General features: G+C 35.6%; 28 protein-coding genes. 24 read left to right on the top strand and 4 right to left on the bottom strand.

Features of this window, described 5'->3' with window-relative positions; all coding sequences use genetic code 11:
- Positions 1–783: glycosyltransferase family 2 protein (locus tag C240_RS04700; protein WP_271491684.1), on the top strand; the 783-nt coding region annotated here is incomplete at its 5' end.
- 107 nt (positions 784–890) lie between these two features.
- Here the strand turns inward: C240_RS04700 and C240_RS04705 are convergent.
- On the bottom strand, positions 891–2,006 hold the full coding sequence (locus tag C240_RS04705) for a hypothetical protein (RefSeq protein WP_271491687.1): 1,116 nt from the start codon (positions 2,004–2,006) through the stop codon (positions 891–893).
- A 169-nt stretch (positions 2,007–2,175) separates the two neighbouring features.
- On the opposite strand from C240_RS04705, the gene C240_RS04710 reads away from it, so the two are divergent.
- The 4 genes from C240_RS04710 (at position 2,176) to C240_RS04725 (ending at position 8,214) form a co-directional block, all read left to right on the top strand.
- Positions 2,176–3,423: a competence/damage-inducible protein A gene (locus C240_RS04710; RefSeq protein WP_271491690.1), complete on the top strand. Its 1,248-nt coding sequence runs from the start codon at positions 2,176–2,178 to the stop codon at positions 3,421–3,423.
- Between the two features lie 107 nt (positions 3,424–3,530).
- Positions 3,531–4,580 carry a recombinase RecA gene (recA, locus tag C240_RS04715; protein WP_271491693.1) on the top strand — a complete coding sequence of 350 codons (1,050 nt, stop codon included), beginning with the start codon at positions 3,531–3,533 and terminating at the stop codon, positions 4,578–4,580.
- 257 nt (positions 4,581–4,837) lie between these two features.
- Entirely contained in the window at positions 4,838–6,394 is a 1,557-nt protein-coding gene (gene rny, locus C240_RS04720) for a ribonuclease Y (protein WP_271491696.1), read from the top strand.
- Positions 6,395–6,564: 170 nt separating this feature from the next.
- The gene (locus C240_RS04725) at positions 6,565–8,214 is read left to right on the top strand and encodes a peptide ABC transporter substrate-binding protein (RefSeq protein ID WP_271491699.1); all 1,650 of its coding nucleotides are present in this window, start codon (positions 6,565–6,567) and stop codon (positions 8,212–8,214) included.
- 292 nt (positions 8,215–8,506) lie between these two features.
- On the opposite strand, the gene C240_RS04730 is transcribed toward C240_RS04725, so the two are convergent.
- From C240_RS04730 to C240_RS04740, 3 genes are read right to left on the bottom strand one after another with little or no spacing between them, the layout of a single operon-like run.
- Complete coding sequence (locus tag C240_RS04730; protein WP_271491702.1) at positions 8,507–8,845, bottom strand: hypothetical protein; 339 nt, start codon at positions 8,843–8,845, stop codon at positions 8,507–8,509.
- A complete protein-coding gene (locus tag C240_RS04735; RefSeq protein WP_271491705.1) occupies positions 8,823–10,268 on the bottom strand; it encodes a helix-turn-helix domain-containing protein in 1,446 nt (481 codons plus the stop codon). Before C240_RS04735 ends, C240_RS04730 begins: the two co-directional genes overlap by 23 nt.
- A 30-nt stretch (positions 10,269–10,298) precedes the next feature.
- The gene (locus tag C240_RS04740; protein ID WP_271491708.1) at positions 10,299–12,362 is read right to left on the bottom strand and encodes a MucBP domain-containing protein; all 2,064 of its coding nucleotides are present in this window, start codon (positions 12,360–12,362) and stop codon (positions 10,299–10,301) included.
- 464 nt (positions 12,363–12,826) lie between these two features.
- Between C240_RS04740 and C240_RS04745 the strand changes: the two genes are divergently transcribed.
- The 19 genes from C240_RS04745 to C240_RS04835 all read left to right on the top strand — a co-directional run.
- Complete coding sequence (locus C240_RS04745; protein WP_271491711.1) at positions 12,827–13,510, top strand: response regulator transcription factor; 684 nt, start codon at positions 12,827–12,829, stop codon at positions 13,508–13,510.
- Between the two features lie 182 nt (positions 13,511–13,692).
- The gene (locus C240_RS04750) at positions 13,693–13,986 is read left to right on the top strand and encodes an LPXTG cell wall anchor domain-containing protein (protein WP_271491714.1); all 294 of its coding nucleotides are present in this window, start codon (positions 13,693–13,695) and stop codon (positions 13,984–13,986) included.
- On the top strand, positions 13,983–14,825 hold the full coding sequence (locus C240_RS04755; protein WP_271491717.1) for a WxL domain-containing protein: 843 nt from the start codon (positions 13,983–13,985) through the stop codon (positions 14,823–14,825). The genes C240_RS04750 and C240_RS04755 overlap by 4 nt, the downstream gene beginning before the upstream one ends.
- Positions 14,826–14,871: 46 nt before the next feature.
- Positions 14,872–15,690 (top strand): WxL domain-containing protein, encoded by an 819-nt coding sequence (locus C240_RS04760; RefSeq protein ID WP_271491720.1) that lies wholly within the window; start codon positions 14,872–14,874, stop codon positions 15,688–15,690.
- A 69-nt stretch (positions 15,691–15,759) separates the two neighbouring features.
- A complete protein-coding gene (locus C240_RS04765) occupies positions 15,760–16,947 on the top strand; it encodes a DUF916 and DUF3324 domain-containing protein (protein ID WP_271491723.1) in 1,188 nt (395 codons plus the stop codon).
- On the top strand, positions 16,853–17,491 hold the full coding sequence (locus tag C240_RS04770) for a hypothetical protein (RefSeq protein ID WP_271491726.1): 639 nt from the start codon (positions 16,853–16,855) through the stop codon (positions 17,489–17,491). The genes C240_RS04765 and C240_RS04770 overlap by 95 nt, the downstream gene beginning before the upstream one ends.
- A 47-nt stretch (positions 17,492–17,538) precedes the next feature.
- The gene (locus C240_RS04775; protein WP_271491729.1) at positions 17,539–21,372 is read left to right on the top strand and encodes a SpaA isopeptide-forming pilin-related protein; all 3,834 of its coding nucleotides are present in this window, start codon (positions 17,539–17,541) and stop codon (positions 21,370–21,372) included.
- Between the two features lie 596 nt (positions 21,373–21,968).
- Positions 21,969–23,480 carry a helix-turn-helix domain-containing protein gene (locus C240_RS04780; RefSeq protein ID WP_271491732.1) on the top strand — a complete coding sequence of 504 codons (1,512 nt, stop codon included), beginning with the start codon at positions 21,969–21,971 and terminating at the stop codon, positions 23,478–23,480.
- Between the two features lie 271 nt (positions 23,481–23,751).
- Complete coding sequence (locus C240_RS04785; protein WP_271491735.1) at positions 23,752–30,267, top strand: SpaA isopeptide-forming pilin-related protein; 6,516 nt, start codon at positions 23,752–23,754, stop codon at positions 30,265–30,267.
- A 138-nt stretch (positions 30,268–30,405) separates the two neighbouring features.
- Positions 30,406–32,412, top strand: a complete 2,007-nt coding sequence (locus C240_RS04790; protein ID WP_271491738.1) for a SpaH/EbpB family LPXTG-anchored major pilin — start codon at positions 30,406–30,408, stop codon at positions 32,410–32,412.
- A 160-nt stretch (positions 32,413–32,572) separates the two neighbouring features.
- The gene (locus C240_RS04795; RefSeq protein WP_271491740.1) at positions 32,573–34,915 is read left to right on the top strand and encodes a MucBP domain-containing protein; all 2,343 of its coding nucleotides are present in this window, start codon (positions 32,573–32,575) and stop codon (positions 34,913–34,915) included.
- Positions 34,916–34,931: 16 nt separating this feature from the next.
- A complete protein-coding gene (locus C240_RS04800) occupies positions 34,932–35,321 on the top strand; it encodes an LPXTG cell wall anchor domain-containing protein (protein ID WP_271491743.1) in 390 nt (129 codons plus the stop codon).
- A 246-nt stretch (positions 35,322–35,567) separates the two neighbouring features.
- On the top strand, positions 35,568–36,368 hold the full coding sequence (locus tag C240_RS04805) for a WxL domain-containing protein (protein WP_271491746.1): 801 nt from the start codon (positions 35,568–35,570) through the stop codon (positions 36,366–36,368).
- Between the two features lie 179 nt (positions 36,369–36,547).
- Positions 36,548–37,654 (top strand): DUF916 and DUF3324 domain-containing protein, encoded by a 1,107-nt coding sequence (locus tag C240_RS04810; protein WP_271491749.1) that lies wholly within the window; start codon positions 36,548–36,550, stop codon positions 37,652–37,654.
- A gap of 202 nt (positions 37,655–37,856) precedes the next feature.
- Positions 37,857–38,990 carry a class C sortase gene (locus C240_RS04815; RefSeq protein WP_271491753.1) on the top strand — a complete coding sequence of 378 codons (1,134 nt, stop codon included), beginning with the start codon at positions 37,857–37,859 and terminating at the stop codon, positions 38,988–38,990.
- A 76-nt stretch (positions 38,991–39,066) separates the two neighbouring features.
- Positions 39,067–39,897 (top strand): class C sortase, encoded by an 831-nt coding sequence (locus C240_RS04820; protein ID WP_271491756.1) that lies wholly within the window; start codon positions 39,067–39,069, stop codon positions 39,895–39,897.
- A gap of 8 nt (positions 39,898–39,905) precedes the next feature.
- Complete coding sequence (locus tag C240_RS04825; protein WP_271491760.1) at positions 39,906–40,868, top strand: class C sortase; 963 nt, start codon at positions 39,906–39,908, stop codon at positions 40,866–40,868.
- A gap of 73 nt (positions 40,869–40,941) precedes the next feature.
- Positions 40,942–42,042 carry a DUF916 and DUF3324 domain-containing protein gene (locus C240_RS04830; protein ID WP_271491763.1) on the top strand — a complete coding sequence of 367 codons (1,101 nt, stop codon included), beginning with the start codon at positions 40,942–40,944 and terminating at the stop codon, positions 42,040–42,042.
- Between the two features lie 1,125 nt (positions 42,043–43,167).
- A partial coding sequence (locus tag C240_RS04835; RefSeq protein WP_271491766.1) for a GBS Bsp-like repeat-containing protein occupies positions 43,168–44,999 on the top strand: 1,832 nt, incomplete at its 3' end.

The raw sequence follows: 44,999 nt of genomic DNA on the forward strand, positions 1-44,999 counted from the left end.
CATAAAAAAGTACAAGCAGTCACCGGTCATATTAATGCCAGAAACAAAAAAAGTTCCTTGCTTTCTTATTTATTAGATATGCGTTATGATAATGCCTTTCGTGTGGAACGTGCTTCTCAATCGGTTACCGGGAATATTTTAGTCTGTTCAGGTCCGATTAGCTGTTATCGCCGTGACGTTGTCATGGATAACTTGGATCGTTATTTGAATCAAACTGTTTTTGGGGTCCCCGCTCATGTAGGGGATGATCGTTGCCTAACCAATTATGCGAATGAACGTGGAAAAACAGTTTATCAGGAAACGGCTAAATGTATTACGGATGTCCCGGAAAAAATTGGTGTCTTTCTAAAGCAGCAAACGCGCTGGAGTAAATCCTTTTTTAGAGAAAGTTTTATTTCAATGAAACTGATCCGAAAAAGACCCCTGGTTTTTGTTTGGTCAATCACGGAAATTTTATTGTGGATCATCTTTTTAGGGGCTGTGTCCTATAATATTTTCTGGCACTTTGGTGATTTAGGTGCGAAGGATTGGTTGTTCTTTTTACTCCTAGCCTGCCTATCGGCTTATGCGAGAAATGTGCATTATATCTTTAAAGATCCTGTCTGTTATTTACTCGCACCGGTGTATGGCCTTTTCCATTTCTTTACGATTCATATTGTTCGAATGTATGCCCTTTTGACATTGAGAATCAATAAGTGGGGAACACGGTGGAAAAAACGAAATAGACATAATATAAAAAGTATAGAGAATACTCAGTTTTTGCAGGTAAAAAAAGCTTGGTGAATATGAGGATTTTTATCTTCTAGTTGTACTAGAATAGATGTAAAAGTTAAAAAGACACAAACAAATCTTCTAGTTAAGAAGTTTGTTTGTGCCTTTCATTGTCATTTTTAGTAGCATTTAGAACAAGGGGTTAAACCTCTTGCTTGGGCTTCTTCTAAAGTTGCAGGAGTGTAAGTACCATTTCCACATTTCCGATTATGATATTTACTTCCTGTAGCGGTTACTAAAACCATTTCTCCAGTTGCTTGAGCTTGTTGTGCTGCGGCTTCTTGCTCAGCGTTTTTTTGCGCTTCTGCAAGTTTTTTAGCTTCTTCTTTTTGAGCTGTTAGTGTTTGCTTAATTTTATTTGCTCGGTTGGTAAATTCTTCATTTCCGTTGGGGATTTCATTAATTTTAGCAATTGCTTCATTGTAATGTTCATCACTAGGTTCTTGCTCAGCTTTTTCCACTGCTGCACGAGCTGCTGCAATTTGTTTTTCAGTTGTTTCTTTTTCCGTAATTTTATGTTGAACAGTAGCTAATCGTTTACTCAAATCAGCTTTATTTAATGTTGCTTTAGCAACTAAAGCGGTAGCAGAGTCTAAGTTTTCTTTTGTTTGTTTTGTTTCGGCTAGTTCAACAGCTTCATAGATAGGAACGTTGTCTTTAACGATGGCTAAGCGTTCTGTAAGATCTGCCTGCTCTTTGGTTAATGAAGTAATGAGGGTCGCAGCTTCATCATAATTCTTTCTAGTGGGTTTACTTTCCGCCAAGGTTAAAGCTGTTTCTGCTGATTCTATGGCCTCTTGATCTTGTTTTTCGTCATTTAAAAAGGCAACAAAGGCTTTCGATGGTTTGACCTCAACTGTCTCAGCTTTATCAGCATCACCGACTGAAGCAACAAACGTTAGTTTTTTTGTCTGATCATTTTTTAAAGTTACTTTGTAAGTGAAGTTACCATCTTTTGTTTGAATTTTTTCTCCATCAACAGTCAGTTGACTGTTGTCATTCGTTTTTCCTGTAATTGTTGCGACGCCTGAGGTATTTGTTTCGATTGCCTGTTTATCTATTTCTAATTTTGGGGAAGATGTGGATAAACTAACTGCTCCAACTGCGATAATGAAACTAATACCTGTTATCAGTAAAGGGCGTTTCTTTGATTGTTTCGTAAATAAAGCTCGTATTGATAAAATAGCACCTATAATAATACCTAAAAAACTTAAAATCCCAATAAACGCTGCCATAATTCTTTAACTCCTCCTTTTTCTTTATTAAACAAATTGTACCATATTATTAATCATATGATAATCATTTTGTTGATTTAAAAAGTCTTTTTGAAGCTTTAAAAAAAATTCTTGTGATAAAATGAAAATAAGAACCGTTTTCGTATACTTAATAGAGAAGAGGAGAAAAATGAAAGCAGAGATTATAGCCGTTGGTACAGAGTTGTTACTAGGTCAAGTTGTCAATACAAATGCGACTTTTTTATCAGAAGAGTTAGCTGATTTAGGAATTGAAGTATATTATCACACTGTTGTTGGGGACAATCCATCACGATTGAAAAAATTATTGACTGAAGCCCAAAAACGGAGTGATTTAGTCGTTTTATGTGGTGGTTTAGGACCAACAGATGATGACTTGACTAAAGACACAGTTGCAGAGCATATTAACCACTCATTGATTCAAGATGAACAGGCACTTGCTAAGCTACATGAGTTTTTTACTTTTTCAAAAAATAAAATGACGGAAAACAATTTAAGACAGACGCTGATGATCGATGGAGGAATAGGTATTCAAAATCCAACAGGACTTGCTGTAGGAACCTTAATTACCGAAAGTAGAACTACCTATTTGCTATTGCCAGGTCCGCCTAATGAGTTAAAACCTATGTTTCAGCAAAACGCACGTCCTTTGTTAAAACAGCTTTTTCCACAAAAAGAACAACTAATTTCAAGAGTTCTTCGTTTTTATGGTATTGGAGAGTCACAATTAGTTACTGATTTGAAGGAACTAATTGATACACAAACGAATCCAACTATCGCACCATATGCTAAGCCAAATGAAGTAACGTTACGACTAACAGCAAAGACAGCAGATAATGAACTAGGTCAACAGTTGCTAAATGGCATAGAGACCCAAGTTTTGGAAAAAGTTGGGGAATTTTTCTATGGGTATGGTGATGAAAACAGCTTAGTGAAAGTAACGGTAGATCAGTTGAAAGAATCTGGTAAAACAGTTTCTGCTGCAGAAAGTCTAACTGCGGGTCTTTTTCAAAGTACATTAGGAGATGTTTCTGGTGTTTCTGAAGTTTTCAAAGGAGGTTTTGTGACATATTCGGCAGAGACAAAAGAACAATTTTTAGGTATTGACCATGAACTGTTAGAAAAAGCTGGTGTTGTTAGTGAAGCCTGTGCAATTGCTATGGCAGAACAAGCGAGAAAATTAGCTAATACAGATTTTGCTGTTTCATTCACAGGTGTAGCAGGTCCAGATGAGTTAGAAGGGCAACCAGTAGGAACTGTTTGGATTGGTTTGGCAGAAAAAGGAAAACCTGCTTTTGCAGTGTTGTGTCACTTTAATCGGGATCGCAGTTATATTCGTCAAAGCGCTGTGATGAAAGGATTAGATATGATTCGTAGAGCAATTAATAAGAAAAAATAAAAAGGCGAATGTTTGTTCGTTTTTCTCTTGCTTTTTTTAAATAAACCAGTTATGATATATTTATTGAAAAAGAACTTAAATCGTTTATATATAAGGAGGATTATCGATTGGCAGATGATCGTAAAGTGGCTTTAGATGCCGCACTAAAAAAAATTGAAAAGAACTTTGGTAAAGGTTCCGTAATGAAATTAGGGGAAAAAGTTGACCAGCAAATTTCTACTATTCCGAGTGGTTCACTAGCATTAGATGTTGCTTTAGGAGTAGGTGGCTATCCTCGTGGGCGGATTGTTGAAGTCTACGGACCGGAAAGTTCTGGTAAAACAACTGTTGCATTGCATGCGATTGCCTCTGTTCAACAACAAGGCGGTACAGCAGCATTTATCGATGCTGAGCATGCATTAGACCCGCAATATGCGCAAAAATTAGGTGTAAATATTGATGAATTACTACTTTCACAGCCTGATACTGGTGAACAAGGATTAGAGATTGCTGATGCTTTGGTATCAAGTGGTGCCATTGATATCGTAGTTATTGATTCGGTTGCTGCTTTAGTACCTCGTGCCGAAATCGACGGAGAAATGGGTGCAAGCCATGTAGGTTTACAAGCACGTTTGATGTCACAAGCCTTACGTAAACTTTCAGGATCAATTAACAAGACAAAAACAATCGCGATCTTTATTAACCAAATTCGTGAAAAAGTTGGTGTTATGTTCGGTAATCCTGAGACAACTCCAGGAGGGCGTGCACTTAAATTTTACGCTACTGTTCGTTTAGAAGTAAGAAGAGCAGAGCAATTAAAGCAAGGAACAGATATCATTGGTAACCGTACAAAGATCAAAGTTGTTAAAAATAAAGTTGCACCGCCTTTTAAAGTAGCTGAAGTAGATATTATGTATGGTCAAGGAATCTCTCAAGAAGGAGAATTACTTGATATGGCGGTTGAAAAAGATATCATTGATAAAAGTGGTGCTTGGTATGGCTATAAAGAAGAGCGTATTGGTCAAGGACGTGAGAACGTTAAGATCTATATGCAAGAACACCCAGAGATGGTTGAAGAAGTTTCAAAACGTGTTCGCGATGCATTTGGTATCGGTGATGGGACAGCCGTCGTTGAAGTAGAAGAAGGGCAAGAAGAACTTCCACTTGACGAAGAATAATCTAATTTTAAAAGCAATTCAATGAAAGTCATCAAGGCTTTTCATGGATTGCTTTTTTTATACAATCGAATCTTGTTGTCAATCGAGGCTCTTTAATCCAGAAAGGGCTTTTTTGAGTTGACACACTGAGATACAAACATTAGAATAAAGTTGTGTGTAAATACACGTATGCAAGTAGGCATATTGATAATTGATTATAGTTTATCAGAAAACTACATGAATATTGAAAATTTGAAGATAGTATGGAGGTGGAAACAATGGGTTTAGAAATTCTCCTCGCTATCATCGCGTTAATTGTTGGTCTTGGTTTAGGGTTAGTCGTTGCAAAATCACGTCATGAAAAGACTATAGATGGTGCAAAAAATTCCGCTGAAGGCATCATTGAAAGTGCCAATAAAGAAGCGGAAACTCTAAAAAAAGCGGCTTTATTAGAAGCTATGGAAGAGAACCAGAAGTATCGATCAGAAATTGAAAGTGAGTTGAAAGAAAACAAAGTAGAACTTAAATCTCAAGAAAATCGTTTACTCCAAAGAGAACAGACATTGGACCGTAAAGATGATACTCTTGAAAAACGTGAAAACTCACTGGAAGAAAAAGAAGAGAAACTTGGTGCTAGACAGCAATTAATTGATGAGCGAGAAAAAGTTGTAGAAGAACTGGTTGAAAAGCAACACCAAGAAATAGAACGTATTGCTTCACTATCAAAAGATGAAGCAAAAGATATCATCATGAAATCAACTGAAGAAGAATTAAGTCATGAATTGACTGTAATGGTTAAAGAATCTGAACAACGCGCAAAAGAAGAGTCAGATCGTAAAGCTAAAAACTTACTATCTCTAGCAATTCAACGTTGTGCTGCTGATTCGGTTTCTGAAACAACTGTTTCTGTTGTCAGTTTACCAAACGATGAAATGAAAGGTAGAATCATTGGTCGTGAGGGACGAAATATCCGTACGTTAGAAACTTTGACTGGGATTGACTTGATTATTGACGATACACCAGAAGCTGTTGTTCTTTCAGGATTTGATCCTATCCGTAGAGAGATCGCTCGTATGACTCTTGAAAAATTAATTCAAGATGGTCGAATTCATCCTGCTCGTATTGAAGAGATGGTTGAAAAATCTCGTAAAGAGATGGACGAACGAATCCGTGAATACGGTGAGCAAGCTGCCTTTGAAGTTGGCGCTCACACATTACACCCAGATCTAATCAAGATTTTAGGTCGTTTACGTTTCCGTACAAGTTATGGTCAAAATGTATTAAACCATTCCATTGAAGTTGCTAAATTAACAGGTGTTTTAGCTGCAGAATTAGGTGAAGATGTTCAGTTAGCTAAACGTGCTGGATTACTTCATGACATTGGTAAAGCGCTAGACCATGAAATTGAAGGTTCTCACGTGGAAATCGGTGCTGAATTAGCGGCGAAATACAAAGAGAATGCTACAGTAATCAATGCGATTGCATCCCATCATGGTGACATCGAAGCAACATCAGTTATTTCTGTATTAGTTGCTGCAGCGGATGCTTTGTCAGCTGCAAGACCGGGGGCTCGTAGCGAGTCTATGGAAAACTATATTCGCCGTCTAGAAAACTTAGAAAATATTTCTAATGGATTTGATGGTGTGGAATCTAGTTTTGCTGTACAAGCAGGACGTGAAGTTCGTGTGATGGTTAAACCAGATGAAATTACTGATTTGGAAGCTGTTCGTTTAGTTAGAGATATTCGCAAGAAGATTGAAGACGATTTAGATTACCCTGGTCATATTAAAGTGACGGTAATTAGAGAAACACGTGCAGTAGATTATGCAAAATAAGTAAATAAACGTAAAAGAAGCACAACCATCAGGTTTGTAGCTTCTTTTTTTCTTTAAAATTAGAAAAAATTCAGAATATTTTTACTAAATCCCTCGTAGTGTTTTAATTGCCTTGAACCTATAACTTTGTTATATTCTTTATAGCTTTTAATAAATTGGGGGTTTTTTATATGAAATTAAAGAAAAGTGCTCTATTAGGCTTAGTAGCTTTATCAAGTCTAGCTTTAGCAGCCTGTGGAGGCGGCTCCAAAGATACTGGCGGTTCAGGAAGTGAAGAAAAAGTATTTAGATTTGTAGAAAGACAAGAAATGCCAAGTGCAGACCCATCATTAGCAACAGATGAAGTTAGTTTTGTTGCATTGAACAATGTTTATGAAGGAATTTATCGTCTAGATAAAGATAGTAAACCTCAACCAGCTGGTGCTAGTGAAATGGCAGAAGTTAGTGAAGATGGTTTAACGTATAAAATTAAATTAAGAGAAGATGCTAAATGGACAGATGACAAACCTGTTACAGCAGCGGATTTCGTTTATGGATGGCAAAGAACTGTAGATCCGGCAACAGGATCTGAATATGCTTATATGTTTAACTCAGTGAAAAATGCTGAAAAAATTTCTAAAGGTGAAATGAAAAAAGAAGAACTTGGAATCAAAGCAATTAGTGATTATGAATTAGAAATCACATTAGAAAGAGCAACACCGTTCTTTGATTATTTGTTAGCATTCCCATCGTTCTTGCCACAACGTCAAGATATTGCCGAAAAATTTGGTAAAGACTATACAACGACTAGCGACAATGCTGTATACAATGGTCCGTTTACATTAACTGATTTTGATGGACCGGGAACAGATACTAGTTGGTCATATACAAAAAATGATAAATATTGGGATAAAGATACAGTGAAACTAGATAAAGTTTCTGTTGATGTGGTTAAAGAAGCGCCAACTGCATTGAACTTGTTCCAAGATGGTCAAGCTGATGATGTCCCATTATCTGGTGAATTAGCACAACAAATGAAGAGTGATCCAAATTACATTATCTTAAAAGGTGCAGCAACATTCTATCTTGAACCAAACCAAAGAGCAGAAGATTCTCCTTATCGTAATGAGAACTTACGTAAAGCTTTATCTTATGCAATTGATCGTAAAGCTTTAGTAGATCAAATTCTTGCCAATGGTTCAACAGTCCCTCTAGGCTTGGTACCGGAAGGTTTAGCAACTAACCCGGAAACAGACGAAGATTTTGCCAAAGAAGCTGGCGATCCGATCGTTTATGATGTAGACAAAGCCAAAGAATCTTGGGAAAAAGCTAAAAAAGAACTAGGTATCTCTACTTTATCTGTAGATTTATTGATCGATGATACTGATAATGCGAAGAAAATGGCTGAATACTTACAAGGTTCATTATCTGACACATTGGATGGCTTAAAAGTATCAGTAAGCCCAGTACCATTTTCTGTTCGTTTAGATCGTTCAAACAAAGGCGACTTTGAAATTGCTGTTAGTGCATGGGGAGCAGATTATGCAGACCCAAGTAGTTTCTTAGATTTATTTACAACAGATAACTCTTACAACAGAGGTCACTACTCAAACGCTGAGTACGATAAATTAGTTGAAAGTGCGGCTACTACTAATGCAAACAATCCTGAAGCACGTTGGGATGACTTGCTAGGTGCAGAAAAAATTATCATGGATGATATGGGCGTTGTTCCATTGTACCAAAAAGCAGAAGCACGTCTTCGTTCTGAAAAAGTTAAAGATGTCGTGTACCACTCAACTGGTGCTAAATATGACTTTAAATGGACATATATAGAAGATTAAATAGAAGCAAAAGAGCTAAAACAAAAACGTTTAGCTCCGAGAACCAAGTAGGTACTATTTTACATCAGTTCGTATCTTACTGTGTTTCATAGTAATTTCCGCTTATTTCCGAAGGATCTGCTTTTTTCTCGCTGTTTATTCGGATCTAGTGAGTGAAACAAAACTGATCTTTAGTTTTGTCCCACTCACTTTGATGTGATCGGAATGAAGTGGAGTAGCTGCTTTTTATTCGTATTTAAAAAGTGCACCAAAACTTTTTATTAGTTTTGGTGCACTTTTTTGTTGATAGTTATTACATGTGAGTAGATCCGAAAAGAAAAACTCCTGAAACTTCGCGCAATATTTCAGCATATTGCGTTTTTTGTTTTCTTACGGGAGGCGTGATTACTAATGGTGTTTTTGTTGTAACCATTTGTGAAGGCAGATTCATTGTTCTTTTGCGATAAACGAAAACGACTTCTTGCGGTTCATCTGTAAATACGCCTTCTTGGACAATAGAGTCATTAACTAATTCCCAAAATTGGCGTTCCTCTTCTTTTGCATAGTAAACTATCGTTGTTGGTTGGATAACTAATAAAAGAATTAGGAAAATAGTTAATGTTAATAAGTTAAAAGACTTCATTTTTTTCATTTTCAACCTCTCTTAATTCAATGACTAAATCAGCAAATTTTGCCCAGTCTGACGGAGTAGGTGGCTGCTTCCAAATAATTTGTTGGCACTGAGCTTCTTTCAAACGATAATCCGATAAAGAAATATGTGTATCATTATTGAATTTTTTCTGAATCGTGATATTTAAATCCCGAAAACGGAGCAAGCTTTGACGAATATACTCTGAATAGGCTATTCCATGTGAAAAATCTATATAAATATTGATAGGTTTACCCAGTTGAGCAGGTTCTAAGAGAGACAACGTTGAAAATATTATGTCGTAGTAAAGTTTTGCTTGATCGCTTTTAGAAAGTTCCAGCGATAAAAGAAATTGCTCTTTACGAATGAACTTTAAAATCAATTTATGTAAAGGGAAATAGACTTCGGCAAAATAACTATAGGCAGCTGTATCAACAAAAGTAGTGTAGCTTTGTTTAAATATGGATAGTCCTAATAGCTTTTTTAAAAAGGCTTGATATAATTGATTTTTTTGTGTATCTGTAATTTGAAATTTGGTTGTTAAACGGTCAATTAATTCCTGTGCAGCAGCTTGGTTTTTTGTAAATAGGATTTGGTTAATCTCTAAATCAATGTCGAAAATATCTGATACGTATAGAAAAAGTAGTAAATAGTTTGTTTCTTTAAAATTCCCTGTCGGCTGCTCCATAGTAGGATGAAGAGCTGTTTCAATCATTAAAAGCTGCCGATGATAAGTCAATTGAGTTTTCTCGTTGATTGAGCAAAAGTCTTCCTTTATAGTGTGTCGATTTTTTATTCTGATTTGGATGATGTGGATAAATAAAGCTAGTTTATTTTTTTGGAAAAACGTTAATTCTAAATTGAAATAGTTTGTTAATTGCTGAAGCAATAATTGAGCATTTTTTTCACTTTCTTTAGAAAAAGGAAAAGCTTCACCGAAGTAGAAATAAGCAATAATATCAAAAATAATAGAACGAACTTTCATTTCATCGCCAATCAATTTATTCTTTTGAACGGTGATACGTTCTTTTTTCAGATGAGACAACACTTTGTTACGTATTTGATAAAGTGTTGTTTTAGCGATGTGTTGTTCATCTTGGAATTTATTTATCGTTTTTTCTTCTATTAAAACTTCGACAAAAAAACGAAATTTCAATGATCGTTGAGCGTAACAATGCTGAATTTTTTGTATTGTATCGTTTGAGATTGGCTGATAGATCAACTCATCATATAACTCTTCGGAAATAGCTAGTTCAGGATATTCCGTGTTTAATTCTGCAATGTACTTTTCCAATAAAAATTTGGATAAACCAGTTAATTCGATTAACTTTTTTTGTGTTAAAAATTGATCGTTATACAGTTGCAAGGTCATTAATAATTGTAATTTGTCACGGTCTTCATCCTCTAAAAAATTTAAATATTCCATTTAATCTCCCCTTAAAGGTCAATCCTTCGTTTATTTCATTAATTCCTTATTGCTTTTGGCAGTTACTTTATAAGAAGCACCAATTTCTCCTTTTAGAGTGCGTGAAGTAGCTAGTTCATTTCCCTTATCATCTACAAATTTTACTGTAACTGATCCTGTTTTGTAGTTGTTTTTTTTAGTTTGCTTATAATCTGTTTGAGCTTCCTGCAATGTGCTGGGCAATATTGTCTGGATAAGAGGTTCCCCACTAAACTGTTTTTGATCTACTAACTGAGAAATAGAATTAGATTCAGAGTGAGAGTTTTCTCCAAATTGTGAAAACGAAGCAACTGGAAGAATCCCTGAGCGGTTATAAATATAAACAAGTGTTTGTGGTTGGGATGTAAAAAGTCCAGATGTATTTTCAGGTTTTTTGTTCAGTTGCCAGTGGTTAATTTGTTTTGGTGTTGTATCAAAAGGAGCATCGATTCTTCCCGTTAAGACATCTGAATCTGCTAGTCTATGACCTTCATCGTCAAGGTAATGAATTGTTACAGGTGCCCCAAAGGCCTTTTCATAAATGTATACGACTTCTTGAGCAGTTTGCTTAAAGCTGCCAGCTTCATTAGTCGGAGTTGTTTTTAACATCCATTGATTAATTTCTTTTGGGACAGTTTTAAATGGTGTATCGATTTTTCCTGAAAGAGTAGTTGACGGTTCGATTTCTGTGCCAGTTTCATCTAGATATTTAACAGTAACAGGAGCACCGAGAGCTTTTTCGTAAGTATACGTCACGGTTTGCGGAAGTTGAGAGAAAAAACCGACCTCATTATCCGGAGTTGTTTTTAAAATCCAGCCATTAATTTCTTTTGGCGCCGTTTGAAAAGGTGTATCGATTTTTCCTGTCAAAATAGTTGCATTGTCTATCTCTATACCAGCTTCATCTAGATATTCGACAGTGATTGGAGCACCTTCTTCAGGTTCGTCAATAACGTTAAACTGTTGGAGATAAGTCCCAGATGAAATCGAATAAAAACTGTAATTTGCTGGTGATTGATAGCTGCCAGCAGGATTATTGATTCGAGAGTTATATTCCCAATTGGATAAATTTACATACTCATCCTCTGTAACATCCGATACAGTGATTCCTTGGTCGGTAATTTGCAGTCGGTTTTCCGGTAAACGAGTTCCATTAAATTCTAATTGTGTTTCATTTGACGAGTTAGAAGTTGTAAAAGGTGGAACATATCCATCAAAATTTGTCATGCGATTGGGCATCAGCGTAAAAGGTAGAAAGACTGTCTGTGTTTCAGCATCATAAGCTAAATCAGTACGATTAATAGTCATTGGCGGATTTGCTCGCCCGGTATTTTGCCCAAATGCAGCTAAATCATTCAAAACTGGAAAATCATTGATAACAGTGAAATCAGTAATACCGCAGAACTGAACAGAAATAGATCGTAATTTTGGCATTACTTTTAGTGGTTCTAGAGTCGTAATGAACATATTTGTATCTAAGTATAAGCGTTCTACTTGGCTTAGCTGGGCAAGTTTTGGCAATACGTCATTATCTAATGAGGCGTTACTGGCAGAAATATGTGTGATTCCGTTGGCACTTAGACTTAGATCAGGAAAATTAGACGAATTTAGGTTTTTTCCGCTTAAGTTTACGTAAACCAGTGAAGAGAGTTTTTCCAATGGGCTAAAATCGGTTACGCCACTGGAACTTAAATAAAAGTCAACTAAGTTTATAGCATACTCTAAACCAGATAAATTACTGATTTTTGCTGAATTTTCCGCTGTGATTTGTAAAGAAGTCAGTTTTGCCATGTCTTCCTTTGTTATTTCACTACCTAAAGGTTTACCTAAAGTTGATAAAATTACTTTTTTAAAGGTCTCATCAGGTATTGTCACGTTATCTACATGTGTTTCTGTAAGGGATACATTAACGGAAGATGACGGTTTTATTGAGGAAGACTCGGTGTGTTTGATATCTGCAGTACTTGTTGTTGTGTTTAGCTGATCGTCGGCAGTTGCTATCATGATTGAATGAGCTGATATATAAATACCAACGCACAACATGGAGGGAAGGATTACAGTTCTTATTTTTTTCAATTTATTGCACCTCTGTAAATAAAATAATGAAATATAAACATAATTATATGGTTCGATATGTGTGTGTTTATTCGAATTTCAAACTATTTTAATATTTTTAATCTAACTGTTTATGTATATGGTTTTTTATTTAAATAATAATTTTTTCATCTGTAAAATTTAATCACTTTATATTGTGAATGTACAGCATAAATAGAAACCAACTAATATAGTACACTTTTTATCAGTTAACTTCCATAATAATTAGTGAATTTTTTCTTTATTTTTTATTAATTCCTTAAAAATTGTGAACTTTCGCAATAAATCAAAAAAGATTCTCCGGATGTATAATTGTTTTTTTTCTTGAAATGAAAGAATATTAATAATGTGAAATAGATATAAATTTGATTTATTTTTACGATAATTTTAATGAAGATATGTTGCTTCAGAAAATTTCACTATAAAAATGATTAGGAGAGAATAGTATGAGGTTAGGGATAATTGATACAGAAAATAGTATAAGCGAGCAATTTTTCACCAACCAAACCTCGGCTCCCATACTAAATAGTAAAGAAGTAGTTGAGAAAAATGACTTGAAGAATTTAGATGCGCTATTAATTTGTAAAAATCAAGTTTTTGGTATGAGAGAAGTGTGTGAATGGGTTATAAAAATGAAGATGTACAAAGATGTGCCGATATGGGTAGCTTCTTCTGAAAAGCAATTAGAAGAAAAAAATGTGTATCTGCAGTTAGGTGTTTGTGGTGTGTTTGAAGGCAATTACTCTATTGAAGAAATAAACCTGGCTATTAGTAATAATTTAAATATTATGAAGAATGACTCACAAGAAAAGATCGAGAAGAGTGAATTTTTTTTGTTAGACCCGTTGAAGTTAAGCCTTTTTATTGGAGAATCAAGCATTCCTTTAACCAGACTAGAGTATGTCCTTATGGAATTGCTTTATGAGCATAAAGAAGAAGTTTGTACCTATGAAATGCTGGCTGAATCGCTTTTAGGAGGACAGTTTGAATTGTTAGGTGAAACAGGACAAAGCAGAGTAGCAAATGTCATTTGTAAAATTCGCTCGAAGTTATCTCAAGCAAGTGAAGGCAAGCAAGATGTGATTAAAACAATCCGATCTCGAGGGTACATGTTGACCTTATCTACTTAATCTAAAAAATTGAGAGGGGGTGAACGAAGTCGTCTGGCGACCTAAAAGCAAAGATACAGATCCCTTCAAGTTGAGTGGCTGATTGTTAAAAAAGAGTATCACTTGCAAAAATCGTTGAAAGAAGACCCACTTCAAGTTCACAGGTGGAAAAGGTCATTCATTAAAACAGAGGGGAGGCAATTATGAAAAAATTCATTTGGTCTATTATTTGTTTGTTTCTCCTATTTACTCCATTTTTAGGGATAATAGCAGAAGCCTCTGGGAAAACGCAATCTGATATTACTTTTATTCAAGGAGATAAGCCTAAACAACCTATTATTGATACTATTTTTGATGGGGGTAAAAAAGGCATATTACCACACACAGGGGAACGGCAAAATTTATATTTGCTAATTGTAGGAGTTTGTCTTTTGATTGTGCTTTTCATAGGCATTCAAGTAAAAAAGAAAAAAACACGAAAGAAGGAACAAGAATGAAAAAGAAATTACTAGTAGGTTTATTATTAAGCGGCTTAGCGCTGAGCTACTCAGCAACTAATGTATACGCGGAAGAAAGTTCAGCTAAAACAAAAGCTGAAACTGAATTTACAGCGGGGGATCGTCCTGATCCATCGAAACCAGAAGAAGGTCCTAAAGATCCTAACCCAGTTGACCCTGATCCAGATCCAGAAGACCCATCAAAGCCGAAACCTTTACCAGAAGCTGGAAATGTGTATGTCACTCATTTACCAGACATTTCTTTTGGAACGAATAAAACCGAGTTGAAAACAACAGAATACAACGCTTTAACAGAGAAAAGAACCAAAAATCAAGGGGCTGAAACGTTCTATATGCCTCATTCTGTTCAAGTAGCCGATTTATCAGGTAATAGTGAAACAAAATGGAAATTAAGTGTACAGCAAGATGATGTCTTCAAGACAAGCGGCACAACAGCGCAACAGCTAAAAAATTCACGTATCCGTATTTATGGTAATACGTTGACAAGTACAGCGTATGCAGCAAGCGATTTAGCGGATAAAGTTGCAGGAGTAGCGTTGGATAAAACAGATGAGTTCGGCACATATTCTACAATTCCAGTCGCAAGTGATAGCCAAGATGAATTAGTCGTTTTAGAAAATAAAACACCTGGATTTACACTAAATTCTTATACGTCTTCGGTTTTTGCTAATAGCTACATTGAAGAAGACTACGATGCAACGAAATCACCAACTGCTGAACGTTATGAAGGTGTTAAGTTGAATGTACCTGCTAGCGATCAATCTCAAGCAAAAGCATATTCGACTAATTTAACGTGGACATTAACAGTAGAACCATAAAAGGACTCATTCTATTCTAATTACAGTGAAAACAAGGAGCGAGAAAATGAAAACAACAATGAAGAAAATTGTAGGATTAAGTTTAGTAACAGTGGGAGTATTAGGATTTTCTCTGCCAGTAGCGGCTGAAACAGGAGCTGTAAAAACAGATGGAAAAGCTTCATTTATCCCTCAATCAGGCGATATTAACGTTATTAAACCGGGTACAGACGAAAAAATTGAGATTGTTGATGGAAACAATGAACGTGTAACAGTGGAAAACATTCAGTTGATGCATGTACCAGACTTTGATTTTGGCAGTAACGAAACAAGCGTAGATACAAAAAACTATGATGCAATTTATGAGCACTATCAAAAAACAGGGGACACAACAAAATATGCAATCCCTCACTTTGTTCAAGTTGGTGACGTTTCTGGTGTTCAAGGAACAGCGTGGGCAGTAACGGTTGAACAAGATGCTTTATTTAAAGAAACTGGTGGACATTCATTAAGAGCTTCTCGTATTAATATCTATAACCAAGCCTTAACAAATAACGTACACACTGGCAATGTAGCAGAGGTCGTTACTGGTTTAACGATTCCAAGTGATTCATCTGTTCAAATCCCTGTAAAAGATGTGGACTCAACAGGAACAGTAGCTGTTTTAACATCAAAAGCAGGTAAAACAGATGAAACAACTACAAACGGAACGATCAGTTCAGTCGTTTTCCAAAAAGATTACGACGAAGCAAATTACGGAAAAACTGATTCTCCAGCTTTAACAGATAAAAATGCAGATGTAAAACTAAATGTACCGCAAAGTGATGGGGTACAAGCAAAAGCATACAGTGCTAAATTAAATTGGACATTAACGGTTGGACCGTAACATTTAGTGTTTTGTTGGCGGAAAGTTCTTTGCGAACTTTTTGCCAATTTAGTTAGAAAGGAAAAGTCTATGAACGTACTAAAACAATTAAAAGACTGGAAATGGCAGCTATTTTCGTTGTTATGTGTGATCTTCTTATTACCTATTTCCACTGCTCAAGCAGAAGAGATTCCTATTTCAGTTAAAGCGATTTTACCCGACAATCAAGTCACGGCAGATGCAGGATATTATGATTTAAAAGTTGAACCAGGTTCTAAGCAAGAACTATCTTTTCAGCTATACAATCAAGGAGATAAAGACGCTACAGTTAATATTGATATCAATCCTGCTTATACAGGTGACGGTGGTTCATTTGTTTATACCGAAAGTGATGCCAATAAAGACTCCTCGATGAAATATTCGTTATCCAGTATTGCTTCCTCAGAACAAACGGTAAGTATTCCGGCAAAAGGAACCACAATTACCAAAGTAAAATTGGAAATACCAAGCGAACCGTTTGAAGGTTTAATTTTAGGTGCTATTCGTGTTACAAGCGCTGATGCAGATACAGAGAAAACAGAAGAAACTAAAAAAGGCTTTAACATTTCCAATAATTTTGCTTATTCTGTCGCAATCCAATTGAGAGAGACAGATAATTTACCTGAATCAGACTTAGTTTTAAAAAAAGTTTTTGCCACACAAGTTGCTGGGCGTAATACTGTTAAAGTAAATTTACAAAACCCTACGCCAACAATTATTGACAATGTTTCATATGAAGCTTCTATTAACAAAAAAGGAGACAGTGCGCCATTACATGAAACAAAAGTCAAAGGCTACCGAGTTGCTCCGAATACGAATTACAATGTGCCAATCAGCTGGGAAAATCAACCTTTTGCAGCAGGTGCTTATGTAGCAAATATCAAAGCAAAGTCTGAAGATACAGGACAAGAATGGTCTTTTCAGCAAGAATTTGTTATCAGTGCAAAAGAGGCCAAAAAGTTAAACGATCAAGCAGTTGATCTAGAAAAAGATTATTTACCCTACATTTTAATTGGAGCAGGTGTGTTTCTTGTTCTGGTGATTCTTCTAATCATCTTGTTGGTAGTTTTATCCAAAAAGAAGAAAAAGCGCAAAGAGCGGGAAAGAATAGCACGCCTAAAAAAAAGGAAAAAGGGAAAAGAGCATGACAGAAGAACAAATAACGAAAAACGAAACAACCGACCAAACGGTAAACAATCTACTTCTAACCGAGGAAATGTTAAACGAAAAAGAACATAAACCGATTCTCTTTTATATTGTTTTAGTACTATTACTTTTCATCATTACTATTGGTGGAATTGGCGCTTATCTAAGTTATCCATTTGCCCAAAAAATTAGTGGAAATTGGGTCTCATCTGATCAAACGATGAATTTATCTAGTCAAGGTCAGAATTGGGAACTAGCCTTTCCGAATTATCAACAAACGAACGGTTTAACACTGATCTATACAGGCGTTTGGGAAGCCGCTGGTGTCAACAAATACAATGGTAGCAAAGTTGGAATGCTATCAAAAATTGATAAGTCTTTATTTTCAGATGAAGAGATCGCAGCTCTGCAAAAAAAATCAGAACTCTATACTATCAAAACGCAAACAGATAAAGAACTAACATTGAAATACACTAAAAAAGGGATAGAACAAATTCAATCTACAACGGATTTAAATTCCATCGTACATATGACGCTGGAAAATCTTCATTGGGATAAGAAAAAAGAGAAACTATATCTGAATAGTCGCTACTTTTCCAACGAACGGATTGAGTTTACACTTAAAAATGAAAAATAAACAGTGTTGTTGCAAAATGTACGATACGAAGGGAGTGAATAGCTGAAATGAAAAGAAAAAAGTATATTCTCTCTTTAATAATTGTAGGGATTAGTTTAGTAATCGGTCTGATCGCGGCTACTTCCGTTAATTCTAAAAATCGTCTTCAAGCAAAAGAAATACAGGCGACTAGTGCCATTACAGATAATATTTTTCAATCAGTTAGAATTTTAGTTCCAGCAGAAACTAGTCGGGTATTGGAGCAAGAAGATTATCTTAAAAATGATTCAGAAGTAAAAGTGACGATGACGTTCAAATTTACAAATAAGGATTACAAAGTTGGAGATACGTATGAAACAACTTTGCCTGAAGGACTCACTTATGTTCAAGTCATTGAAGGCTCGCTGAGTGATACTGCAACTTATCGGATTGATCCTACAACGAGAAAACTGACACTGACAATGGTCAAAGACGTTCAATCAGCAGAATATAAGTTAGATTTGACAACAAGAATCAAGTTCGACAGTACTAAAAACTCAAAACAAACAATGCTTTTTGAGACACAAACACCGACAAATTATATTTTCCATTTGTATGAGCAAACATCACCCCAATATAGATACGGTAAAACCTTCAATAAAGAAGGTGAAGAAGATAAATTAATGCCCACAACGGGTGGACAATTTGATACACTAAATATTAATTATGCCCATGCAGACTTAGCTAAAGCTAATCTCGAAGTATCTGTTCCGAAGAAAGTTTTACCAAGTTACTGGAGCGATGGCTATGTCGATGCAACTCATGATCTTGAATCGTTTCAATATTATACTTATGAAACAATGATTGATGGAACTCAAGTAGGTGAAAAAAAAGAACTAAAAATTAATGAAGATTTTGTCATTATCAAAAAAACAGAAACAACTTACCAAATCCAGTTTAAAGAAAGATTTCATGAAGCTTTAGAAGTTTCAGGAGGAGAAATAGATTTTGGTTACTCTGATTTTAATCCGATTTCAAATGGGAGGAGTGGGTCAGTTACTTTTCCAATAACCTTTATGGTATATCCAAGTGCAACTTCGACTAGTTTTCTTTCGTATGGACGCTTCTCAGTGAATTTTTTTGTGGTTGAATTAGGCTATTTGGGACTAGGTACAATTATTGCAGATACGAATGTAAAAGAGAATGAAATGATCGTTAAAACACCAGTTTATATTAATGGAACGAATCAGGATTTGAAAAAAGGGGACACCTTCAAGCTGACTAATGAGGGGAATCCCGCGTTAGTAGCAATCAATACGAAGTTATCTCAAGAATACAAAGTTACATTTAACGCAAATGGTTCAATTGTTGAAGGGAGCAAAAGTGTTCTTAAAAATTGGGAAATCACTAGTGATGCATTTGGCGAAGTAACGCTGACTTATCTAGGTGAAGATACAACCGAAACATTTGGTTTAGATCTTTATATGGGGATGGATGAAACAGTCACAACGCCTTATAACAGTAAATTTGTTCTATCAGGAAACGGTTATCAAACAAATGGAACAACTACTTTTAAAGGGCAAGCAAACAATATCAAAAGCGGTAGCTTCAATACAGATAAGAATGTTATTACATGGACCGCTACAATTAATTCTCTTTATCAAAAAATAACGAAGATCACAGATACTTTTGGTGAAGGTGTAAAAGCTGGAACATTAAAAAATATAAAAATTAGTTCGGTAGAATTCGGTAAAAATGGCGCAAAAAAAGATTTGATTGAAGGAACTGATTACGAAGTGATTGATTCGAGTGATAGCTTTGAAATCAAATTCTTAAAGGAAGTTAGAGAAAAACTCACTATTTCTTATGAAACAGGAGTAGACTTGGCAACGATCGATCAAAAATATTCACGAGCAACGAATACCATTACACCAAAGCTTGTGTTTGATTCATCAGTAGAAAAAGAATTTCCTACGCTGGGATCTGCCTATATACCAAGCTATCTCACGACTAACTCAGCTTTTCTACTAGGTAAAAATAGTTATAGTGGTACAACTGAAAAAATCAAAGAACAACCAGTGAATCAAGTGAAATTATTGATTAATCCAGCTGGGGCAAATCTTAGTAATAATGAAGTTGTTATAAATTATAAAAGCTTAGATGTATCGATTTTAGATAAAAAATTTACAGTCAATAAAATCAAGCAATTTTCAACAACTGAATATGGTAACTTGTTGCCAGATGAAGAAATTACGTCAGAAAATGAAGAATATCCAGAAATAATTGTAGAAGATAATCAAATTCGTGTGAAAAATAAGAAACTAACGCAGCCAATTATCGTGAGCTTTACTTTAGCCAAAAATAATTATTATAATGCGGCTTCTGATTATGTCGCGATTAATCAAACCAATGATAATTTTGATCCAGTTAATTCTAATTCTCAAACACTTTACTTCAATAATACCTTAGCTAAAAGTTTTACACTAAAGACAAGTGAAACCTACGCTAATATTGGTGAAGGTACTTTGACAGTTGATAAAAATAATGGTTTTGCTTTAATTAAAGGAACTAAAATTAGTTTTGCAACAATCATTCCAGCTAATGACTCCAAGGAACTTCCAAGTTTAAGAGAAATTACAGATGGAGCTGGGAATCCCTTGCCTGCTTCAACGGTTTCTGTTAGTGGAGGAGGCTATTCTGACTGGTCGATCACGATTAATGACGATAGTTTAAAAAATGGCTTAATCGTAAAAATGAAATGGACATTTAATACTAGTGGGAGTAAATCATATTCAGGCGGCAGTTCCAGCCATCCTTATACGAATTCACGGGGTTCTATAAGTACTCAAAGTTATTTATACTATAGTTGGTCTGGGAAATTTGATATTGATAATTCCGGAGCTGGCGGTGAAGGAAACCTTGTTTTAAAAGATGTAACGATAAATATGGTAGATTCGGTTACAAATAAAGCTTTAGCTGGTGCAACCTATGAAATTTTAGATAAGAGTGGTAAATTAGTAGATACAGTGACCTCAAATACTAATGGACAAATCTTACTGAAAGACTATGTTGTCACCAACTACACATTAAAAGAAATCAAAGCACCGGATGGTTACCTCTCTAATGACGAGTATAACGAAGCAGGAAAAGAAATTACGTTGACACCTACTGGAGAGAATAAGCTGACAATTCCATATATTAAAGAAGGTAAAATTATTGTTCATTTTACTTATCAGGATGGCACTGATATCGAAACAGTTACGCCAATTACTTTAACAGGTGGCAATGGTTCGATAATCAATCTAAAAGAACAAGCAGCTGTAACCGATCAAATTGAGCAATTGAACTTAGAAAGCTCTGATTTCCGCTTCTTAAACTATGATTCAGGAAAAGCTGGTGGAACAGAAACAGCGGTAACGATTCCTTATGATACGGAAGCAGTTTATTATAAGTATGAAGGTTTGTTGTCGCTAAAAGTCCCTGAATTATTAACATTTGAGACTGGTTTTGTTTCTCCTTTCAAACAAGTTCTATCTTATGAAAATACAAATGATTTTGAAGTAGCGTTGAGAGATAACCGACAAATCACTAGCTCGGCAACAACAAAACCAGAAAAAACTAGAGGAAATATTCGACTGAATGCATTCTTGTCCAAAGAGTTTACTACTCAAGAAAACAAAGTGCTGAAAAATGCCCGCTTGATTTACCAAAACGGTACAGAAGATATTATTTTAAATGGTACTGGTGGAGAATTGGTAAACAATAAACAGGATGCGGGAAATGCAGCTAAGAAAGATTTCAATTTTATCTTAGATACGGCAGAAACTAAGAATCAGGGGTTTAAATTAGAAGTTCCTGCTAAAGGAACCTTGGCGGATGAATATACAGGAGAAGTTACCTGGGAGATTATTCAAGAACCGTAAGAAATAATCATAAAAATTAAAAAGTACCATAAAGCAAAAACTCAAAAAGTTTAGCTTTATGGTATTTTTTTGATACTGGACTTTATTTTGAGTAATTGGGAAATCATCGTGGTGACTACCTTTTCACGAAGACTATTACAATCACATAATTAAGGAATAGCAATCGAGTTTTTCTTTTTTTGAAAGTATTTTACTTTTTTTTGAAAATAATACTTGTTTTTTTATGTGGATTAAAAAATAACAAATGATTTTATTTCAATTTATTCAAATTGTCGTAAGACAAGACACTTTTGATGAAATTGATAGGCCTTTTTTTACATATAATCATTTTAGATAAAACAAATTATTAAAAAAAACAAAAAAAATTAAAGGAGAAATACCTTCTATTCAGATTTTAATGAAACGCTATATGTAAAAAAAAAAATTCTATAAGAACTTATTAAATTTCTTTTTTTCTAAATAAGATAGTGTTTGGTTTCCAGAAAATATAATTTTGCTTTATTAAATTGGAAAAAAAAATAATAAATACTGTGATAAAATTTTACAAGTCAGTCAAACCCTCGTGAAGTTTAAAAAAACAAGAAAGGATTATTTAAATGAAAATTGAGATTTTTTTAAGTAAAAAACAAGAGAAAAAGTATTCTATATTAAAGAAGTTACTTTCGTTACCTGACTATCAACTCTCGCAAAATGAATTAATGAATAGCCTTAATATGTCATATGGAACGGTCACTCTATTGTTTACTGAGATTAATCAAGATATTTCTTCAGCCAAGCTTGAAGAGGATATTCAACTGGTTCAAGGAAGAAACTATGGACAAAAATATTATGCCTTAGAGATTAATAGAATTGTTGCAATTGATCATTTGTTGCTTTACTACCTAAATGAATCTATTCCGTTCCTAATTTTAAAAGATACTTTACTAGGGAATAGCGGCACAATTGATGACATAGTGAAAAAATACTATATATCTAAGTCGACATTAAGAAGAGAAGTCGGGGCAGTGAATAAACAATTAGCTCCTTATAGTGTTTCAATTTCTATTCAGAAAAAAATTGCCTTGAAGGGAAATGAATGGGCACTGCGACTTTTTGCATCTTCCTTTTTAGCACAGTCTTATGGAAGCAAAGAGTGGATTTTTAAATTCATTAGTTTAGAAGATACTCAAAAATATCTTTCCATAGTAGCATCACAATTTATTGATACATATGATTTGAAAAACGATATTTCTGCCTTGTACTTAGTTGCAGTTTCATTGTTTCGAATAGGCCTTACTAATAAGGAGTTTACCGAAACAAAAAAAGAGTTGCTTTACTCTGAAGATACACCAGATTTCAAAGTATTTTTAGATGAAGGATTCAAATTTTTGAGAAGTTTGAAACCTCAAATTGGCAGGGAAGAATTGTTATTTGAGAATCAGGCACTCTTCACGTTACTTTTACTTAACAATAACTTTCCAGCAATAAAAAAAATCCCTTACTTCTTTTACCAAGACACAATTTTTCAAGACGATCCGCTTTTCAAAATGAATTTTTATTTAATTACCCAGTTTGATGTGTTATTACCAGAACCATTACTAATTAAAGAACATATCAATGTATCATATCAGTTCAGTTTAATTGCCTATCGTCATTTGCTTTTAAATAAAGTCTATCCAACCAATCATATTTCTGTATTAAAAAAAGATCAAAGCGATACAGAAAAAGTTTATAAAATTGTATCTAATTTTGTTGATAACAGTGAACGTTCGTTACCAACTGACCAATTAGAGGTTCTTAAGTTAGAGTATACCCAGACACTAATAACATATATCGACTGGGTGAGGTACAAACCAGCAATTAATATTTACTTGGTGAGCGATCAATCGACTGAAGAATTAAATGAAGAAGTATTAAAAACAAATCCACAATTTAACTTTAATATCAACATCTGCAAAAAAATGCCAGATCAACTTAGTTTAGTAGTAAGTGATGTGGCTTCAACAGAAAATATATTGGATGTACCTTCTTCAGTACCGATCTTCTATTGGGAATCTTTATCATCGTCTAATGCAGGTAGGTTTTATGAAGAGTTGTCACAGATCAGTGAAGAGAAATGTGATTGGTAAAGGGATGTAATTTTTTTAATAATCTTGTAATTAAGTGAACAGGAGTAATTTAATCGAATAAAAAAGTAATCGTAATAATAAGAGCTGTTCCAATTGTTTCTGTATTTTTCAGAACAATTATATAAAATAAGAAGAATTGTATATGAAATTGGAGGAATTATATGAAGATAGAAAAGATATACAAGGGTTTAAGAGGAAACAACCCTAAAATTACGGATGAAATACAATTGATTGTTTGTACAATCTGAAACGAAAAAGAAAGGAGAAAGTCATGAACAAAAAACAAAAATTATTTGCTTGGATCTCAGGGATTGTTCTCATTATGATCGTTGGGCTATCAAGTACTATGTTGGCTAGTAAGAGTTTATTATCAGCTAAAGAGGAAATAAACAATGATGATGAAGTAGTAGAGATTATTTTCCCATCGAAACCATTTGAACGGATAGAACCAAGTACTACGGACACAACTAAATCAACGGAAGATTTTGTAGATATTACATCAAATATCTCTTTAATTAGCGTTGTACCAAGAGATTTCCCGACCGATGAACCGATAAATGAATCTGTTATAGGTGCACCATTTTATTTAGATTTGACATTTTCTATAAACGGAGAAGCTTTAAATAATTTAGTAGGGAAAAAATTTGTTTACGATGTTCCTAATAAATATATCAACGCATTTTCATCTCCAGAAAGTACTATCATAATCAACGGAGAAAAAGTTGGTAGTATTTCAGAAATAAATTCTGGTGCTACATCTGTTGAGTTTAAGTTTGATTCAACTTTACCAGAGTCACTTCAAGAACTAGATGGAAATGTACAAGTTACGTTGAAACCTATCGTTAGACTAAAACAAGAGCTAGGAAATACTAATTTGGACAAAAGAACGGATGCCGTTTTAAAAATTCAAAGCAATAGTGAAGTTCAAAATTTAGCTTTTACTGACTATCCGTTCACTATTTTGCCACATACACCAGGTGCTTTTGATTGGTTAGCAAATGCAGAAAATTACGGATTAACACCACCGACTCTGTATGGCTCAAGTGATTACTATTGGAAGACAGATGTTGGAATTATGGCCAACTCTTTTTATGCAAAAATAAATGATGCGGATATAAGAGCAAAAAATCCAAATTATAAAGGTGGGATACCAGAATCTGGACATCCATATTATTTTTTTGGGATGTCAGCCTCACCTGAAAATGGTGGGCAGTATTATCCTGATTTGGTCGCTCTTTGTGTGGATATTTTCCATTCATTAGTTGAAGGTAATGGAGAAAAAGCGGATCTGAGAGATTATGTAGGTGATGAAGCTGCGGCTGAAATACATTACGGGCTCCATATGGGTGCGATGCTGTCAGAAACATATGGTACAGGTATAGGAGCTGGGATGGATGTTTCTAGAGGACAAACAACAACATCATCAACTCCGATTAAATGGACTGGAAGTACAGAAAACATATATAACCAACGGCAATATATGTTTGGCGGACAACTGCGTGCGTGGCTAATAGCTGCACAAGAGAATCTTAATCCCGCATTCAGACTAGATATGGATTATGACGATTTAGACCCACAATCTCACAAGAATGGTCAATGGGGATCAGTTGATATGGATGGGACAATCAAAGAGATCGAAGATATGATTGATGAGTATAAGAACATGAATTATATCAATGAAGCACCAGTAGGGATGAAAGTTGGCGAAACTAAAACGATCTTTAACATTCCAAATAACCAAGAGAAGTTTATTCACTATGTGGATTATGGAGCCTCTAAAGGGTTGGATAAAGTCACCCTTATAGATAAAAATGGAACTATTGGAACAAGTGGTGAATTTACAGGACATCTGTCTATAAAAGCGAATACAGACATTAAAGAAGGTGATGTGAATGTCGTTATTCGAAAAAATACCTCTGATTTGTGGAATGGCGATTTAGGGTATGATTCACTATTTGATGCGACACAGCAAAAAAAAGCTGTATTATCAATGCCTAAAGCCTATCAGCCTACAAAAACAATATCTGTATTCACAGAAGAGTCAGACTACAACTTAGAAATTCAAAAGACAGATCAAGACGGAAAATTTCTAACCGGAGCTGAATTCGAATTAAGAGCATTAGATGGTTCAACAAGTCCAGTAAAAACTGAAGAAGGAAATGGAAAGGTTAAATTTAGTCCATTAATGCCTGAGGTAACTTATGAACTAACAGAAACAAAGGCCCCAGAAGGCTATCAGAAAAAAGAAGGATCCTACACGATTGTGATGGATACAGACGGTAACTTGACGGTTAAAGAAGGTACGAAAACACTTGTTGAAGGTCAAGATTATATCTGGGATGAAAATAACCTTGTATTAAGTTTTCAAGTTAAAAACACTGCATTGTTAGGTGATGTAGAACTAATTAAATTTGACATTGAAGAGACAAGTAAAACGTTGTCCGGAGCTAAATTTGACCTTTATAAAGAAGGTGAAAGTACACCAATAAAAACGAATTTAACAACAGATTCAGCTGGGAAGCTAACAGTATCAGGACTAGCAATAGGAGACTATTATTTTGTAGAAATACAAGCGCCTGAGGGCTATGATTTACCAGAAGGTGATGACAACCGGTTTGAATTTTCAATCACAAAAGAAGATGTTTCTAAAGGCATCACAGTTGATGTAACAGCACCAAATGTGAAGGAATCTACACCTGTAGGTTCGGTTCGTTTGTATAAGCATGACAGTGAAGATAATAAAACTAGCTTAGAAGATGCTGAGTTCGAGCTCTATCGAAAAGATGGCACACTGCTTCGATCGGAACTTAAAACGGATAGTAAGGGCGTAATTAGTGTGTCGGATTTACCAATAGGCGAGTATTATTTTTTAGAGACTAAGGCGCCAGATGGCTATGAGACACCTAAAGCACCAAATAACCGTTTTGACTTTTCAATAACCCAATCAGACACTACTGTAGAAAAAGCAGTAGAGGTGAATATATCTAATATAAAATTTAAAAAAGAGATTATCTTAACTAAAACGGATGCAGATACTGGAGAACCGCTGCCAGGAGTAACGTTTATTATCCAGTCTGATTATCGAGGTACTGGTTGGAACAATCAATATATTCTTACTGGGGAACAGAGAAAGAAATTTATCACGGATGAGAATGGACAAATAATCATCAATGATCAGACATATCCAGGAGTCATCGATCAATTAATTCATGATTATACTGAAACTGATCCAAATACAGGCTATAGAACTCTTGGTTATCGTTTTAGAGAGATAGAAGCACCAGAAGGTTATCGATCTCCAGGTGATCCTGGAGGTCTAAAGATTGAAGACCTTGATGCAGGAAAAGAATTTTCGGTTGAGATTGATATAGAAGCATTACTTTCAAGTAATTCTCAAACATTGACATACTCTCTGGAAAACTATCGAGAAGAGCCTAGAGGATCTGTTCGTTTGTACAAATATGACAGTCAAAATGAAAATATAGGCTTAGAAGGAGCAGAATTTTCGCTGTATAGAGAAGATGGTACACTACTCCGTACAGGTCTAAAAACTAATAGTGAAGGAATTTTACTTGTTTCAGATTTATCATTTGGAAAGTACTATTTTGTCGAAACAAAAGCCCCAAATGGTTATTTTTTAAACGATAGTCAGTATCCATTTGAGATTACAGAAGAACATGTGGAAGTATCTCTAGAGATACAAGTGTCTAATATGAAGTCACCTCCTAGAGAGTTGACATTAACAAAAATCGATGAGGAAACAGGAAAGCCTATACCTGGAGTGGAATTTATCATACAGTATGGTCAACCAACAAGTTCCTTCAGGTGGATTGCTTTATCTCCAGAAAATAGACCATTAGATCCACCGATGCATTTTACGACGGATAATAATGGTCAAATAATCATTAATGATAACACTTACCCAGGTCTTATTGACTACATGATTAGAACCTATGAAAATCCAACGACAGGTGGTTTAAGATTTCGAGAAATTCATTCTCCAGATGGCTATGAAGATCCATTTCCTACAGATGGATATGGAAGAGATAGTATGGAAAATGAATTGTTAAGCGAACCTTATGCAAAAGATATTCCAATGGATCAGTTAATTGGATCCCCATTATCAAATGATCCGATTGAACTGGAATTAATGATGACGAATAAAAAGGAAACGAGTAACAATAGCATTATTCGAGTAGAAAAACGAGATAAGTCAACAGGAAACTTAATCACGGATGGAGAAGCAACATTTATTATTCAATCTTTAAAAGCTGATAATCAATGGGAAATGTTTGGCGAAGAACAAACGTTTACCACAACAAATGGTGTCGCTGTGATTGATGATGAAGAATTAATTAGTTCTTTAAAATACTATCAAGGATCAGAAAATGACCAAAAATACCGTTTCCGCGAAATAGAAGCACCAGAAGGCTATAAAGATCCGCAAGCGCCAAACCCATTAGATAAGAAAGAACCACAAGGTGGTGTCGGTGATGAATTTTCTGCAGAATTTGAACTGGACCTAGAAAATGGGGCAGATGTTAAAGTTATAATTGAAAATGAACTAGAAGATGATCCAGTAGACCGAGCATTAACGTTAAGAAAACAAGATTACTATTCAGATGCACCTTTATCAGGTGCGGAATTTGTTATTGAAAAATATGATGCTGAATCCGAAACGTGGAAGCAGGTTAATTCAAAAACGTACACAACGAATAGAAATGGAACAATTGAATTAGATGATAACGAGATTAAGAGCTTTGGTTCGGATTATCCAATCTATATAACTTTTAGGGAGATTAAACCTCCAAACGGATATGAAATGCCTGAGAATCCATATAGTGAGACGATCACTATTACTGCTGATGCTGTGACTCCTGATTACGTAGTAAAAGAGAATTATGCAATCCCAAAAAATCGTGAGATGACTTTTAGAAAAGTAGATGGTTCTTCCAATTTACCATTAGGAGGAGCAGAATTTCAGCTGTACAAAGAGGATGAGAATGGCGAATACCAACTCTATGACTTTTTTGCCTATAGAACCTTTGAGACAGAAGCTAACGGTGAATATCTTTTTGAAGAAGAATTTGAACTAAGATATATGGAAAATGGAAACTACAAATTGAAAGAAGTAGTGGCACCAGAGGGTTACGAACTACCAGATGATCCGTTTACAGAGAAATTTACTGTAACGGATACAGGAGTAAGTCCTACTCAAATTGTGAAAAAAAATTATAAAGATAGTGATTTTACGTTAAAAAAAGTCGATCAAAATGGTAGACCAGTCAAAGGGGCGAAATTTGAACTTTATAAATATCCTGGACCAGGAGCCACTGGAAATCCTTATGACTATGATGGTAAATATCATTGGACCGATGAAAATGGTGAAATTATTATTGAACAAGATGATTTAGAGGAAATGGAGGATGGTGTATATTTCTGGCGAGAAGTAGAAGCACCTGACGGGTACGAAATTTTAGAGCAAGATACTAGAACTTTTACTATCCAAAGCGGTAGACCAAATCCGACTGTGATTAGTCATGTGAACTATTATGAAGGTCGCTTACTTGAGTTTCAAAAAATTGATGATCGAGGAGATTATGCCGGGTTAAATGGAGCAGTATTCCAATTGGAAAAGGAAATCAGTCCAAATAATTGGCAAATAGTAAAAGATAAAACGGGCAAGGATATTACATTTACTACTGAACCAACCTATGATGAAGATGGCGATGTTAAAGATTCCGGAATGATTTATCTAGGAGATTATGAAATTGATCAGTATGGGCTAACCAATGGGACTTATCGTCTTAAAGAAATAGAAGCACCAAAAGGCTACGAACTTCCTGCTGATCCATATACAGATAAATTTGTTATTGGTGACACAGCAATTCGACCAGATATAATTTATAAGAAAAATAGTCGTTTATCTGATCGTGAGCTGATTTTCAAAAAAGTAGATGGAAGAGATCAGAGTCAAGGGTTAGCAGGTGCAGAATTTACCTTTGAGTATACGAGTGAGTACGCTTCTTATGGGGAGGATTGGAATACTTATGAAATATGGGACAAAGGCAAACCAGAAACTGTAATCTTTACAACGAACGAGAATGGTGAAATCATTTTCGATGAGGCTCAGTTTTACGAAATTTTCAGAGTAAATGATATTCAGAAACAAAAAGGACGCTTCAAGGAAGTGAAAGCACCAGATGGTTATTTATTACCAGATGATGTTTATTCCGAAGAGTTTATCATAAGAGCAACAGAAATTACAGACCTGAATGGTCGACCAATTACGGAAATTAAGAAAGTGAACTATAAACCTGTAGCTAATTATGAAATGGAGTTACTGAAAGTTAGTGACAATGAAGTGCGTTTGGATGGGGCCGAGTTCACCTTAGTTCCTACTAATGGATCAGGACAACCACAAGTTTCAACAGGGGATAAAGGAATCTTTAATTTCAAAGATTTAGAGCCTGATGTGGAATATACTTTAACCGAAACCAAAGCACCAGATGATTATTTCATCAATAAAATACCATATACCTTTATCTTACGAACAGATGAAGACCCAGATGGAATTCTGGAAGTTTACTACAATGGAAACCTGTTGGAAGAAGGCAAGGATTATGAATGGAATAGTACGCAACTAAAATTAAGCTTAGTGATGATTAACCGTAAATCTTCTATGCCGATTACCGGAAGTATTGGAATTATCGGTTTACTGATTGCAGGTACAACAGCGATTGGTATTGCTTATAACTTCCAACTTAAAAAGAAAAAATCAATGTAACATCTAGGTTTTAAAGATTCATTTACTGTTAATCAAATATAGTGGTAAATGAATCTGCCTAATACTAGTTATTCAGTATTCAAATGAATACTTTATATAGCTTTACCACCCAAATATACGAAGAAAGAAGGAAAAAGAATGAATAAATCGAAGCTAAAGAATCTAATTTTAACACTTGCTTTAGCTCTACCTTTGATCCTAACATCCGTAACCGGATTTGTTCAGGCTCAAGCGAAAGACATGAATATTCAAAGTACTGGGAGTTTAACGATTCATAAATTATTAAATCCAAATTATCGTGAGCCTGGAACAGTAGGTGAGGATGATGAATTTGAGGGAGACGGAACAAATACAGGAAACAATGTGAACGGCGGCGCTGCAATTAGCGGAAAACCGTTGGCTGGTGTTGGCTTTACCATTGTTGGTCGTTTGACTGATGCTCAAGTCAATGCTCTTGAAGACAGTAATGGAAACATTAGCCAAGCGAAAGCAGATGAATTTTTGGCAAACACACCCGCTGGATTAGAGAAACATACAGGTGTGACAAAAGCCGATGGAACAGTAACATTTGATAACTTACCTGTAAACACAAACGAATTGGATAACAATCGTTGGTTAGTGGTAGAAACAAGCAAACCCGATACGGTAGATAAAGCTGCGGCACCAGTGATTGTCAATGTGCCAACAGGTACACCGGAATCAAGCACAAACAACTATAACTACGATGTTAACTTATATGTAAAAAACTATGCGTCAGGTGAACCGGAAATTGAAAAAGAAATTGACAAACCAACGCATAGTACAGGCGATCGTGTACAATATACACTAAAAATTACTGATCTACCTGATGATTTAGCTAACTACAACCGTTTAGAAGTCTATGATCCATTGGATGAGCGTTTGAGCTTATTAGGTGACACACCACATGCGGAATCTTTAGGAACAGTTACACTAAAGAGTAAAGACGGGACTGTGAAACAAACATTCACCTCACACATTACGGACAATCCAGCAACTACTGCAGAAAACACGCCAGCAGGAAATGATGTCCTAATTCGTACAGGTAAAACGACAGAAGATAAAAAAGATCAATATATTTACTGGGCATTCACTGAAGAAGGAATTGCGAAATTAACAGACCTAGAACAAGGCGATTATATCGAGTTACCCTTTGAAGTCATGGTTAACGAAAAAGCAAACTCAAATGTAGCGATTCCCAATGATGGTGAATTAGGTTTTGAAAACAAGCCAGGAAACAACGGAACAAAACCTGTTGATCCAGAAAATCCTGGTACGCCAGGACCAGAAGATCCAGTTTATGGACCCGGAAAACCAACAGAAGTTGTCAATACGATTTTTGGTAAAAAAGATTTTGTGAAAACAGATGCCGATACAAATGCGCCGTTACAAGGAGCAGAATTTATCGTCAAAGATACACCGAAACAAGCGATTAATACAGTAGACGCTGCTGGTAATAAAGTAGAATTACCAGCAGGTGAAGAAATTTATGCCGTCATCGAAAACGGACGTGTGGTTCGTTGGACAGCGGATAAAAATGAAGCAACACCAGTCACATCAGGAGCCGATGGTAAATTTTCAGTAGACGGATTGGCTTATACGAATGAAGTAAATTATAGCAAACAATACATTTTTGCTGAACAAGGACCACTATTAACAGGCGACGGTAGTGTCTACCAACCAGAAAAAACAGTGACACAAAAATATATTTATGTGGCAGCCAACCCACGTACCTCAGCAACAACACAAGCAGATATTGAAGCAGAAATCCAAGCAATTTTAGATGCAGAAGGACATGAGAACTGGGTATTCTACAAAGAATCAGAAACAAATCCAGCGCAAATTGATTTCTTAGGCAACCAAATTCATGATTATGCTTTGGAAGAAACAAAAGCACCAAATGGCTATGTTCCATTGAAAAATGATGTGAAGTTCACTGTACCAGGTGAGCAAACAGGAACAGATGCGAATGGTCGTCCAATTTATGACAATCCAGCAATCAATGTACCAAATAAGAAAACACCTGGTATGCCGATTACAGGTGGTATGGGAACGATTATTTTCCTAGTTGCAGGTTTATTATTAATGGGTGGCGCATACAAATTACGTAAAGGCAAGAACGCGTAATCAGGTAAATACAATTATTTCTCGTTATTTTGGCAGGAAATATGTATAACACTAAAATGCTTGTGTCTTATCTACCTGGAACATGGGTAGATAAGACACAAGCATTTTCTGTTAAAAGAATGATTTAAAAATAGAAACGAAAGGAGTGAGAAACTACTTTATGAAAAGAAAAAAAATAACAATCTTTGGTGCTACTCTTGTTGGCCTAATCTCTTTGGGCTTAATCATTCAAAAACCAGCGACTGATATTAAAGCAGCAGAGGAAGAATTGAATTCAGAAGTGGTTGACTCCCTAGACCAGACAACGACCGAATTACCATTTGACTTGGATTCATCAGGTATGGAAATGAGCGAACAGGCGGATAGTTTACTCATTGAGCCCAGAGCTACAGGAACGCTGTATGAGTCTGCAGCTGGAATTGTTGCAAAAGGAGATGAGGCTAGTTTAAAACAAGGAGTGTTTGCTGATGGTTGGATGTTATCACCTCATAGTGGTCCATACACATTTAACCCATATCCAGGATTAGCATTGACATCTGGCTGGTATACAAGTGACTCTATTTGGGGCTCAGCTAGAGAGTATGCCTCGCAAGCACGTTATAAAGTAAATGCGGATAACTGCATTACCTTTGGCTCACGCTTTAATACGGGTGTTTATCCCACACCTCCGGATCAGGGTAGTCTTATCAGTGAAGCAATGCTTAGCGTGAAAAAACCTGGAATTTCAGTTGTTCCAAATACATCTGTCAGTCTATCTATGGGATACAAATTTACAGGATTGGATCTTTCTTTTAATGGAAGTTATCCAGTATACATGCTGGCTTGGTATTTTGATGTGAATGGTAAATTTATTTCGAATAGTATGGTTTACCCATCTGCATCAACTGTAACAACCAATAATCAATGGAATAAGTTGAATGGATCAGTGAGAGTACCACCTAGTGCCCACTCAATGGCAGTTGGGATTTATCCGATGACAGCAGGTAAACCAAATGAGTTTTATGATCTAGATATAAAAGATATCAAAGTAACAGGAGAGATTCCTCCACCAGTAGCTGCAGCTCCAATTACTGTAAAATACGTCAATCAAAATAATGCGGAAATTGCACCAACAAAAACGCATACTGGTAATGTGGGAGACGCCTATACCTTAACGTCAGAAAACATAGACGGCTATACTTGGAACGGAGTCTATCCAGATAATTGGAATGGGGTTATGACGAAAACACCACTGACTCTGACATACAAATATAATGGAAACACAGTAACCAATGTTTATGCACAATATCTTGATGTAGACACAAATAAATCAATTAAAACACAAACAACCTTGCCAGCCGGTAGAGTTGGAAATACCTATACGCAACCGACTGTCCCAACTATTGAAGGATATGAATGGGTTAAAACAGAAGGTGGTTCCGGCACATATACTGCAAAAGCTCAGTATATTAAATACTATTATAAAAACACGTCATTAACCTACAATCTTGAAGCAAAAGGAAGCCAACAAAACTATTACAACACCGATCAACAGCCAAGTGCAGCTGACCGACTTAAATGGGTAACTTCTGAAATTGTTTCAAGTCGAGGAGAAAAAACACCTGTAGATGCAACTTCTGTAACGATTACAGGACGCAAAAACGGCGGCAGTACAATCACGACAGATAAAATAGATATGAGTTTAACAGGTACCAATACCTATTTGGTTACTGTGAAAGCTCGTTTCGATGGCGAGGAATACACAGAAACAAATGTGGAAGTCCCGATTGCAATTAATGAAGTGACATATACGTTATCAGCCGATTCTGCAGGAAAACAAAAATTTATTCAAGAGAGTGAACCGGCCATTGAACTAAAAGACTGGGTGAAAAATGTTCGCTTGAAAGAAAATGAACATCCTGAACTAGAGGCTTTTGAGCCAGATAATTATACAGTTACTTTCAAAACACCAAATGCTTTAGATACCTCTGCTGTGGGTGAGAAAATCTACACACTAGAAGTACAAACAACCTACAATGGTAAAACATATACAACAACAGTGGATGTGCCAGTGGAAATAGTCGCGGGGGAACTATCGTTAAATGTTCCTACTGTTTTAGGCTTTGAAGACGCGCTTGCACAAACAAGCAAAAAACAAGTGGTTAGTAGAAAAGATCCGGATTGGGCAATTAAAGTAGAAGATACACGAGCGGCTTCACAACGAACGGACTGGGATTTAAACGTTCGAATCGTCGATGATTTTACACTAAACTCATCTGATAATCGTAAACATAGTTTATCCGATATCTTAGTGTACAAAGAAAATGCAGCTAGTGACTCGGTTTTCCTAAGCGAAGCAACTTATCCGATCCTAAAAAGCCCATCTGCTTTATCAGATGAAGTAACCAAAAAATGGTCAGCCGAATCAGGTTTCTTACTGGAAGTTAGCCGTTTGAAATCATTGCAGATCAAAGATGGTGAATATGATGCAACGCTAGAATTTCAATTGTTAATGGGACCATAGAGGGAGGAGAAGAAATATGAACAAAATTAAAAAAATAATGATTATTTTAGTCCTCCTTCTTTGTGTGATGTGGTCAGGAGCACAGGTTGGGACGGCACAAAACGTTGACTCGCCGACTACTGGAGGCGTTCGTTTTAAAGTCAGTGAAGAGAATACTTCTGATTCAAGTGATACTAATAAACCTTCAGATAATAATTCTAACGGTAATTCAAACAACATGGACGATGATTCTGGAAAAGATTTAAGTAAAAATTCAGTAGAGCCTATTCCAAATAAGAGTTCCGGAAAATCTAGTTCTTTACCAAGTATGGGCGAAGTAGCATTACGAAGCTTACCAATAATGGGCATAATCGTGATAGTTTTAGCTATATATCTGTTTATGAAAAAGAAGAATAAAGAAAATTAACAATGAATTAAGGGTGAACTGAAAGACTTACTGTTGAAACATTACTTTTAAAGTCTATATCAAAGTTATTTACTTTTTCTATATGCTGTATATTTAGTCGCTTAATCAGACATAATTGGTAAAAAGAACTGCTCATTTTTCTTTTATACTAATGTAGTCATGAGTCAAAGAAAACCTGTTAGCGAATACAGCAGGTAGAAAAAGTTAAAATATATAAACTAAAACATAGAATGGAGAATAATTATAATGAAAACAACAAAATTAATCGCAATCGGTTTAGTAAGTTTAAGTGCAATTGGGCTAGGAAGTACAATCGCAAATGCAGGTGCAATCGATGGTGATCCTATTTCAGCAACTACGAACGGGAAAGTGAAGTTTTCTGTTGATAAAGATGGTGACGGCAGTATCACTGATCCAGGAGGGGAAGATGGTGGAACGGTTGTTCCTGAAGATAAACCAGGCGGGAACGGCAATACGACTGATCCAGATTTGAAAATCAATTTTGTACCGAATTTTGTTTTTACGGATGCAACAGGAGATGAAACGGTAGAATACAACACGCAAAAAGGCGGCACGTATCAAGCAATGAAACAATCAGTGAAGAAATATGATGAAGATGGGAAACAAGTTGGCGGCGTCCAAGAAATTGAAAACTTTGCTCAAATTTTCAACTCAGATGCCATTGACAACTGGACATTCACTGTGACGGCGGGTCAATTTGAGTTAGACGGTGAAGGATCAAAGAAACAGCCTAAAATGGTGATGTCAATCAACAATATTGAAATGGCAACAGGGACAAATAATTATGGTACACAAGCAAAAGTTACAGGTGGTGAAGGAGCTGCGAAATTATTGACACCAGGTCAGGCTGTAGCAATCGGTTCATACACAGATACTGATGGTGAGGGAGCAATTAATTCTTTTGAATTCAATTCATCAGCAAATAAAGCAGGCGTAACATTAGATGTACCCAAAGGTTTATCTATTTCAAATGCAGATGCTTATACTGCAAACTTAACTTGGACAGCTGTTTCAGACGTTAAATAATTCTAGTTACAGCTATCTTGAGACTGAGATAAAGCTTGTTTAGTTCTATCTCAGTTTTTTTTAAAATGAATTAAAGATAGGATAGAAGCAAGCTTCATTTGAATTATTTTATCTAAGTTTTGAAAGTTCCTGTTTCTATCCTAAGTTTAGTTCGTTAATCGAGTAAGAAAGGTGAGTATATGAAAAAACTTATAAAGTACATAGTATCAGGTATCCTATTTTTAGTTTTATCCACTGTTGGTGTTCAAGTAATGCAGGCAGAGGAGAGTGTTCCGTATAGTGTAAAGCCGATTTTACCAAGTAATCAAATAGATAAAGAGCTTCAATATTTTGATTTAAAAATGAAACCCGGTGAAGAACAGACCATTGAAGTAGCGGTTTCTAATAGCTCAAATAAAGAAATTGAATTGGAGATGTCCACCGAAACAGCGATCACCAATGTGAATGGTGTCATTGACTATGTTTCTTCTGAGAAAGATATCGTATTTGACCAAACATTACACTATCCTTTTTCTACGTTCACCAGTATGGCAGAAACAATTACCGTGCCAGCCAATGAAACAGTTAACGTACCGATTAAGATCAATATGCCTCAAGAAGAAATAACCGGAATGATTTTAGGGGGCATCAAATTTACAGAAAAAAGTTCAGATTCACAAGAAGAATCCACTAATGGAATGGCGATTCGCAATCGATTTGCGTATATTATTGCAGTGAAATTAACAGAAGACGATCAGCCTGTAGCGGGTGATTTACAGTTGAACAAAATTAAAGCCGATCAGGTCAGTTACCGAAATGTGATTAGTGCCAATCTGCAAAATCCAGAACCGGCATTGATTAAAGATTTAGCTATTGAAGCAGAAGTAACGGCAGCAGGGTCCAGTAAAGTATTGTATCAGCAAACCAATCAAGATTTTAAAATGGCACCGAATTCTAACTTTGATTTCCCAATTTACTTAGAAAATCAACCCCTTAAAGCAGGAAAATACACGCTACATTTAACAGCGACATCTGGGGAAGAAAAGTGGGACTTTACTCAGGACTTCGAGATAAGTAAGGATGAAGCGGCTCGACTAAACAAAGATTCAGCTATTGAATTAGAAGAGGGGGTCAATTGGCAATTATATCTGATTATTGCTGGGTGTATCTTAGGTGGTATTGTTTTAGGAATAATTATTTGGCAAGTTCTCCGTCGACGTAAACAAGAAATACAAAAAGCAAATCAGAAAAAAAGACCACGTAAAAAAAATACAAAAACATCTCCTAGAAAAAATAAAAGTAAGTAAAATAAAGCTGTTAAATCATAACCAATGAAGTGTTACTTTAAACCTAAAATTGCCTTGAAAGTTAAAGTAGACTTTATTGGTTTAGCGAAAAAAAGGAAAAAATGTACTCCTTTGTTTCGTTAAACCAATAAATGAAATCGATAAAAAATTAGAACCTGTAACAATAATCGTTAGGTGGAGAGGACTCAGGAGGGGTGAATCTATGCAACCAAAGAAAAAGCAGCCAGTACAGAAAAGAAAGCCGCAGAGAACTCAGGTGAAAGATAAAAAATCGTGGCGCAAGTTCCTAGTGGTCGCGTTATACATAGTCGGTATTAGTGTCATTTCTTATCCCTTTGTCAGTAACGCTCTCTACAAACACGCCCAAAAACAAGCCATCACCCAATATGAAGACACGGTAGCCAATAAAGAACAAAAACAACAAGAATTAATCAAAAAAGAAATGCAACAATACAACGAAGGATTATTAGGAAATGCCACAACAGACTACGCCATTGAAGCCGAGCGAACGCTACTAAGTCCCAGCGATCATGCCAAGAAAAAAGAACTGGGCGAGGTCATCGGAATTGTAGAAATCCCTAAAATCAACGTAGAACTTCCTATCTACAATGGTACCAATGAAGAACAAATTACTCGTGGAGCCGGTTTAATGCAGGGAACCTCTCTTCCCTATGGCGGCGAAAGTGCCCATAGTGTGTTATCCAGTCATCGTGGGTTACCCCAAGCAAAACTGTTTACCGACTTACCCAAATTAGAGCTGGGCGATATGTTTTTTATTAAAGTAGAAAACGAAATACATAGCTATCAAGTCGATCAAATTGAAACCATTGACCCAAATGATTTTAGCCTACTAGGGATTGAAAATGGAGAAGATTACGTCACGCTTTTAACCTGCACACCCTATATGGTCAATACCCATCGGCTACTTGTCCGAGGCAAACGCGTCAATCCATACAAAAAAGAAGACCATCAAAAGGAAGCTAGAAAAGGCATTTGGGAACGAATCAAAAAGATTTTATTGTATGCATTATTAATTTTGGCGATTTTACTCTTCTTTTACTTAGTGAAACGTTATCGAGACAAACAAGCACAGAAAAAAGTAACGAAAGAAAAACAAACACAGAAAAATAAAAAAACAACAGAAAAGAGGGAGCGAGGTGCCCAACGAACAAAAAAAGACAGACCCAACCCGAACATCAAAAAAAAGAAAAAAGCGCCCATCGTCTCCAAACAAACAACTGGAACGACCCAAAAAACAAGTTCCGTCAAAAAGAAACCGACCCGAACAGTCCAAAACAAAGAAGTCAAAAAAAGCAGAAAACGCCAAACTACCTAACCAAGTAAAATCAGTTCAATCACAACAAAAAAAAGCCAAGAAAAAACAAAAAAGAAACCCGTTATTTCTCTTAATTATGCTGGTTGGTTTGAGTATTTTCGCCTACCCTTTTGTTAGTAATGGCTATTACAAATGGGTCCAACGCCAAGCCAATCAAGCCTATTTTGACGAAACTGGAAAACAAGATCAAGCCAGCCAAGCAGCGATTAAAGACGAAATGAGTGCCTACAATCAACGGCTGGCAGAAGAAAAATACCAAGAGCTGGAAATGCCGTTCTTAAAAGCCCAACGCGAACATCTAACAGATAGTAAGAGTCAAGAATTAGGCGAAGTTCTGTCCGTGGTAGAAATACCGAAAATCCGTGTGGAGTTGCCAGTATACAACGGTACAAGTGACCTTCAATTACAATATGGCGCAGGTTTACTCCAAGGAACCTCTATGCCGATTGGTGGGGTAAATTCTCACTCTGTTATCACAGGGCATCGTGGTTTACCTTCAGCGAAACTATTTACCGACTTACCGAAACTGGAAAAAGGGGATCAATTCTATCTCCACTTACAAGACGAGATCCATGCCTATGAAGTCGATCAAATCAAAGTCGTTGAACCAACCGAAATGGATGATCTGAAAATCGTACCAGGAGAAGACTATGTGACACTGTTGACTTGTACACCTTATATGATCAATACCCATCGACTACTGGTTCGTGGACATCGCGTGCCCTATGAAAAAGATCAGCGATTGAAGGCTATTCATGAAGCGAAAAAACAGTTCTGGATCGAAATAGCCTTATATATTTTAGGTATATTGCTTGTTTTAGCCTTTGTTATTTGGCGAAAAAAACGAAAGAAACGTAAAAATGAAAAAGAGAAAGCTGCAGATAAGCGTGTGAACGGAAGGAGTTGAAGCACTGAATGAAAAAGACAAAAAGGAAAGGGCGCATGTTTCTTTCACGTCTTCTTTATTTGATGGGTCTATTCATTATTATGTGGTTACCATTTCAAGGCGTTTCACAGCAGCTACATCAAGAAAGTGAACTTCAACAATTAGCCGTTCAATTAGCAGATGGTGAGTTAAATGTGTCGGAAATTGAATCAACCTTAGTGAGTCAAAACACTGCGGCTGGTGAGTCAGGTTGGATTGATCCGTTTGCGGAAGCGGGCTCGTTTGAAGGTTATCCGGAAGCTGTTGGGATGATTGACATCCCTAAAATAGGTGAGAGACTGCCAGTGTATATTGGTGCAAGCGACTTTAATTTATCTAGAGGCGTGGCTCAAATCAGTGGGACTAGCTTACCCTTTAGCGGGAAAGACAGTCATACAGTCATTGCCGGACATCGAGGCTGGTATGGTCCGACACTCTTCTTGAATATTGATCAGTTATTTCCAGGAGATTTAATTTATCTTTCTTATTTAGGTGAAGAAGGTGTTTATTCCGTAACGGGATCAGAAGTTATTGAACCTTGGCAAACAGATAAACTTTTAGAAACGAATAAAAATGAAGAAATTTTGACGCTATTAACCTGTCATCCACTATTCTCATCAAAGCAGCGTTTACTTGTACATAGCCGAGCAGTATCTCAAGCAGAAATGGCCACTTTATTACAAGGACAAGATTCGTTTGAAAATAGAAAAAACCTACCCGCACAATTAACGACAAGTGAACCGAAGCAACAGTCAACAGGTCAAATAAAAAATGAACCAACAGAAACCATAGAAGCAATGGAAGTACCGAATAATGTTCTGACAGAAACACTGGTTAAAATTCGCCCGTACCAATATTTTATTTACTGGATTATTTTAGGTGCAGGAACGATGAGTGGTTTGTATACCATCTATAAATTAGTTTGGGACTTGGTTAGGAATCCAGCATCGTGATACATCTATAACCAGTTATCTAGTAACCAAGTATAGAAATACATATTTAAACATATGAAAAGGAGATATAAGTATGAAACGTTATTTAGGCATTTTTTTAGTGATGATTGGTTTTATTTCCGGCAACTCTTTAACTAACATCCCAACTTTTGCGAAAGAAACTAGTTTCTCAGTTAAAGCGAAAATACCAGCTAAGCAATGGGATCAGAAAAAAACGTATTTCGATGTACGTGTTACACCAGGTGAAGTTGAGAAGCTAGAGGTTGAACTGAGAAATAATACAGACGATGAAGTTAAAGTGGCGATTCAAGCAAATTCTGCTGTAACGGCAGACGGCGGTGTGATCGATTATGAAACAACTGACTCGGAACTGGATGAGACGATGACGTATCCATTTTCTGAAATGGTGGAAGTTGATTCAGAAGTAACGCTAGCACCAAAAGAAACCAAAACAATTGCCGCTAAAGTAACAGTACCAGAGGAATCGTTTGATGGCATTATTTTAGGCAGCTTGCATTTTACTGAAATGAAGGAGACGAAAGCTTCTAAAACAAAAAAGGAAACAATTTTATCTCAAGTAGTTGGTGTTCAACTATCGGAAAATGATCATGAGGTTACAACGAAACTCGATTTGATACAGGCTAAAGCCGGACAGATAGATAACAGAAATGTCGTTTTGGCAGCCATTCAAAATCCCACCCCGAAAATTCTAAGTAATATGGTAGTGACAGCCGATGTATTTAAAGGAAATAGTAAGAAAAAACCGATCTATCACAATAAAAAAGAAAACCTAAATATGGCGCCGAATTCGACTTTTGACTACAGTATTTCAACAGAAGATCAAGCCTTCAAGGCTGGCAAATATACAATGAAAATGACCGTTGAAGTTGATGGTGAGAAGCTGGATCTAGAGCAGAAATTTGAAATCAAGAAAGAAGAAGCCGAAAAATTTAACGCTAAAATGATTCAAGCAGAAAAACCAACTCATTTAATGGCATTCATCATTAGCGGAGTCTTATTAGTGGCTGGTATTATTATTGCCAGTGTAGTCTTCTGGCTAGCACGTCAAAAGCAACAGCAAAAAAGAAAACAGACACGTAAAAAAGGAAAACGACCAATTAAGCGAACTAAAAAAACTACAAATACTAAAGTAAGAAGGAAAGGTCAGAAGTAATACTAACAACTAAAAATAAGAAGGAATTCACGAAAAGTGCTAAGAGTTACCATGAACTTGTGAATGGATGATGATTGATATCTACTAGGTGCTCTTCAAATTTTTGAACCAAGTAGGTACTATTCTACATCAGTTCGTACCTCACTGTGTTTCATAGCAATTTCGGCTTATTTCCGAAGCTTTCAATTTCTAAAAGAAGCAACGCACATTCTGTGCCTTGTAGCGTTCATCATCGAATCACAGTATTCTTTGTGATTTAAGGCAAAGTAATCGAAATGAAATAGAGTGTCTGACTTTTTTACAATGTTTATTCGGATTTTCGCTGACATAGATATAATTCAGAGAATTATGCCTATGTCACTTTTTTATTTTATTCGATCAAAATTAAAGTATGATCAGTCTAATACTAGGGGAAGGTCCTAATCTTTGTAACAGATTATAATTTAATTATAAAAAAATAAGTAAAATAGTTCGGAAAATATATAAGTGATTACAATTTTTGGAATCGAATGAATGTGGTAGATGGGCTAAATGGGAATATATCGCGTATAATCAAGGATTTTGTTTAGTAATGTCTGTAATAAGAAATATCACAAAAAAGTCCGTTCATCCGACAAAAAAGGGGAATTTTATTTGTTTTTTTGAGCTATAATGAAATAGAAAATAGATATTTTTGTGTAAAAGTTTCAAAAAAAAAAAATTAATCTAACAAGATTGAAACAGAGTAACCGTAGAAATGTGTTAAAGTATTTATCAGAGCATTTTTTGTAGTATATTTTACAAATTATTAAGCTTTGTATAATGTATGTTATGTTAAGAGTTCAAATGATAACCAGTAACTTGCCAAAAATGTTAATGATCTCAACAATATAATGACAGGATACTTGAAAGTCTTGTTTTGTGCATAATTAATAGTTCATGTTCTCACGAATATAAAAAGTAGTAAAATCGAATAAGTTAAAAAGAATAAAGTACTGACAAGAAATTAGTTTCTTTTTAGTTCTTTATTATTTTTACTAATTAAAAAAAGAACATTTCGGATAACGTTTCCAAACAAATTTATCATTTGGTATAATGTTTGACAATAGATAATAGAGCGAATAAAAAAAGAATAGGAGAGAATTAATGAAAAAGAGTAATAAACTGATTACTTTGGGTATTCTAACAACAATGTTGTGTTATACGTTCAGTCCAGTAATGACACTTGCTGATCAGGAACATTCAGATACAGCAGAATCAATTGAACAAGCCGCAGGATTTTCAAGTGATAGTGATTTAGAATCGATGAACCCATTTCCATTAGGAGAAATACAATCGTCAACAAGTAGGGAAATCGAATCTAGTTCTTCAGAAGAACCCATGACTAACACAGCAGAAGTTGAAACGAATAAGTCCACAGTAGATGTTTCAGCGTTTGAAAATAAAGAAATAGTGCTAGTTCCTGCTGCTAACGCGGATATTCGATTTTCAGAGTCTGATAACGGTTCAGTGCATGTTTCTGATAAAACTACTCTGAGAGATCAGAAGTACATTTTTAATTTATCAGAAGACGGCTGGTGGACAATTCAAAATAGTACAACTAAAAACTATCTTACTGTAGCAAATGAGGGCACTGGATCGGTTTACTTTACTACTTTGCAGAATAGTGATGAACAGCAGTGGCGTTTAGTAGATGAAGAGAATGGTACTTATCATATTGAATCAAGAACAAATCAGTTTCTAGAAATTACGGAAACCAATGAGTTACAAACTGGTAATGGTGATTTGAAACAACGTTGGGCAATAGAATTGCCTGAGCAAGATACGCAATCGACAGAAAGCAATGGTTCTGAAAGTTCAACAGAAAGTACAACTGAAACAACTACTCAAGAAACAAAAGAAATCCAAGAACCAAAGGCAATTTCTAATACTTTTAATGAAGTTGAAAAAACACCTATTGGCAACACTAAGATTAGAATTACTATTAGCAATTTGAGTGTGAGCAATGCGTCAAAGGTAGAATTTCCAACATGGAGCAATACAAATGGTCAAGACGATATAAAATGGTTAAATGGCACAAAGAATTCCGATGGCTCGTATTCAGTGATTGTGGATGCCAATGAGTACAAACATGACGGTCAATTCATAACTCATATTTATGCGACAACCAACGGAACGCGTAGTGGAATAGGTTCAACAAGTTATAATCTAGAATTTCCACCAATGAATGTAGTAGAAAAAACAGCAATTGGTAAAGATAAAATGAAAGTAACAATTTATAATCCAAATAGAGGAAATATGTCAAAGGTAGAATTTCCAACGTGGAGTAATACAAACGGTCAAGATGATATTAAATGGTTAAATGGCACAAAGAATTCCGATGGCTCGTATTCAGTAATTGTGGATGCCAATGAGTACAAACATGACGGTCAATTCATAACTCATATTTATGCGACAACCAACGGAACGCGTAGTGGAATAGGTTCAACAAGTTATAATTTAGAATTTCCACCAATGAATGTAGTAGAAAAAACAGCAATTGGTAAAGATAAAATGAAAGTAACAATTTATAATCCAAATAGAGGAAATGTGTCAAAGGTAGAATTTCCAACGTGGAGTAATACAAACGGTCAAGATGATATTAAATGGTTAAATGGCACAAAGAATTCCGATGGCTCGTATTCAGTAATTGTGGATGCCAATGAGTACAAACATGACGGTCAATTCATAACTCATATTTATGCGACAACAAATGGAACACGTAGTGGAATAGGTTCAACAAGTTATAATTTAGAATTTCCGCCAATGAATGTAGTAGAAAAAACAGCAATTGGTAAAGATAAAATGAAAGTAACAATTTATAATCCAAATAGAGGAAATGTGTCAAAGGTAGAATTTCCAACGTGGAGTAATACAAACGGTCAAGATGATATTAAATGGTTAAATGGCACAAAGAATTCCGATGGCTCGTATTCAGT

This window comes from Enterococcus sp. 5H, assembly GCF_028128615.1.
In the GTDB taxonomy this organism is placed as follows: Bacteria; Bacillota; Bacilli; order Lactobacillales; family Enterococcaceae; genus Enterococcus_L.

What these genes read in the sequence shown, in the direction of transcription:
- rny (WP_271491696.1), top strand. Translation starts at nt 4,838, where the DNA reads ATGGGTTTAGAAATTCTCCTCGCTATCATCGCGTTAATTGTTGGTCTT.
- C240_RS04825 (WP_271491760.1), top strand. Translation starts at nt 39,906, where the DNA reads ATGAAAAAGACAAAAAGGAAAGGGCGCATGTTTCTTTCACGTCTTCTT.
- C240_RS04760 (WP_271491720.1), top strand. Translation starts at nt 14,872, where the DNA reads ATGAAAACAACAATGAAGAAAATTGTAGGATTAAGTTTAGTAACAGTG.
- C240_RS04780 (WP_271491732.1), top strand. Translation starts at nt 21,969, where the DNA reads ATGAAAATTGAGATTTTTTTAAGTAAAAAACAAGAGAAAAAGTATTCT.
- C240_RS04705 (WP_271491687.1), bottom strand. Translation starts at nt 2,006, where the DNA reads ATGGCAGCGTTTATTGGGATTTTAAGTTTTTTAGGTATTATTATAGGT.
- C240_RS04710 (WP_271491690.1), top strand. Translation starts at nt 2,176, where the DNA reads ATGAAAGCAGAGATTATAGCCGTTGGTACAGAGTTGTTACTAGGTCAA.
- C240_RS04815 (WP_271491753.1), top strand. Translation starts at nt 37,857, where the DNA reads ATGCAACCAAAGAAAAAGCAGCCAGTACAGAAAAGAAAGCCGCAGAGA.
- C240_RS04765 (WP_271491723.1), top strand. Translation starts at nt 15,760, where the DNA reads ATGAACGTACTAAAACAATTAAAAGACTGGAAATGGCAGCTATTTTCG.
- C240_RS04755 (WP_271491717.1), top strand. Translation starts at nt 13,983, where the DNA reads ATGAAAAAGAAATTACTAGTAGGTTTATTATTAAGCGGCTTAGCGCTG.
- C240_RS04830 (WP_271491763.1), top strand. Translation starts at nt 40,942, where the DNA reads ATGAAACGTTATTTAGGCATTTTTTTAGTGATGATTGGTTTTATTTCC.
- C240_RS04725 (WP_271491699.1), top strand. Translation starts at nt 6,565, where the DNA reads ATGAAATTAAAGAAAAGTGCTCTATTAGGCTTAGTAGCTTTATCAAGT.
- C240_RS04785 (WP_271491735.1), top strand. Translation starts at nt 23,752, where the DNA reads ATGAACAAAAAACAAAAATTATTTGCTTGGATCTCAGGGATTGTTCTC.
- C240_RS04805 (WP_271491746.1), top strand. Translation starts at nt 35,568, where the DNA reads ATGAAAACAACAAAATTAATCGCAATCGGTTTAGTAAGTTTAAGTGCA.
- C240_RS04810 (WP_271491749.1), top strand. Translation starts at nt 36,548, where the DNA reads ATGAAAAAACTTATAAAGTACATAGTATCAGGTATCCTATTTTTAGTT.
- C240_RS04775 (WP_271491729.1), top strand. Translation starts at nt 17,539, where the DNA reads ATGAAAAGAAAAAAGTATATTCTCTCTTTAATAATTGTAGGGATTAGT.
- C240_RS04730 (WP_271491702.1), bottom strand. Translation starts at nt 8,845, where the DNA reads ATGAAAAAAATGAAGTCTTTTAACTTATTAACATTAACTATTTTCCTA.
- C240_RS04790 (WP_271491738.1), top strand. Translation starts at nt 30,406, where the DNA reads ATGAATAAATCGAAGCTAAAGAATCTAATTTTAACACTTGCTTTAGCT.
- C240_RS04820 (WP_271491756.1), top strand. Translation starts at nt 39,067, where the DNA reads ATGCTGGTTGGTTTGAGTATTTTCGCCTACCCTTTTGTTAGTAATGGC.
- C240_RS04750 (WP_271491714.1), top strand. Translation starts at nt 13,693, where the DNA reads ATGAAAAAATTCATTTGGTCTATTATTTGTTTGTTTCTCCTATTTACT.
- C240_RS04800 (WP_271491743.1), top strand. Translation starts at nt 34,932, where the DNA reads ATGAACAAAATTAAAAAAATAATGATTATTTTAGTCCTCCTTCTTTGT.
- C240_RS04735 (WP_271491705.1), bottom strand. Translation starts at nt 10,268, where the DNA reads ATGGAATATTTAAATTTTTTAGAGGATGAAGACCGTGACAAATTACAA.
- C240_RS04745 (WP_271491711.1), top strand. Translation starts at nt 12,827, where the DNA reads ATGAGGTTAGGGATAATTGATACAGAAAATAGTATAAGCGAGCAATTT.
- C240_RS04770 (WP_271491726.1), top strand. Translation starts at nt 16,853, where the DNA reads ATGACAGAAGAACAAATAACGAAAAACGAAACAACCGACCAAACGGTA.
- C240_RS04795 (WP_271491740.1), top strand. Translation starts at nt 32,573, where the DNA reads ATGAAAAGAAAAAAAATAACAATCTTTGGTGCTACTCTTGTTGGCCTA.